At 59.8% G+C, this 41,373-nt stretch carries 37 protein-coding genes, 2 tRNA genes, 1 rRNA gene and 2 pseudogenes; 18 read left to right on the top strand and 24 right to left on the bottom strand.

What is annotated here, in order from left to right; all coding sequences use genetic code 11:
- The 4 genes from rrf to F8N80_RS29595 form a co-directional block, all read left to right on the top strand.
- Positions 1-103: ribosomal RNA gene (gene rrf, locus F8N80_RS29610) — 5S ribosomal RNA — on the top strand; the annotation flags it as partial.
- Positions 104-249: 146 nt separating this feature from the next.
- Positions 250-909 (top strand): paraquat-inducible protein A, encoded by a 660-nt coding sequence (locus F8N80_RS29605; RefSeq protein ID WP_150747851.1) that lies wholly within the window; start codon positions 250-252, stop codon positions 907-909.
- Complete coding sequence (locus tag F8N80_RS29600; RefSeq protein WP_150747850.1) at positions 896-1,519, top strand: paraquat-inducible protein A; 624 nt, start codon at positions 896-898, stop codon at positions 1,517-1,519. The genes F8N80_RS29605 and F8N80_RS29600 overlap by 14 nt, the downstream gene beginning before the upstream one ends.
- Positions 1,512-3,815, top strand: coding sequence for a PqiB family protein (locus F8N80_RS29595; RefSeq protein WP_150785262.1), 2,304 nt, complete (start codon positions 1,512-1,514; stop codon positions 3,813-3,815). The genes F8N80_RS29600 and F8N80_RS29595 overlap by 8 nt, the downstream gene beginning before the upstream one ends.
- Before the next feature lie 242 nt (positions 3,816-4,057).
- Here F8N80_RS29595 and mksF read toward each other — a convergent pair whose 3' ends face one another.
- Genes mksF through mksB form a run of 3 tightly spaced genes read right to left on the bottom strand, consistent with a single transcriptional unit; the run spans position 4,058 to position 8,875 of the window.
- The gene (mksF, locus tag F8N80_RS29590; protein ID WP_150785261.1) at positions 4,058-6,898 is read right to left on the bottom strand and encodes an Mks condensin complex protein MksF; all 2,841 of its coding nucleotides are present in this window, start codon (positions 6,896-6,898) and stop codon (positions 4,058-4,060) included.
- Positions 6,895-7,596 (bottom strand): Mks condensin complex protein MksE, encoded by a 702-nt coding sequence (gene mksE, locus F8N80_RS29585; RefSeq protein WP_150747847.1) that lies wholly within the window; start codon positions 7,594-7,596, stop codon positions 6,895-6,897. Before mksE ends, mksF begins: the two co-directional genes overlap by 4 nt.
- Positions 7,586-8,875 (bottom strand): Mks condensin complex protein MksB, encoded by a 1,290-nt coding sequence (gene mksB / locus F8N80_RS29580; protein ID WP_191633005.1) that lies wholly within the window; start codon positions 8,873-8,875, stop codon positions 7,586-7,588. Before mksB ends, mksE begins: the two co-directional genes overlap by 11 nt.
- 226 nt (positions 8,876-9,101) lie before the next feature.
- Between mksB and F8N80_RS29575 the strand changes: the two genes are divergently transcribed.
- Both F8N80_RS29575 and rimI read left to right on the top strand, forming a co-directional pair.
- The gene (locus F8N80_RS29575) at positions 9,102-9,842 is read left to right on the top strand and encodes an energy transducer TonB (RefSeq protein ID WP_150785264.1); all 741 of its coding nucleotides are present in this window, start codon (positions 9,102-9,104) and stop codon (positions 9,840-9,842) included.
- Positions 9,835-10,287, top strand: a complete 453-nt coding sequence (gene rimI, locus F8N80_RS29570) for a ribosomal protein S18-alanine N-acetyltransferase (protein ID WP_150747845.1) — start codon at positions 9,835-9,837, stop codon at positions 10,285-10,287. The genes F8N80_RS29575 and rimI overlap by 8 nt, the downstream gene beginning before the upstream one ends.
- Before the next feature lie 124 nt (positions 10,288-10,411).
- Here rimI and F8N80_RS29565 read toward each other — a convergent pair whose 3' ends face one another.
- Complete coding sequence (locus F8N80_RS29565; RefSeq protein ID WP_150747844.1) at positions 10,412-10,816, bottom strand: serine kinase/phosphatase; 405 nt, start codon at positions 10,814-10,816, stop codon at positions 10,412-10,414.
- 168 nt (positions 10,817-10,984) lie between these two features.
- On the opposite strand from F8N80_RS29565, the gene can reads away from it, so the two are divergent.
- Complete coding sequence (can, locus tag F8N80_RS29560; RefSeq protein ID WP_150747843.1) at positions 10,985-11,629, top strand: carbonate dehydratase; 645 nt, start codon at positions 10,985-10,987, stop codon at positions 11,627-11,629.
- 59 nt (positions 11,630-11,688) lie between these two features.
- On the opposite strand, the gene F8N80_RS29555 is transcribed toward can, so the two are convergent.
- On the bottom strand, positions 11,689-12,867 hold the full coding sequence (locus F8N80_RS29555) for a hypothetical protein (RefSeq protein ID WP_150785260.1): 1,179 nt from the start codon (positions 12,865-12,867) through the stop codon (positions 11,689-11,691).
- Between the two features lie 109 nt (positions 12,868-12,976).
- Positions 12,977-14,395, bottom strand: a complete 1,419-nt coding sequence (locus F8N80_RS29550; RefSeq protein ID WP_150747841.1) for a short-chain fatty acid transporter — start codon at positions 14,393-14,395, stop codon at positions 12,977-12,979.
- A gap of 201 nt (positions 14,396-14,596) precedes the next feature.
- On the opposite strand from F8N80_RS29550, the gene F8N80_RS29545 reads away from it, so the two are divergent.
- Entirely contained in the window at positions 14,597-15,910 is a 1,314-nt protein-coding gene (locus tag F8N80_RS29545) for an MFS transporter (protein WP_150747840.1), read from the top strand.
- Between the two features lie 29 nt (positions 15,911-15,939).
- Positions 15,940-17,034 (top strand): D-alanine--D-alanine ligase, encoded by a 1,095-nt coding sequence (gene ddlA / locus F8N80_RS29540; protein WP_150785259.1) that lies wholly within the window; start codon positions 15,940-15,942, stop codon positions 17,032-17,034.
- Positions 17,035-17,104: 70 nt separating this feature from the next.
- Here the strand turns inward: ddlA and F8N80_RS29535 are convergent, their stop codons facing one another.
- From F8N80_RS29535 to ggt, 3 genes and pseudogenes are all read right to left on the bottom strand, one after another.
- Positions 17,105-17,476 carry a helix-turn-helix domain-containing protein gene (locus F8N80_RS29535; RefSeq protein ID WP_150747838.1) on the bottom strand — a complete coding sequence of 124 codons (372 nt, stop codon included), beginning with the start codon at positions 17,474-17,476 and terminating at the stop codon, positions 17,105-17,107.
- Between the two features lie 3 nt (positions 17,477-17,479).
- Positions 17,480-17,781, bottom strand: a pseudogene (locus F8N80_RS29530) (type II toxin-antitoxin system HigB family toxin).
- 276 nt (positions 17,782-18,057) lie between these two features.
- Positions 18,058-19,890, bottom strand: a complete 1,833-nt coding sequence (ggt, locus tag F8N80_RS29525; RefSeq protein WP_150785258.1) for a gamma-glutamyltransferase — start codon at positions 19,888-19,890, stop codon at positions 18,058-18,060.
- Positions 19,891-20,104: 214 nt separating this feature from the next.
- Between ggt and F8N80_RS29520 the strand changes: the two genes are divergently transcribed.
- Complete coding sequence (locus F8N80_RS29520) at positions 20,105-21,043, top strand: antibiotic biosynthesis monooxygenase (protein ID WP_150785257.1); 939 nt, start codon at positions 20,105-20,107, stop codon at positions 21,041-21,043.
- 36 nt (positions 21,044-21,079) lie between these two features.
- Positions 21,080-21,562 carry a nucleoside deaminase gene (locus tag F8N80_RS29515; protein ID WP_150747834.1) on the top strand — a complete coding sequence of 161 codons (483 nt, stop codon included), beginning with the start codon at positions 21,080-21,082 and terminating at the stop codon, positions 21,560-21,562.
- Positions 21,563-21,773: 211 nt separating this feature from the next.
- Here F8N80_RS29515 and F8N80_RS29510 read toward each other — a convergent pair.
- A tRNA-Met gene (locus F8N80_RS29510) sits at positions 21,774-21,850 on the bottom strand.
- Between the two features lie 320 nt (positions 21,851-22,170).
- On the opposite strand from F8N80_RS29510, the gene F8N80_RS29505 reads away from it, so the two are divergent.
- Positions 22,171-23,388 carry an MFS transporter gene (locus F8N80_RS29505; RefSeq protein ID WP_150785256.1) on the top strand — a complete coding sequence of 406 codons (1,218 nt, stop codon included), beginning with the start codon at positions 22,171-22,173 and terminating at the stop codon, positions 23,386-23,388.
- A gap of 191 nt (positions 23,389-23,579) precedes the next feature.
- Here F8N80_RS29505 and ychF read toward each other — a convergent pair whose 3' ends face one another.
- From ychF to F8N80_RS29465, 8 genes are all read right to left on the bottom strand, one after another.
- Complete coding sequence (ychF, locus tag F8N80_RS29500) at positions 23,580-24,680, bottom strand: redox-regulated ATPase YchF (RefSeq protein WP_150747832.1); 1,101 nt, start codon at positions 24,678-24,680, stop codon at positions 23,580-23,582.
- Between the two features lie 22 nt (positions 24,681-24,702).
- Positions 24,703-25,287: an aminoacyl-tRNA hydrolase gene (pth, locus tag F8N80_RS29495; protein ID WP_150747831.1), complete on the bottom strand. Its 585-nt coding sequence runs from the start codon at positions 25,285-25,287 to the stop codon at positions 24,703-24,705.
- 170 nt (positions 25,288-25,457) lie between these two features.
- Positions 25,458-26,060 carry a 50S ribosomal protein L25/general stress protein Ctc gene (locus tag F8N80_RS29490; protein ID WP_150747853.1) on the bottom strand — a complete coding sequence of 201 codons (603 nt, stop codon included), beginning with the start codon at positions 26,058-26,060 and terminating at the stop codon, positions 25,458-25,460.
- A 142-nt stretch (positions 26,061-26,202) separates the two neighbouring features.
- Complete coding sequence (locus F8N80_RS29485) at positions 26,203-27,144, bottom strand: ribose-phosphate pyrophosphokinase (protein WP_150747830.1); 942 nt, start codon at positions 27,142-27,144, stop codon at positions 26,203-26,205.
- Positions 27,145-27,189: 45 nt separating this feature from the next.
- Positions 27,190-27,264 (bottom strand) — tRNA-Gln (locus F8N80_RS29480).
- Positions 27,265-27,301: 37 nt separating this feature from the next.
- Positions 27,302-28,153 (bottom strand): 4-(cytidine 5'-diphospho)-2-C-methyl-D-erythritol kinase, encoded by an 852-nt coding sequence (gene ispE, locus F8N80_RS29475; RefSeq protein ID WP_150785263.1) that lies wholly within the window; start codon positions 28,151-28,153, stop codon positions 27,302-27,304.
- A 2-nt stretch (positions 28,154-28,155) separates the two neighbouring features.
- On the bottom strand, positions 28,156-28,773 hold the full coding sequence (lolB, locus tag F8N80_RS29470; RefSeq protein WP_150747829.1) for a lipoprotein insertase outer membrane protein LolB: 618 nt from the start codon (positions 28,771-28,773) through the stop codon (positions 28,156-28,158).
- Positions 28,774-28,777: 4 nt separating this feature from the next.
- Positions 28,778-30,502 carry a tetratricopeptide repeat protein gene (locus F8N80_RS29465; protein ID WP_150785255.1) on the bottom strand — a complete coding sequence of 575 codons (1,725 nt, stop codon included), beginning with the start codon at positions 30,500-30,502 and terminating at the stop codon, positions 28,778-28,780.
- Between the two features lie 412 nt (positions 30,503-30,914).
- On the opposite strand from F8N80_RS29465, the gene hemA reads away from it, so the two are divergent.
- The 6 genes from hemA to F8N80_RS29435 all read left to right on the top strand — a co-directional run bounded on the left by hemA (position 30,915) and on the right by F8N80_RS29435 (position 36,292).
- The gene (hemA, locus tag F8N80_RS29460; protein ID WP_150747827.1) at positions 30,915-32,204 is read left to right on the top strand and encodes a glutamyl-tRNA reductase; all 1,290 of its coding nucleotides are present in this window, start codon (positions 30,915-30,917) and stop codon (positions 32,202-32,204) included.
- Positions 32,201-33,283: a peptide chain release factor 1 gene (gene prfA, locus F8N80_RS29455; RefSeq protein WP_150747826.1), complete on the top strand. Its 1,083-nt coding sequence runs from the start codon at positions 32,201-32,203 to the stop codon at positions 33,281-33,283. The genes hemA and prfA overlap by 4 nt, the downstream gene beginning before the upstream one ends.
- Positions 33,284-34,114: a peptide chain release factor N(5)-glutamine methyltransferase gene (gene prmC / locus F8N80_RS29450; protein WP_150785254.1), complete on the top strand. Its 831-nt coding sequence runs from the start codon at positions 33,284-33,286 to the stop codon at positions 34,112-34,114.
- Positions 34,108-34,863 carry a molybdopterin-synthase adenylyltransferase MoeB gene (locus F8N80_RS29445; RefSeq protein ID WP_150747824.1) on the top strand — a complete coding sequence of 252 codons (756 nt, stop codon included), beginning with the start codon at positions 34,108-34,110 and terminating at the stop codon, positions 34,861-34,863. Before prmC ends, F8N80_RS29445 begins: the two co-directional genes overlap by 7 nt.
- On the top strand, positions 34,856-35,647 hold the full coding sequence (murI, locus tag F8N80_RS29440; RefSeq protein ID WP_150747823.1) for a glutamate racemase: 792 nt from the start codon (positions 34,856-34,858) through the stop codon (positions 35,645-35,647). The genes F8N80_RS29445 and murI overlap by 8 nt, the downstream gene beginning before the upstream one ends.
- Positions 35,648-35,773: 126 nt before the next feature.
- Entirely contained in the window at positions 35,774-36,292 is a 519-nt protein-coding gene (locus F8N80_RS29435) for an acyloxyacyl hydrolase (protein WP_150747822.1), read from the top strand.
- A 129-nt stretch (positions 36,293-36,421) separates the two neighbouring features.
- On the opposite strand, the gene F8N80_RS29430 is transcribed toward F8N80_RS29435, so the two are convergent.
- The 6 genes and pseudogenes from F8N80_RS29430 to F8N80_RS29405 form a co-directional block, all read right to left on the bottom strand.
- Positions 36,422-36,727, bottom strand: coding sequence for a YkgJ family cysteine cluster protein (locus tag F8N80_RS29430; protein WP_150747821.1), 306 nt, complete (start codon positions 36,725-36,727; stop codon positions 36,422-36,424).
- Positions 36,728-36,828: 101 nt separating this feature from the next.
- Positions 36,829-37,611 carry an SDR family NAD(P)-dependent oxidoreductase gene (locus F8N80_RS29425; protein WP_150747820.1) on the bottom strand — a complete coding sequence of 261 codons (783 nt, stop codon included), beginning with the start codon at positions 37,609-37,611 and terminating at the stop codon, positions 36,829-36,831.
- A pseudogene (locus F8N80_RS31805) lies at positions 37,608-37,718 on the bottom strand (nuclear transport factor 2 family protein); the annotation flags it as partial. The gene F8N80_RS29425 and the pseudogene F8N80_RS31805, both read right to left, overlap by 4 nt.
- 7 nt (positions 37,719-37,725) lie before the next feature.
- Positions 37,726-39,171 (bottom strand): deoxyribodipyrimidine photo-lyase, encoded by a 1,446-nt coding sequence (gene phrB / locus F8N80_RS29415; protein WP_150785253.1) that lies wholly within the window; start codon positions 39,169-39,171, stop codon positions 37,726-37,728.
- Positions 39,172-39,192: 21 nt separating this feature from the next.
- The gene (locus tag F8N80_RS29410) at positions 39,193-40,134 is read right to left on the bottom strand and encodes a MerR family transcriptional regulator (RefSeq protein ID WP_150747818.1); all 942 of its coding nucleotides are present in this window, start codon (positions 40,132-40,134) and stop codon (positions 39,193-39,195) included.
- Positions 40,134-41,093 carry a YbgA family protein gene (locus tag F8N80_RS29405; protein WP_150747817.1) on the bottom strand — a complete coding sequence of 320 codons (960 nt, stop codon included), beginning with the start codon at positions 41,091-41,093 and terminating at the stop codon, positions 40,134-40,136. The genes F8N80_RS29410 and F8N80_RS29405 overlap by 1 nt, the downstream gene beginning before the upstream one ends.
- Between the last annotated feature and the right edge of the window lie 280 nt (positions 41,094-41,373).

The following is a 41,373-nucleotide window of genomic DNA, read 5'->3' as shown; positions in this document are numbered from 1 at the left end:
GAGCATTGGAACCACCTGATCCCATCCCGAACTCAGCAGTGAAACGATGCATCGCCGATGGTAGTGTGGGGTTTCCCCATGTGAGAGTAGGTCATCGTCAAGATTAAATTCCGAAACCCCTATCTGCGCATGCAGGTAGGGGTTTTGTTTTGCCTGGAATAAAGCGCGCTTCGGCCAATACAAATTTGCACAGTTATTTTCGATTCAGAACACTAGAATAGGTCCAACTTTTTCGGAGCCAGAGCCTTTATGCCAGATCCGGTTGACGCCCCCGGGCTGTCAGAATTACCACTGGACGACTTGGTGGCCTGTCATGAGTGCGATTTGCTGATGCGCAAGCCCGAGCTCGCCCATGGCGAGAAAGCCCTGTGTCCGCGCTGCGGTTATGAGCTCTATGCCCACCGGCACAACGTTGTGCAGCGCAGTCTGGCGTTGGTCATCGCCGCTCTGTTGTTGTTTGTCCCGGCGAACTTTTTACCCATCATGCAGCTCAATCTACTCGGGCAATCGTCGAACGATACGGTCTGGAGTGGCGTTGTCGGTCTTTTTGATTCCGGCATGCAGAGTGTTTCGGTGATTGTATTCCTGTGCAGCATGGGGATCCCCTTGCTCAAGCTGCTCTGCCAGTTGGCCGTATTGCTCAGTATTCGTTTTGATGTCGGACGCAGCTACGGCTTGTTGATCTACCGCATTTATCACCATCTGCGCGATTGGGGAATGCTTGAGGTCTACCTCATGGGCGTGCTGGTGGCGATCGTCAAGCTGGCAGATATGGCAGCCGTTACCGTCGGCCTTGGCCTGGCGTGCTTTATCGGAATGTTGTTGGTCCAGGTCTGGTTGGAGGTGGTGATGTCGCCCCATCAGATCTGGCAGGCTTTATCAGGAGAGGATGCCCATGCGGGCGATTGATGCGGGCATTCTGATTTGCGCCGAATGCCATGAATTGAACAAGCAGGAAGCTGACACCGACGAGCAGGCCTGCACCCGTTGTGGTGCGCTGGTTCACGCCCGCCGCCCGAACAGTGTGGTGCGCACCTGGGCGCTGCTGATTACCGCGGCGGTGCTCTACATCCCGGCCAACGTACTGCCGATCATGACCGTCAGCTCCCTGGGCAAGGGTGACCCCAGTACCATCATGTCCGGTGTGATCCAACTGGTTCAGCACGGGATGATTCCCATTGCGGCGGTGGTGTTTATCGCCAGTATTCTGGTACCGACGTTCAAGTTGGTGGGCATCGCGCTGCTGTTGTTTTCGGTGCAGCGCCGCCAGCCGCTCTCGGCCCGTCAACGGATCTGGATGTACCGCTTTATCGAGTTCATCGGCCGCTGGTCAATGCTGGACATCTTCGTGATCGCCATCCTGGTGGCGGTTGTGAATTTCGGACGGCTTGCCAGCATCGAAGCCAATCTTGGCGCCATCGCTTTCGCCAGTGTGGTGATTCTGACGATGCTTGCCGCCGTTACTTTCGATCCCCGACTGATTTGGGATAACACGGAGTCGGATGACGACCATGACTGATTTGCCTACAGCGAAAACCCGACCGGCCTCGAACTGGTCCGCTATCTGGGTGTTGCCCCTGATCGCCTTGATCATCGGCGGCTGGCTTGGCTGGCGTGCCTACAACGAGACCGGCATCGAGATACAGGTGCGTTTCGAAAGTGGTGAAGGCATCCAGGCCAACAAGACCGAGGTCGTCTACAAAGGCATGTCCGTCGGTAAGGTAAAAACCCTCAAACTCGACGACGAAGGCGCCTCCAAGGGCGTCATCGCCACCGTCGAGATGAACAAGGACGTCGAGCAATACCTCAGGACCAGCACGCGCTTCTGGCTGGTCAAGCCGAGCGTGACCCTGGCCGGTATCACCGGCCTGGAAACCCTGGTGTCGGGCAACTACGTCGCGATCAGCCCGGGTGAAGGCGAACCGGCCCGCAAGTTCAAGGCGCTGGCCGAAGAACCGCCGCTGTCCGACGCGCAGCCCGGTCTGCACCTGACCATCAAGGCTGATCGTCTCGGCTCGCTGAACCGCGGCAGCCCGGTGTTCTACAAGCAGATCAGGGTCGGGCAGGTCAAAAGCTACCTGCTGTCCGAAGATCAAGGCACCGTTGAACTCAAAGTCTTTATCGAACCCACCTACGCCAAGCTGGTGCGCAAACACACGCGTTTCTGGAATGCCAGCGGCATCAGCATCGACGCTAACCTGTCGGGCGTGAAAGTGCGCAGCGAGTCCCTTGCCAGCATCGTCGCCGGTGGCATCGCGTTCGCCACGCCGGAGAATCGCAAGGACAGCCCGGCCACCGATCCGAGCCTGCCGTTCCGTCTTTACGAAGACTTCGATGCCGCTGCTGCCGGTATTCGGGTCAAGGTCAAACTCAGTGACTTCGAGGGCCTGCAGGCCGGTCGCACGCCCGTGATGTACAAAGGCATTCAGGTCGGCACGCTGAAAGCACTGAAGATCGATCCTGACCTGACCGCCGCCAGTGCCGAGTTGACCCTGGATCCCCTGGCCGAGGATTACCTGGTCGATGGCACTCAGTTCTGGGTGGTCAAACCGTCGATCTCCCTCGCCGGTATTACCGGCCTGGAAGCATTGGTAAAAGGTAACTACATCGCCGTGCGCCCCGGCGACAAGGGCGCCGCACCGCAACGCGAATTCGTGGCTCGGCCCAAGGCGCCGCCGCTCGACTTGCGTTCCCCGGGGCTGCACCTGGTGCTGTTCACCGAAAACCTGGGTTCGCTGGACGTCGGCAGCCCGGTTCTCTACAAACAGGTCAAGGTCGGTTCGGTCCAGAGCTATCAGTTCTCGCGGACCAAAAAACAGTTGGTGATCGGCGTCCACATCGAGAAGGAATACGAAGGCCTGGTCAACGCTTCGACCCGGTTCTGGAATGCCAGCGGCATTACGCTCACGGGTGGACTGACCGGCGGCATCCAGGTCAAGAGTGAATCGCTGCAAAGCCTGATGGCTGGCGGCATCGCCTTCGAAACGCCGCTGGCAACCGCGCCATTGCAGAAGCGGATTCCGCGATTCCGTCTGCATGCCAACCATGAAGAAGCCAATCAGAAAGGCACGGTGGTCACGATCAAGGTGGAACGCGCCGATGGCTTGCGCAGCGGCACGCCGATTCGTTTCAAAGGTCTGGATGTCGGCAAGATTGAAGACGTCGACCTCAGCGACGACCTGCAATCGGTGCTGCTGACGGCACGCATTACTGAAGTGCCGGAACGCATTGCCCGGGCTGGCAGTCAGTTCTGGGTGGTCAAGCCTGAACTGGGCCTCATCAAGACGTCCAATCTTGAAACCCTGGTCACCGGGCAGTACATCGAAGTGCAGCCGGCGGCGAAAAACCTGGGGCCGCAAAAGAATTTCGTGGCCCTGGCCAATCCGCCGGAGACCGCCCAACAGGAAGCCGGCTTGAGCCTGGTCTTGAGCGCTGCTCGCCGTGGTTCGCTGAAAACCGGCGTGCCGGTGACGTATCGTGAAATCACCGTGGGCAAGGTGACAGGGTATGAGCTGGGCCAGACCGCCGATCGAGTGTTGGTGCGCATTCTGATCGAGCCGAAATATGCGCCGTTGGTGCGCAGCGGTACGCGTTTCTGGAACGCCAGTGGCTTCGGTTTCGACTACGGCTTGTTCAAGGGCGCGACGATGCGAACCGAATCGCTGGAGACGCTGATTCAGGGCGGTATCGCCTTTGCCACGCCGGACGGTGAGCGCATGGGCAGCCCGGCGCGACCCGAGCAGACGTTCCCGTTGTTCGACCAGTTTGAAGAGGAATGGCTGACCTGGGCGCCGAAGATCGCGATCGGCCCGTAGGAGCCAGGCTTGCCGGCGAAGGCGTACTCAAGATCGCCTTCGCCCGTAGGAGCCAGGCTTGCCGGCGAAGGCGTATTCAAGATCGCCTTCGCCCGTAGGAGCCAGGCTTGCCGGCGAAGGTGTATTCAAGATCGCTTTCGCCGGCAAGCCTGGCTCCTACAGGTGTGCTTGCTGGCCATCAACAAAAAAAGGCCGCGATCCATTTGATCGCGGCCTTTTTATTGCCAAACATCTAATGCAGATCAGACCACATCCAGCTCCGGCTCATCGGCTTCGACAACGACCGCAGGCTTCACCTCATCATGCCGGCGAATGTACTTCCAGTCCTCCTCGTCGATGTAGATCCCGTTCGGCCCGCTGCCACCTTCCAGGTCGATGGCAACACTGGCGCAGACCTGCGGCTTCACGCTGGCCAAAATCGGCACGAAGCCCAGTTGCAGGCTGGTTTCCAGCAGCGCTGCCTGGTTTTTCTCATCGATGTCCGCCGCCTCGTCAAGGTAGTACGGCAGGCGCACGCGACCGGCCTGGTCGCGGTCCATCAAGTGCAGCAACAAGTACATGTTGGTCAGTGCCTTGATGGTCATGGTGGTGCCATTGGACGCCGCGCCATCGATGTCGGTGTGAATCACCGGCGATCCGTTGACCTTGGTGATCTCGAATGCCAGTTCGAACAAGTCCTTGAGGCCGAGCTGGTTGTGGTTCGCCGCCACCAGCCGCGCCAGGTATTCCTTGGCCTCTTCGTTCTTGTTGTCCTGATCGGCGCTCTGGTTCAGGTCGAACACGGAAAGGGTTTCGCCTTCTTCGTACTGGCCGGCGCTGTGGATAATCTGGTCGATGTGCTTGAGCGCTTCCTTGTTCGGCGCGAGCACGATGCGAAAGCTCTGCAGGTTGGAAACCTGACGCTTGTTGATCTCGCGGTTGAACAGCGCCAGTTGGTGTTCGAGGCTGTCGTAATCGCTGCGGATATTGCGCAGGGTTCGGGCGATGTCGGTAACGGCCGCACGGCGGGCCTTGCCAAGGGTCAGTGCTTCGTCGGTACGGTGCGCGTAGGCGTTGATCAGCAATCGCAGGCGACGTTCCATGTCGTCTTCGCTGTCGAACTTGGCCACGCCCTTGAGTCGGACCTGGGCGTACAGCGCATCGATCTGACCGTCGCTGCGCAGCAGGCCCTGCCAGCTGTCCTGATAGTCGTTGAGCAGCGGCAGCAGGTTGTCCATGGAATCGTCGACCGGGTCCATGAATGGCGTGCCGAACGGCAGGTCGGCCGGTAACAGCTGACGCCGGCGCAAGGCGTCGTCGAGGGTGCGTTGTTTGGCTTCCATGTCGCCGATCTGCCGGCCAACCAATTGCAGCTTGGCCGACAGTTGCTGGACGCGTTCGGTGAAGGCATCGCTGGAACGCTTCAACTCGTCCTGCGCCGCTTCCATCTGCGCGAGTTGTTCCAGCTTGTCGCCTTCTTCGGCGCTCAAGGTTTGCGCGCGACGGAAATCTTCCAGGGCTTTCTGTGCATCGAGCACTTGCCGGTACAGGGCTTCGGTCTGGGTCTTGCTCGCGGCACGGTCGGTGGCCACCGCGGCCTGGGTTTTAAGCTGCTTGAGCTCTTTTTCCAGACGCTCTTTCTGATCGCGCAACGCGGCGCGGTCAGCCAGGGCTTGCAGGGCAGGAGGTTCGATAGACGACAGATCAATGGACAGGCCCGGTACTTCGAAGCGCTCGCCCTTGAAGCCGTCGAGGATCAGCGCCATGGATTTGACCCACGCACCGTCCTCATCCAGCGTGATGCCATGCTCGCCCAGCGGCAGGCTGAACAATGCACTGTTGAACAGACGCATCAGACGTTCGACATCCTGTTGCGAGAACTCTTCGCGCAGACGGGCGTAACTGTTGTTGTCGGCATGATCGAGTTGCTGCGTGACCGACTTCAGGCGTTTTTCCAGATCCCGCAGACGCTCTTCGAGGTCTTCGGCGCTGAACTGTCGCGACTGCGCCAGAGCGCCGGCGAGTTCATCGTGCGCGTCCTTGGCCGCGAGCAGTTGCTGCTCAAGGACTTTGACGTCATCGACCAGGGCGAAGCGATGCTTGAGTACCGACAATTCGCCGAGCCAGCGCTGGATGCCAGCGATTTCCCGCTCCAGGCGCATCAGCTCCTGAGTGCCGCCGCGCTGATCGTTTTGCAGGGCATCCTGTTCGTTGCGGTAGTGCTCGGCCTGGATCGTCAGCTCTTCCTTGCGCGCACCGGCGTAGTCCGACCAGGTGCCGAGCAGGGAATCGAGCAATGGCGAGATCCGGTGCAGTTTGCCGCGCAGGAAGTCCCGGTGTTTCACGCCGTTGGCCAAGGCCTCGACCAAAGGGCCGGCGGCGACCAGCGAGTTGTAGTCCTGCTCCATGCGTCGTACATCGCGGAAGGCCTCTTCGCACGCGGCAATGTAATCGACGCTGCCGGAACGCAGGCTATGTTCGAAGGCATCGAGGAACAGCTGCTTGAGCTTGGCCGCGGTGATTTCGCGCATGTGCAGCAGGTTGATGAACAGGGCGCGGAAGGTCTTCAGGCTTTGCTCGCTGGTGGAGCGCAGCGGGATCAACGTCAGGTCCAGCGGGATCGAAGTGTGACCGCCGACCAGCAAGCGACGCAGTTCATCCGGTTTCAGTTCGTAGGCTTTCAGGCCTTCGCGCTCGAGGTTGCTGAACAACTCTTTCTGGCGCAGGCAGGTATCGTTTTTCTGGTAGTGGGCCAGGTCCAGCTTGCCGGCGTAGGCAAAGAACTGGTGACCGAAACCGCCACCCGGGCCGCGACCGACCACGCCGATCACATGCGGGCCGTGGGGCAACGAGACTTCGACCAGGATGTAACTGGTGTCCGAGGCGAAGTAGAAACGCCGCGATTGTTCCAGGCTGTACTTGCCAAAACTCATGTCCGACATGCGCGCCAGGATCGGAAACTGCAAAGCGTTGATCGAGGCGGATTTACCGAGGTTGTTTGCGCCATACACCGACAGCGGCTCTTCCAGAGGGAACAGACCGAGGCTGTAACCGGCGGTATTCAAAAGGGCAAAGCGGCAAATGCCGTAGCGTTCCTTGCTCATGCGTCGGTCTCCTGTTCTTCGGCGATGGCGCGGGCCAGGGCGTCTTCTTCGCTCTCTTCCTCAAACGCTCCGAGATCCAGCGGGTCATCGGTTTCCAGCAGCTTTTCGTCACTGTCATCATCGATCAGTACCGGCACCGGCAATGGCAGGACGCTGTGCAGGCTGGCCGCGAGGTCGCGGTCCTGCTGGACGGAGAGGCAGACATCGAGAAAACGGTGCATCGGCGGTAGAAAGCGATACACGCCGTTTTCTTCGCCAGCGAAACCAAGCTGCGTCATGCGACGCATGATTTTTTCTTCGAGCTCTTCGACCGTCTGCACTTCGGCCTGGATGAACAGGTCGCAGTACTTTTCCAGCAGCGACGGCAGTTCGTCGCGACCGAGGCTGCCACCGTCGAGCACGGCAATCGGGTCGCGGCCCTGGTCCGCCAGGTGCTCGACCAGGATGAAGGTGAACAGCGCCAGGCGTTGCGCGGTCTTGTTCACCGCCGCAGCGGCGAGGTCCGGCACGAAATAATAGAAACCACGGGTGTCGCAGACCAGTTCAAAACCCAAGGCCTTGAACAGCGTGCGGTACTGATCCTGGAAGTTCGACAACTGCGCGTACAGCTCGGGATCGCGGCGGCTGACGTGGTAGCCCTTGAACAGCTCGCGAAAGATTGGTGCCAGCTGAGACAGTTCGGATAGATCAAGTTGCATGGGAAGTACTTGCATAGAGGGTGCTCGCAGAATCCTCGGTGGCGTCGCGGGCCGAGAGCAGGGCGAAGGAGCGCAGGCTGACCTGGTGCTCGTGAGTGTGGTAATCGCGGCGTTCCAGACGCTCGCGTTTGAAGCGTTTCTCCCGCGACAGGCGCGAGAACCAGTAGAGCAATTCGTCGGTGGCGCCGTCCGGTTCCTGCTCCAGCAGCCAGGTCATCAGGTCCGGCATCGGCAGGGCGTCTTCGCAGCGTTCGAGCATCTCCCGAACCGTGCGCGGCGCGCGCGTGGCTTCGTCTTTCTGGGTTTTGTGGGTCTTGGGGAAGCGCGCCGGCTTCGGCTCGAAACGGGCCAGGGCATACACGTAGGCTTCGACCTGACTGGCGCTGCCGAGGAAAGTGCTTTGCGGGCGGGTGAACATCGGCATCGCCGCCTGTGGCACCGCGTCGATGCCTTTGCGCCGGATGGCCGCCAGGGCCAGCGCCGCGCCACGGGTCACGGCATTGTGCCGGCGCGCTTCTTCACGCAGCGGCAGCAACAGTTCGCGGGCATGGCGCAGGGTCAGCTGGGCGCTGGTCTGCATTTCGAGGATGCGCGCGTGGGTGCGCAACAGCATGTCGTCGTCGACCAGGTGCCCAAGACGCTGCTGTTCGGTGAGCATCTTCAGCAGCACGTTCTCGACCTTGCGCACACCTTGTTCGAAGGCGCCGTCGGCGTTTACCAGCTGGATCATCGGCTCGACATATTCATCCCAGGTCGCCAGCACTTCAGCGTAACGCTGGCGTAGCGGAATCTGCCGATCACTGGTCTTGGCGCGTTCGGCGACGGCCACCAGGGCCTGTTCGTCGTTGGCGAGCTTCTTCAATACGTCCCGCACGCGCATGTCGAGCAGGCGCAACTGGCGCGCGAGGTCGTGGCCGTCGCGGATGTCGAAGGCGTCCTGGATGTACCCGGCCAGACGCTCGAGATGGCGCAGATAGGCTTCGATTTCCAGGCACAGGCCCAAGCGGTGTTCACGGCGCAGATAAGCGAGGAAATCGTGAATCTGCGCGTTGAGCTCGAAACGGTTCGGGCTTTTCGCCACCGGAACCAGAATGTCGAGGCGAATCCACACGTCCAGCAGGCTGGTGATGTCCTGCGGCGTACTGTCGAGTTGCTGGGCGGCCAACTGTGAGCGCAGTTCGTTGAGGCTCAGGGTGCCTTGGTCGAAGTGCTCGCACAGTGGCTCCAGAAGTGCCCAGTGTTCAGCGAGGGCGCGCAAGACGCGCTTGGGTTCGATCATCGGGATGCCCGGCTGTTTGACGATTAAAAGCCGCGATTGTACTGCATCGGGGCCGATGCAAATCATTCTCGGGATGGGCTGTCGCTTTTTTTCATAGGTGGAAAGACTATCGATCAACAGCGCGGGCGATCTTCAGCGAAGGGCGGTAGAATCCCTGCACTTTTAGTTATCCACAAGTGGCCGACCTTTGCTTATCGAGTCCCGTCGCCGCGCTTATTTGGCCGCCATGCAGGTCGTCAACTGGCTGCCGCGCACCGAATTGCCCTTTGCTGCGCCTTCGCGGCCCGAGCTCCTGGAAACGCCAGAGCCCTTGGTCGTCGCCCCGGTTGCGCCGGTTCCTGTGGCTGAACCACCCGTGGCACCGAGGGTCAAACCTGCCGAACGGGTAAAGATCGAGGTGCCCCGGCCATCGTTGGCCAGCACGCGCACCAACGCCAAGGTCGAAGAAGAGGCCGCCCCGGTCGCGATCAGGGCGCCGATCGTGCCGCCGCCACGTTTCGCCCTGCAATTGCTGCGGGCCGGTCGCTGCCTGTTGCTGGTGGAGTTACCCACAGGCGAAACATTCCAGGCACGGGATCCTGCCTATCTGCTGCTCAAGGACATGCTGCGCGCCGCCGGTCTGCCGGACAGCCCGCAAATCGTCGGCGAGCCGGTGCGCTGGCCGCTGCTGGCCCGCGGCACCATGGATCAGGGCCCGGATGCCGCCCGTGATTTCGTGCAAGGTTTTCTCTCGGCCCGGCTGGAAGACGCCCCGTGCGTCTGCCTGTGGCTGATCGGCCTGCCAGCGATACGTTTTGCCGGTGAAGCGAATGCCGAGGCATTCAACCGTGAACTCCAGGTCGAAGGCCTGGGCTCGGTCTGGGCCCTGCCGGGCCTGGAATTATTAATGGAAGAGCCACAGCGTAAGGCTGATGTCTGGCAAGCCATGCGTCGGCTGATGGCGCGCTGGAAAGAACCCAATGAGTGACGCTGTATCGTTCCGCCCGATGACCGAGGCGGACCTGGACGCTGTACTGAAAATCGAATTCGCGGCCTATAGCCATCCCTGGACTCGCGGGATTTTTCTCGATGGCCTGGGCAAGTATCAGATCTGGCTGATGTTCGAAGGGCAGCAGCAGGTCGGTCATGGTGTGGTGCAGATCATTCTCGATGAAGCGCATCTTCTGAACATCACCGTCAAGCCGGAGAATCAGGGCCGTGGCCTGGGTCTGACGCTGCTGGAGCATCTGATGTCGATTGCCTGCAAGGCCGAGGCGCGGGAGTGTTTTCTGGAAGTGCGCGACAGTAACCGGTCGGCATTTCGGTTGTATGAGCGGTATGGGTTTAACGAGATTGGTCGTCGCCGGGATTATTACCCGGCAGTGGGCGGGCGCGAAGATGCGGTGGTCATGGCCTGCACCCTGGTCGATTGAGCTTTGAAAGCTTCGCGGGCAAGCCCGCTCCCACAGGTGTTGTGTCGTCCACCGAAATTGTGATCGACGCTAAACCTGTGGGAGCGGGCTTGCCCGCGAAGGCGTCCTGTCAGGCGCCAGAGAATCAAGTTTTACCATCCATCGGATCCCGCCGCGCCATCTCCTCTTCATCCAGCCCGTTGCCCCCACCAATATCGTCTTCATCGACAATGCTCAAATCCCAATCCGCCTGGCCACCTTCACCGGCTTCACGAGCATCCCGCGCACCGTCTTCGCGGATCAATGTTTCAGGGCTCATGTCGTCGTCGGTGGATTCATGGTCATCGGTCGAGCCCCCGGTCATCCCGGCTTCCCGCACGCGTTGCCGGGGCATCAGTCGCGCGCGCTCCGCTTCCGGCAACTTGTCACCGATTTTGGCGCTCGGTTCTTCCTCATCGAAATCCAGCTCACGCATCGAACCCATGCGGTCTTCGTTGTCGTCAATGGGCTCGGGTTGCGCCGCATCGAACGGACGTCGTGTATCAGTCATGGTAATTCCTCATACTGTGGGCCTTACTACAGTGGACCCACTGGGCTCCTCAGAATTCCGCCGGGCTGGAACACCGGTAATATGCATCATCGGCAATCTGCATCTCGCGCGTGACCTCGACGGACGGTTGTCTGTCAAATCAGCGCATCATTCACGAGGCTTCATTGCATGAACGAATTACAAGATCTGATTGATAACAACGAACGCTGGGCCGAAGCGATCAAGCAGGAAGATCCGGACTTCTTCTCCAAGCTGGCTCGCCAACAAACACCGGAATACCTGTGGATCGGCTGCTCCGATGCACGGGTGCCGGCCAACGAAATCGTCGGCATGCTGCCGGGCGATCTTTTCGTACACCGCAACGTGGCCAACGTGGTGCTGCACACTGACCTCAATTGCCTGTCAGTGATCCAGTACGCGGTCGACGTGCTCAAGGTCAAACACATCCTCGTCACCGGCCACTATGGCTGTGGCGGCGTGCGCGCCTCGATGCAGGATCGGCAGTTGGGCCTGATCGACGGCTGGCTGCGTTCCATTCGCGACCTGTACTATGAAAAACGCGAAGAGCTCGCCAAATTGCCCACCGAAGAGGAGCGGGTCGATCGTCTCTGCGAACTCAACGTGATCCAGCAAGTGGCGAACGTCGGGCATACCAGCATTGTGCAAAACGCCTGGCACCGCGGGCAGAAACTGTCGATCCACGGCTGCATCTATGGCATCAAGGACGGTCGCTGGAAAAGCCTGAACGCCACCATCAGCGGTTTCGAGCAGTTGCCGCCGCAGTACCGTCTGCGTCCGGTCGAGGCGTTGTAAAGGTTAAAAGCGCGCTTTTCCGCGTCAGCCATGGCTCACGCGGGAAAGCCGGCCATCATTTACAGATTCGGCGCAGGGGACGTGCTCACAGACGCAGGGACCTTGAGCTGTGTGAGCTGGGACTTGATCGGGGTCGTCGCGCATTTGGCCACGGCTTGTTCAGGCGTCAGGTTGCGGATCGAGGTGTAGAACAGCTCGCAGGTTTTTTCTTTGCGGGTCACTTGCCAGGTCTGGGTGCAGCTTTTCAACTGAACATTCGGGTCGCTGCCCGGTTTGCTGCCCATCCCGGCCTGCCAGCAGGCGGCGCTCAAATCCTGGCCCATGACTTTCAGGCCCATGGCGTCCGCCTGGGCCTGGGCATCGTCGCCGGTGTAGCTGTCCGGATTGGCGGCGTACCAGATGTAACTCGGGTGGTTGGAACCCAGCACCGGCACCTTGACCCCTTCGCTGGGGCTGATGGTCGCCAGCCCCAGAACGTTTACGGTCGGGCCATACTGCTGCTTGATCCAGTTACGCACCGGCGCACCAAAGGCGACCATTGGCAATGTCGCGCCACTGGTGTTCTGGCTCACGTCTTTGACCATGGTGGTCTGGTAGTCCTTGAAGTAGTCGTAGACGCCTTCCAGGTCCTTGCCGGCGCTGGACGGCGCGGCAATCGGAGCGATGTCGATGATGGTCTGGTAACCCGGCGTCTGCTCGGCGGGGATGCCGTTGTCGGTGAGCAGCGTGGCCCAGCGATCGGTGGTGGCAGACCGGAGGTAATCCTGAGCCTGGGTCAGCGAATAGTCCGGCGGAAAGTGCAGCAATTCGACGCTCTTGCGGTTTTCCAGGGCCATGCCCAATGGCAGGAACAGATTCCAGCTAAAGGCCCACTTGCCGTCGGCATTCAACTTGCTGGCACCGGTGTAGGCCAGATCGCCAGCGTCGAGCAGCGCCGCCAACGGTTTCTCATAGCCGTCGGGCACCCCGCTGATTTCGGCGTAGAGCTGATCGTTATCGGTTTTGACCCGCACTGTCGCCGTGCTGTAACCATCGCGCTTGACGCTTTGGCTCAGGTAATGCTCGACGGTTTGCTCCAGCGTCCAGTTGCGAAAACAGATGACGTTGCAGTTGTTGGGGTAAGCGAACAGGCGGGTGACGCGTTCGGTGCTGCCCAGCTTCAGGTCGACATCGGCATGGGCGGCGGCGCTTAGGGTAAGGGCGAGGGTAGCGAGGGTGAGTCCTGCGAGTTTGAACATGCTCAGATCCTTTTCAGCGTGTGGGCCCATGGCTTCGGGCGCCCCACATACTGAAACAGACTGGACTGAACAAAAAGTGGGCCGATGGAAATATCGGCCCTTTTTTGCGTCAAGGCATCACGGGCGGCGTGTACGTCAGCGTCGTCCCCAGCGCCCACAGCAGTACCAGCACCAGCGGCGTGTGCACCAGCAGCTGCACGAACGAGAATCCGATCAAGTCCCGTGCCTTCAACCCCAGTACGCCCAGCAGTGGCAGCATGTAGAACGGATTGATCAGGTTGGGCAGGGCCTCGGCGGCGTTGTAGATCTGCACAGCCCAGCCCAGGTGGTAGTTCAGGTCGTTGGCCACTTGCATCACGTAGGGCGCTTCGATGATCCACTTGCCGCCGCCGGACGGGATGAAGAAACCGAGGATCGCCGAGTACACCCCCATCAACAGCGCATAGGTGTCGTGGGAAGCGATGCTGACGAAAAATGTCGAGATGTGGTGGGCCAGGGTCTGGGCGTCCGTACCTTTGACGGTGGTCATCAGCGCGGCGATCGAGCCATACAAGGGGAACTGGATCAGTACGCCGGTGGTGGTCGGCACCGCGCGGGCCACGGCATCGAGGAAGCTGCGCGGGCGCCAGTGCAGCAGGGCCCCGAGCATGATGAACAGGAAGTTGTAGGTGTTCAGCCCGGAAATCGCACTGATCGCCGGTTTGGTCGAGAACTCGTGGAACAGCCAGCCGGCCGCCAGCAGCACCAGCAAAATCGTCAGCAACGGGCTGTGCTCCAGCCATTCGCCGGGGCGGGTGCGCGGTTGCAGCGGCGGCAGGTTGAAACTAGGGTCGATGCCGCAGGCTTGGGCATCACGGGCGGAGTTCGGGCCGGGTGCGGTGGCATAGGCAATGATCAGCGAGATCACGATCAGCGCCAGCAACATCACGCCGGACTGCCAGAGAAAGATGGTTTGGGTGAACGGAATCACCCCGGTGATCGACAGAATCGACGGCGGCAGGCTGCCCGGGTTGGCCTGCAATTGCGCCGCGGACGACGACAGGCCCAGGGCCCACACTGCGCCCAGCCCCAGATAGGCGGCGGCACCGGCGGCGCGGTAATCCATTTTCAGATCGGTACGGCGGGCGAGGGCACGCACCAGCAAACCGCCAAACACCAGCGACAGGCCCCAGTTCAGCAACGACGCGACCATGGAGATCAGCGCGACCCAGGCCACGGCAGAGCGGCCGTTTTTCGGGATGCGCGCCAGGCGGTCGATCAGTTTCACCGCCGGTGGCGAGCTGGCGACCACGTAACCGCCGATCACCACGAAGGCCATCTGCATGGTGAACGGGATCAGGCTCCAGAAACCGTCACCGAAGGCCATGGCGGCATCGGTGGGTTTGGCGCCCATGGCCATGGTGGCCACGGCGACGATGATCACCGCCAGTGCGGCAAACACCCAGGAGTCGGGGAACCAGCGCTCGGCAAAGCTTGAGCAGCGCAGGGCAAAACGGGCAGAGCGGCTATCTTCGATATCTGCGGCCACGGGAGTACCTCGGATTTTTATGTTTTTTGAGGTCTTCAGGGCCGCACAGGCCCGTCTGAACAGCTGCCAACAGTAATTCAATCGACCTTTTTTTGTGACGAACTTTTACCCGTATTGGACTTTGGTCTAACGGGTTGTCCGCTGGCGCATTTGCGTAGACCATAAGCGCCTTGGTTTTTTACCTGTGCCAGAGTTCTGTTCATGACTGCCAACACCGATTCGCGCCCGGCGCCGTTCACTCGCTCCGACTACAGGACCCTGGGCCTTGCAGCCCTGGGTGGCGCGCTGGAAATCTACGACTTCATCATTTTCGTGTTTTTCGCGCTGACCCTCAGCCAACTGTTCTTTCCGCCGGAAATGCCCGAATGGCTGCGCTTGTTGCAAAGCTTCGGGATTTTCGCCACCGGTTATCTGGCGCGGCCCTTGGGCGGGATACTGATGGCGCATTTCGCCGACCGGCTGGGACGCAAGAAAGTCTTCAGCCTGAGCATCCTGATGATGGCGCTACCGTGCCTGCTGATCGGCATCATGCCGACCTACGCGCAAATCGGTTATTTCGCACCGCTGCTGCTGTTGGCCCTGCGAATCCTGCAGGGGGCCGCAGTCGGCGGGGAAGTGCCGAGCGCCTGGGTGTTCGTCGCCGAGCACGCACCCGTGGGCCATCGAGGTTATGCCCTCGGTTTCCTGCAGGCGGGCCTGACGTTTGGCTATCTGATCGGCGCCCTGACGGCGACTTTTCTCGCCCAGGCGTTCACCCCGGCGGAAATCCTTGATTACGCCTGGCGTTATCCGTTCCTGCTGGGCGGCGTGTTTGGTGTGATTGGCGTCTGGCTGCGTCGCTGGCTCAGCGAGACCCCGGTGTTCATGGCCATGCAGGCCCAGCGCGATGCCGCGGTCGAACTGCCGCTGCGCACGGTCTTGCGTGAACATCGCCTGGCCATGCTGCCGGCGATGCTCCTCACGTGCGTGCTGACCTCGGCGGTGGTGGTGTTCGTGGTCATCACCCCGACCATGATGCAGAAATCCTTTGGCATGACGGCCAGCCATACCTTCGCCCTGAGTGCGCTGGGCATCGTTTTCCTTAACATCGGCTGTGTACTCGCCGGGCTGCTCGTTGACCGCTTCGGCGCCTGGCGCACTGTGATGCTCTATAGCCTGCTGCTGCCGTTGGGCATCGGCGTGCTCTATACCTGCCTGATCGGCGGTGGCAGCTGGATCGGTCTGGCATACGCCGTGGCCGGCCTCTGTTGCGGGGTGGTGGGCGCGGTGCCGTCGGTGATGGTCAGCCTGTTTCCGGCGCGGATTCGAGTCTCGGGCATCTCCTTCACTTACAACATTGCCTACGCCGCCTGGGCGAGTATCACACCGCTGCTGTTGATCGGTCTGATGCCATGGAGTCCGTGGATCTGTGTGATTTTCAGCGTGGTGATGGGCGCGGTCGGCGTGAGCAGCGCGGCGTATTTCGGCGCGCGGATGCCGCGAGTCGCCAGTTGTCCGGCCGCGAGCGTTGTGTAATCGGATGGCCAATCGCTAAGGAGTCTGGAATGAGCAAGCTGCGGGTGGGGATTATTTTCGGAGGCCGTTCGGCCGAGCACGAAGTGTCGCTGCAGTCGGCGAAAAATATTGTCGATGCGTTGGATCGTTCGCGTTTCGAACCGGTGCTGATCGGTATCGACAAGCAAGGCCACTGGCACCTTAACGATCCGTCGAACTTCCTGCTCAACCAGGAAAATCCTGCCCTGATCGCTCTTAACCAATCCAATCGGGAACTGGCTGTCGTGCCGGGCAAGGCCAGCCAGCAATTGGTCGAAACCTCCAGTCAGGAACTGCTGGGCCATGTCGACGTGATCTTCCCGATCGTCCACGGCACCCTGGGTGAAGACGGTTGCCTGCAGGGATTGCTGCGCATGGCCGATCTGCCGTTCGTCGGCTCCGATGTGCTCGGTTCGGCGGTCTGCATGGACAAGGACATCAGCAAGCGCCTGCTGCGTGATGCCGGCCTGGCGGTCACGCCGTTCGTGACCCTGACCCGCGCCACGGCGGCGCGCACCGGGTTCGCCGACGTTCAGGGCAAGCTTGGTCTGCCATTGTTTGTAAAGCCGGCGAACCAGGGCTCTTCCGTGGGTGTGAGCAAGGTGAGCGATGAAGCCGAGTACGTGGCGGCGATCGAACTGGCGTTGGCTTTCGATGAAAAAGTCCTGGTCGAGTCTGCCGTCAGCGGCCGCGAGATCGAATGCGCGGTACTTGGCAACGAGGACGCCATCGCCAGCGGTTGTGGCGAGATCGTGGTGCGCAGCGGGTTCTATTCCTACGACAGTAAATATATCGACGATCAGGCGGCTGAAGTGGTGGTCCCCGCCAAGATCAGCACCGAGGCCAGTGAACGCATTCGCGCCCTGGCCGTCGAGGCGTTTCAGGTGTTGGGCTGTTCCGGGCTGGCGCGGGTCGATGTGTTCCTGACTGACAGTGGTGAAGTGCTGATCAACGAGATCAACTCGCTCCCCGGCTTCACCCGCATCAGCATGTACCCCAAGCTGTGGCAGGCCACCGGGATGACTTACAGCGAGCTGGTCAGCCGGTTGATCGAGCTGGCGCTGGAGAAGCACAAGGCGCGACAGGCGCTGAAGATCTCGCGTTAGGCTGTATGTGGCGCTGAATGGGTCAAGTGATCCCAACAGGCATCAGGATGATCGTCCGGCTGTCGCGTGATCAGGCCTGCTTCACAGGCTTGATCAAGCTTTGTGCTGGTATACCGAAAAGGTCATGCAGTTTCCAGATCATCGGGAGCGTCAAGGCGCGCTTGCCATTAAGCACTTCGTAGACCCGGTTTGTCCGGCCAATGGCAGGTGCCAGATCAGCTGCAGACAAGCCGGATTGTTCCATACGAAATTTGATTGCATCGATCGGGTTAGGCAATTCGACTGGAAACTGCTTCGCTTCATACGCCTCGATGAGCGTGATCATGATGTCGAAGTAGTCACCCTCGGGAGTGCCCGGCTCAGGCTCATTGTCGAAGAGCGCAGACACGTCCTTGAGAGCTGCACGGTAATCCTCAGCGGTGTGAATCGGACGAATATCCATGGGTTACTCCATCTCGACGGTATCAGCGTCGATTGCGTCGTACTGCTTGTGAGTGCCGACAAATTTTATGTATACGGCGCCGAAGCGATAGGCCACAGCGACTACTAATCGAAAGTCATTGCCCTTGATGTTGAACACGACTCTGCGACTTTTAAGAATACTGGCGGTGGCAAAGTGCGCTTTTATGTCCGCCGGCGTTTCCACTCTGCATTTCTTGCCTCGTCAATCCAGGCCAGGAGGGATGGTTCCGAGTCAGGGCATCTCTTCCAAAAACTTTTCAGGTGACTGATGGCGATGATTCTCATGGCATGATCCTAGTCCCATGCTGGGACTGATGCAAGTCTGTGGAGGCGCATCCGATGTGCGGGAGAGCGAGTTTGATTTCTGTAGTCAAACGCTTCCGACAGCTGAGTCGATAAGCCTGGGCTAAATGCAAAATCGGGAAAAATTAATCTTCAACTCTACTCAGGATGCAGCCACTTGCGGGTAGGAAAAGGCTGCGCGAGCTGACCGATCAGGATTGGTTATCCATAAAAAAGGGCCTACCTCCCGGTAAGCCCTTTCGCGTTCCAGCGTACGACTCAATCCCCCAACGCTTCCCCCTCACGTCGCGGATCAGCCCCGCCTGCCAGCGCGGCTTTTCCCTGCGCATCCTTGACCCGAACAATCGCCTGGGTCCCGCTGGTCATGTCGATCTCGGTCACGCTGTGCCCTTTGTCCTTCAATGTCTGGATCAGCCCGGCGCTGAACTGTCCGCGTTCCAGTTCCGTCGGGCCATTGCGGCTGCCGAAGTTGGGCAGGGCGATGGCGGATTGCGGGTCGAGGTTCCAATCGAGTAGGCCGATGGTGGATTTGGCGACGTATTCGATGATCTGCGAGCCGCCGGGGGAGCCGAGGGTGGCGAGGAATTCGCCGCTCTGGCGTTCGAAAATCAAGGTCGGTGCCATGGATGAGCGTGGGCGCTTGCCGGGCTCGACGCGGTTGGCGACCTTCTGCCCGTTCTCTTCAGGGATGAACGAGAAGTCGGTCATCTGGTTGTTGAGCAGGAAGCCCTGGACCATCAGGTGCGAACCGAAGGCGGATTCGACGGTAGTGGTCATCGACACCGCACCGCCCAGGTCATCGACCGCCACCACTTGCGAGGTGGAGATGCGCAGCGGCGAACGGTCCGGCGCGTAAGCGACCTGAATGCCCGGCGGCGTGCCGGGCTCGGCCATGCCCATGCTGCGATCACCGATCAGGGCGGCACGGCTGGCCAGATAGGTCGGGTCTACCAGGCCCTTGACGGGGACGGGCACGAAGTCTGTGTCGGCGAGGTACAGCGCGCGGTCGGCGTAGGCCAGGCGCTCGGCTTCGGCGATCAGGTGCACGGCTTCAGGGGCCGGCTCAAGGCCCGCAGGCTTGTCAGTCTTGAGTGGCATCAGTGACGCCAGGGCAAAGCGCGGGTCGCGGGTTTCCAGGGCCTGCAAGGTGCCAAGGATCTGCGCCACGGCGATCCCGCCCGACGAAGGTGGTGGCATGCCGCAGACTTGCCAGCGTTTGTAGTCGGTGCACAGCGGCGCGCGTTCCTTGGCGCTGTAGCCTTGAAGATCGTTCAGCGACAGGCTGCCGGGGTTGGCGTGACCCTGAACCCTGGCGACGATCTCCTGGGCGACGGGACCTTTGTATAGCGCATCGGGTCCTTCCCGGGCGATGCGTTTCAATACGGCGGCCAGTGCCGGGTTTTTCAGTTGCGAGCCTGCGGCTTTCGGGCTGCCATCGGTATTCAGGAAATACGCCGCCATGTCTGGCGAGCGTCTGATAGTCGAGTCCGAGGCGATCAATCGATGCAGGCGCGGCGAGATTGCGAAGCCTTGCTCGGCGAGTTCGATCGCCGGCTCGAACAACTGTGCCCATGGCAGGCGGCCGTGTTTCTGATGAGCCAGTTCAAGTGCTCGCAACACGCCCGGCGTGCCCACGGAACGGCCACCGATCTGCGCTTGGGTGAACGGCATCGGTTTGCCGTCGGCCTGCAGGAAGAGTGTCTCGGTGGCGCCGGCCGGTGCGGTTTCGCGGCCGTCGTAAGTGCGCACGGTCTTGCCGTCCCAGAGCACGATCAACGCACCACCGCCGATGCCCGAGGATTGCGGCTCGACCAGCGTCAGCACCGCTTGCATCGCAATGGCCGCATCGATCGCCGAGCCGCCCCGGCGCAGCATCTCGCGCCCGGCTTCGGCCGCCAGAGGATTAGCCGCTGCCGCCATGTGTTTCGAGGCGTGCCGGGTGTGCAGGTCGGTGCGATAGCCCGAAGTAGCTTCCGGCGCGGTCGGTAAAGTCGAAGCGGGCGGAGCATTGCACGCTGCAAGGATCAAGGCAGTGGCAATCAGCGACAGCGCTGACAGGCGATAGCGGCTCAAGTCAAAGGCTGGGAACACGCGGGGCACTCCATCCGTGGGAAAAGATTCGAGGACTTTATCGGCCGACAGCGAGTGACGCAAACCACTTCTCGCCCCGCAACCACCGCGCCTTCATCTGAAACCCACCCGCATAATTCCCTAAAGCTCTTAGCGCCCCCGCCACCACGAACTATCGTCTCCACATTGCCACAATGGCCCCACGTGCCGCCATCAACCCCGGAGATCGGCTGCCATGAACGATCTACCCCCTCCATCGGCCACCGTGATCACCACGAACATCACGCTACGCCCAGGCATGGAGGCGTCGTTCGCGGCCTGGCAATCGAAGTTCACAAGAGCAGCCTCCCAGGCCCTGGGCTTTTTATATCTCGATATCGCACCCGCCTTTTCCGGTTCGGCCGACTGGCAGATCATCCAGCGGTTCCGTTCCCCCGATGCGCTTGATCGCTGGCGGACCTCGGCGGTACGCCGGCAGATGTTCGCCGAAATGGCGTCTATGCGGCATCCCGACGAAGCAAATTCCGACAACGAGACGACGCACTCGCTCGACCCGCTGTCCTGCGTCACGGAGGTGATCACCACCGTCGTGGAACCGGGCAAGGAGTCGGTCTTTCAAGCGTGGGCGGAGGATATTCAGGCAAGTCAGGCGCAGTTTCCGGGTTACATGGGCACGCTGTTCCAAGCGCCTCTCTCGGCGGAGGTGCCTTACTGGACCACGCTGGTGCGATTCTCCACCCCGCTTCAGCTCGACGCCTGGCTCAGTTCTCCCCTTCGCAAACAGTTGCTCGAACGGGTGAACCCGGAAGTCGCGACCTGGAAAAGTCATCGCATGGCCAGTCCTTTCGCCGGCTGGTTTCCTGCCTCCGAGACCCCGCCGCCTGCCTGGAAGCAGACTGCGCTGGTACTGCTGATGCTGTTTCCGGTGGTGATGCTGGAGATCAAGTTCCTTAGCCCGCACCTCGCGGGGCTGCATATGGCAATTGCGACCTTTATCGGCAACGCCATCAGCGTGTCGTTAATGTCCTGGCCGCTGATGAAGATCGCGGTACGCGGCATGGGCTGGTGGCTGCGATGTACGCCGGCGCGGCGTTGGCAACGCGAAGTGCTCGGCGCTTGCACGATGCTGGCGCTGTATGGAATCGAACTGGCGATCTTCATGCTGTTGTTTTGATGCGTGATGTGCGCCCAATCCCCTGAGAGGCTTGTGATGACAGACGACGATAAGAAATTCATGACCCGGGCCATTGAGCTATCGGAGAAGACCTCGCTGATCGAAAGCGCCGGCGGCGTGTTCGGCACGGTCATCGTGCAGGACGGCAAGATTATTGGCGAAGGTGCGAACCGAGTGGTCGCCGAAAATGATCCGACCTGGCACGGCGAGATCGAAGCCATACGCAATGCCTGCAAGGCCACGGGCAGCTTCAAGCTGCAAGGCGCGACGCTGTATACCAGCGCAGAGCCCTGCCCGATGTGCATGGCCGCCGCCTACTGGGCCGGCATCTCGCGCATCTTCTACGCGTCGACCAATGGGGACGCCCTGGAATACGGTGATTTCGACGACAGCATGATTTACGGCGAAATGAAAAAGCCGATGGCCGAGCGCTCCATCCCCAGCCAGCAGATCATGCGCACGGAAGCCGTTGATGTGTGGAAACGGTACAAGAACAAGGATGATCGTGTGCCGTACTGATACGGCGAGTGTCCTTCAGATCTCTCGATATCCCGGCACTTCATTTCCTTGTATGCCTGCTTCAAATTTTCTTGAAGCAGGCATACACGAAGGCGAGGGCTGTCAGGGGACATGGAGTGACAAAACGAATGCCCCAGACACAAGAAAGCCCGCACTAGGCGGGCTTCTTGAGTTGTTTACAGACTCCAATGGAACTCTGTAAACAGGTACTTGGTGGCTACACAGGGACTTGAACCCCGGACCCCAGCATTATGAATGCTATGCTCTAACCAACTGAGCTATGTAGCCAAGTGGCGCGCATTATTCACCGCAAACGAAGATGCGTCAAGCGTAAATATAAAATATTTCTCTGCGCTTTCAACCGCTTATCCCTCTGGGCCGAAAAGTCGGGTCGGGGGAGGGCATCAATTGAGCTGAAATCTCCCGGTATTCGTGCTCGCGGCCTTGCTGTCCTGGCTCAGGATGCCCGCTGCTGGTTCACCGCCCGCGCGCCTTCGAGCAAGCTTACTGATGTCGTTAGCAGGCTAAGGGGATGGCGCTGCTGCACTGAAAAATGGCACATTGACGCACCTGCCTGTGTGCACCCATCCGCTGTACGGAAATTTCTCATGGCTCTCAGCAATGTCCAGACCGGCGCTCAGCCGGCATCCGCGACTTCACAAAGCAGCCCTTTGGTCATGCGCATCATTGGCGCCGTGGCCCTGGCGCATTTGATCAACGACCTGATCCAGTCGGTGCTGCCGTCGATTTATCCGATGCTCAAGGCCAACTACGGCCTGACGTTCACTCAGGTCGGCCTGATCACCTTGACCTTTCAGCTGACGGCCTCGCTGCTGCAGCCGTGGGTCGGTTACCACACCGATCGCCATCCCAAGCCCTGGCTGCTGCCAGCGGGGACGGTGTGCACGCTGATCGGCATTCTGATGATGTCCGTGGTCGGTACCTTCCCGTTGATCCTGCTGGCGGCCGGGCTGATCGGCATCGGCTCCTCGACCTTCCACCCGGAGGCGTCTCGCGTAGCGCGACTGGCTTCGGGCGGGCGTTTCGGCCTGGCGCAATCGACCTTTCAGGTCGGTGGCAATGCGGGATCGGCCTTCGGTCCATTGCTCGCTGCAGCGATCATCATTCCTTTCGGTCAGGGCCATGTGGCCTGGTTCGGTTTGTTCGCAGTGTTTGCGCTGTTCGTGCTCTACCGGATCAGCCGCTGGTACGCCAGCCACTTGAGTCTGTTCAAGCTCAAGCAAGGTCAGGCGGCGACGCACGGCTTGTCGAAAAACCGGGTGATCAGTGCCTTGGTGGTGCTGGGGTTACTGGTGTTCTCCAAGTATTTCTACATGTCCAGTTTGACCAGCTATTTCACGTTCTACCTGATCGAGAAGTTCGACCTCTCGGTGGCCAGTTCGCAGCTGCATTTGTTCCTGTTTCTGGGGGCGGTGGCGGCGGGGACCTTCTTCGGCGGGCCGATCGGCGACAGGATCGGGCGTAAGGCGGTGATCTGGTTCTCGATTCTTGGTGTGGCACCGTTCACCTTGATCCTGCCTCACGTCGACCTGTTCTGGACCAGCATTCTCAGCGTGGTGATCGGCTTCATCCTCGCTTCGGCGTTCTCGGCCATCGTGGTGTATGCCCAGGAGCTGGTGCCGGGTAATGTCGGGATGATTGCCGGGGTGTTCTTCGGGCTGATGTTTGGTTTTGGCGGGATTGGTGCGGCATTGCTGGGATATCTGGCGGATGTTCACGGTATCGAGTACGTGTACTTCCTGTGTTCGTTCCTGCCGTTGCTTGGCGTGATGGCTATTTTCCTGCCAAGAACCCCAAAAGCCTGACGACACGCGGTCCCGTAGGAGCGAGGCTTGCCCGCGAAAGCCATCATGCGGTTTACCTGAAGCACCGCGTCATCGTTCTTCGCGGGCAAGCCTCGCTCCTACGGGGCCGTGTGTTGCCCGGATTTCAGGCACAAAAAAGCCGCGTATTGAACGCGGCTTTTTCTTGGGCGGGTGCTTCGTCTTCAATAAACTTAGACGTTGAATCGGAAGTGCATCACATCGCCGTCTTTAACGATGTAGTCCTTGCCTTCCAGGCGCCATTTACCGGCTTCCTTGGTGCCGGCTTCGCCCTTGTACTGGATGAAGTCGTCATAGGCGATGACTTCGGCGCGGATGAAGCCTTTTTCGAAGTCGGTGTGGATAACGCCAGCGGCTTGGGGTGCGGTAGCACCGACGCGGACGGTCCAGGCGCGGACTTCTTCGACACCGGCGGTGAAGTAGGTCTGCAGGTGCAGCATCTCGTAGCCGGCGCGAATCACGCGGTTCAGGCCAGGCTCTTCCAGCCCCAGGGCTTCGAGGAACATGTCTTTCTCTTCGCCGTCATCCAGTTCGGCGATTTCGGCTTCGATCTTGTTGCAGACCGGAACCACCATGGCGCCTTCTTCTTCGGCGATGGCCTTGACGATGTCCAGCAGCGGGTTGTTCTCGAACCCGTCTTCGGCGACGTTGGCGATGTACATGACCGGCTTGGTGGTCAGCAGGTGGAAGCCACGAATCACCGCTTTGTCGTCGGCGTTCATGCTCTTCATCAGGGTGCGCGCAGGCTTGCCCAGGGTGAAGTGAGCGATCAATTGCTCCAGCATGGCTTTCTGGACCACGGCGTCCTTGTCGCCACCCTTGGCGTTGCGGGTGACTTTTTGCAGTTGCTTCTCGCAGCTGTCGAGGTCGGCGAAGATCAGTTCCAGGTCGATGATCTCGATGTCGCGCTTGGGATCGACGCTGTTGGAGACGTGGATCACGTTCTCGTCTTCGAAGCAGCGGACTACGTGGGCGATGGCATCGGTTTCACGGATGTTGGCCAGGAACTTGTTGCCCAGGCCTTCACCTTTCGAGGCGCCAGCCACCAGGCCTGCGATGTCGACGAATTCCATGGTGGTCGGCAGGATGCGCTTGGGGTTGACGATGGCCGCCAGGGCCTCCAGGCGTGGATCCGGCATCGGCACGATACCGGTGTTCGGCTCGATGGTGCAGAAGGGGAAGTTCTCGGCCGCAATCCCGGATTTGGTCAGGGCGTTGAACAGGGTGGACTTGCCGACGTTAGGCAGGCCGACGATGCCGCAATTGAATCCCATGGTGTTTCCCCTAGGGTAAAAGTCAGGCCTTCTGGCTGTGCAGGTTTTTCATCGCGCGGTTCCATTCGCCGGCGAGGATATCCGGCAGCACGCCGAGGGCAAAGTCGATGCTGGCATCGAGTTTTTCCTGTTCGGCGCGTGGCGCACGACCCAGGACGAAATTTGAAACCATACTGGCAACGCCCGGGTGGCCAATGCCAAGCCGCAAGCGGTGAAAGGTATTCTGATTGCCCAGTTGCGCGATGATGTCGCGCAACCCGTTGTGACCGCCATGGCCGCCGCCCTGTTTGAGCTTGGCAACGCCCGGAGGCAGGTCGAGTTCGTCGTGCGCCACCAGTATCTCTTCCGGCGTTATGCGAAAGAAGCCGGCAAGTGCCGCCACGGCCTGGCCGCTGCGGTTCATGTACGTGGTGGGAATCAGCAGGCGAACATCCTGACCCTGATGCGAGTAGCGCCCGGTCAGGCCGAAATATTTGCGATCCGCCGCAAGGTTTACGCCTTGCGCGTTCGCGATGCGCTCAACAAAAAGGGCCCCTGCGTTATGCCGGGTCTGTTCGTATTCAGCGCCTGGATTTCCCAAGCCGACGATCAGTTTGATGGCAGTCACGATAGGGGCCCTTCCTTGGAGTGGTGGATAACATCGCCGCGACCGGTGTGTGCGGCGAAAGTGGACGACAAGTGCTCATTTACCATTATGTAAACTCCGCGTTCTCGCCCGCTTTCTCGCTACGTTCCAGTCCGCGATGTTACTTGATCACTCCGGCATCACAGAGTGAATTACTCTGCTGCGCCTTCTTCAGTGGCTTCTGGAGCAACACGTGGAGCGTGAACGTTGGCAACAGCCAGGTCGTTACCGTGAGCCAGAGCAACAAATTCAACGCCTTTAGGGGCGGTGATGTCGGACAGGTGAATGATCGAGCCGATCTCGGCGTTGGCCAAGTCAACTTCGATGAATTCAGGCAGGTCCTTCGGCAGGCAGGAAACTTCGATTTCAGCAACAACGTGCGAAATCTCGCCGCCTTTCTTGGTCGGTGCTTCTTCGTTGATGAAGTGCACTGGAACGATAGCGGTCAGTTTCTGGCCAGCTACTACGCGTACAAAGTCAGCATGCATCACGTGGCCTTTGGCCGGGTGACGCTGCAGAGCCTTGATGATTACGTTTTGCTTGGTGCCACCAACGTTCAGCTCGATGATGTGGCTGTAAGCCGCTTCGTTTTCGAGCAGTTTGGCAACTTCTTTAGCCAGCATGCTGATGGATTCAGGGGCTTTTTCGCCACCGTAAACTACAGCTGGAACCAGGCTTGCGAGACGACGCAGGCGGCGGCTCGCACCTTTCCCCAGGTCGGAACGCACTTCAGCATTCAGAGTAAAATCGTTCATGTTGTATCTCCAAAATAACCACATTCGCCCCAGCGTTTGCGACCAGCGCTAAAGGCGATATGGGCAAAAAAGCCCCGCCCCGACAGGAATGCCGGGGCGGGGCGCTTTTCGTCAACAGGATGTAATGAAAAGGGCAGGGCCCTTAACGGAACATCGCGCTGATCGATTCTTCATTGCTGATGCGGCGGACCGCCTCGGCAACTACCGGTGCGATATCCAGTTGACGGATACGCGCACAGGCTTGTGCTGCAGCGGACAGTGGGATGGTGTTGGTCACCACCAGCTCGTCCAGCACGGAATTTTCAATGTTTTCGATTGCCCGACCCGACAGCACAGGGTGTGTGCAGTAGGCGAAAACCTTGGCTGCGCCATGCTCTTTCAGGGCCTTGGCCGCGTGGCACAGAGTGCCGGCGGTATCGACCATGTCATCGACCAGAATACAGGTACGCCCTTCGACATCACCGATGATATGCATCACTTCAGAGTGATTGGCTTTCTCACGGCGTTTGTCGATGATCCCGAGATCCACGCCCAGGGATTTGGCAACGGCACGTGCACGCACGACGCCGCCAATGTCCGGGGACACGATCATCAGGTTTTCGAAGCGCTGATCTTCAATGTCATCCACCAGAACCGGGGAGCCGTAGATGTTATCTACCGGAATATCGAAGAAACCCTGAATCTGGTCAGCATGCAGATCAACCGTGAGAACACGGTCGATGCCGACTACGGTGAGCATGTCAGCCACGACTTTCGCGCTGATTGCCACACGTGCGGAACGCGGACGGCGATCCTGACGGGCATAACCAAAGTAAGGAATTACAGCAGTGATACGAGAAGCCGAGGAGCGGCGGAAGGCATCAGCCATCACTACCAGTTCCATCAGGTTATCGTTGGTCGGAGCGCAAGTCGGCTGAATAATGAAGACATCTTTACCGCGGACGTTTTCATTGATCTCGGCTGTAATTTCGCCGTCGGAAAATTTACCGACAGAGATGTCACCGAGAGGGATATGCAGCTGACGTACGACACGCCGAGCCAGATCGGGGTTAGCATTCCCCGTAAAGACCATCATCTTGGACACGCGCAGTACCTAGAGGCTGAGGGTAACCTGGATGAGTATAGAAAATGGCAGGGGCGGCTGGATTCGAACCAACGCATGGCAGGATCAAAACCTGCTGCCTTACCGCTTGGCGACGCCCCTGTATCTGTTGCAACGAGTACCCAGTACTCGGTTCCTTTTAGAGCAGACTTTGCAGCTTGCGATGCAACATCGAAACGTTGCTTCCTTTTGCTACAAACCCTGTAAGGGTCTCTGTAAGAAGGGCCGAGACTTTATCAGCTTCAGCTTTGCTTGGGAAGCCCCCAAACACACAACTTCCAGTTCCGGTGAGTTTTGCTTCGGTAAATTTACCTAACAAATCCAATGCGTTACGTACATCTGGATAACGCCTTGCTACCACCGGTAAGCAGTCATTTCGACTGTTTCCCTTGGGAACGGGGCGCACTTTAATGGGAGAAGAGTTACGTGTCAACAACGGATCTGAAAAAATTTCTGCTGTACTTACAGATACTTGCGGCACAAGCACGAGATACCACGGTTCTTCGGGGTCTACAGGGGTCAGTTTTTCCCCTACGCCTTCGGCAAAAGCCGCGTGGCCACGCACGAAAACCGGGACGTCCGCGCCAAGCGTCAGGCCCAAAGTGGCCAGCCGATCCTCATCCCAACCCAGTTGCCAGAGATGATTCAGGCCAAGCAAAGTCGTCGCGGCATTTGAGCTGCCGCCACCGATGCCACCGCCCATGGGCAGAATTTTGTCGATCCAGATGTCGATGCCGAGCGAGCAACCGGATTGCTCCTGAAGTTTTTTTGCCGCCCTGACGATCAGATTGCTGTCATGAGGAACGCCGTCGAATTCGGTGTGCAGGTGAATCACGCCATCGTCGCGCACGGCAAAGGTGATTTCATCGCTGTAATCGAGAAACTGAAAAATGGTCTGCAGTTCGTGATAACCGTCTTCACGGCGACCGAGGATGTGCAGCATCAGATTGAGTTTGGCCGGGGAGGGCAACGTCAAGCGAGGTGCGGTCATAATCATTGCCCCAGTTTGCGCGGTTGCCATTCCTTGATCACCAGTGTGACGTCAAGGTTGGTGCCATGCAGTTTGATGCGCTCAGGCAGCCAATAGCCGTTTTGCTCGGCGTAACTGAGGTACTCCACCTGCCAACCATCCTGTTCGAGATTGGCCAGGCGGCTGTCGGTGTCAAGGGTCAGGCGACTTTTGCTGTCCGGGGCTGGAAGCCCGCGCACCCACCAGGCCAGATTGGACACCGGCAACTTCCAGCCGAGCTGTTCTTCGAGCAGCACTTCCGGAGACGTCGCGTCATAACGGCCCTGGTTGGCGACTTCCAGTGAGACTTTGCCGGGGCGACCGGTCAAGCGAGCCGCGCCGCGACCCAGGGGGCCGGAAAGGCGGATGTCGTAATAATCCTGTCGCTGCAGCCAGAACAAGGTGCCGCTGCCGGAGTCTTTGGGGGCGCGGATGCCGATCTTGCCGTTGATCTGCCAGCCATCAAGACCCGTCAGCTGCTGTTTGTACTCGCGCCATTGGGCCGGGTTGCCTTGACCCTGGACCGATTCGCGGGCACCGAAGCCCGCGCAACCGGCGAGCAGGGCGATGAAGCTGAAAACGATGAAGTGGCGCATGAACATAAATTTAAAGAGTCTCTGAACCGGTCAGGCGCTTGATGGTGCCGCGCAGGATAGGGCTGTCGGGCTGCTCCTTGAGGAACTTGCCCCAGATTTGTCTGGCTTCGCGTTGCTTGCCGTTGGCCCACAGGACCTCGCCCAGGTGAGCGGCGACTTCCTGGTCGGGGAAGCGCTCCAGGGCCAGGCGCAAGTAACGTTCGGCGTCATCGAGATTGCCCAGGCGGTAATTCACCCAGCCGAGGCTGTCGAGTACCGCCGGGTCTTCCGGATTGATCTGGTGCGCCTGTTCGATCAGGGCCTTGGCTTCGGCGTAACGGGTCGTACGGTCGGACAGGGTATAACCGAGGGCGTTCAGTGCCATCGCATTGTCCGGGTCGCGCTTGATGATCAGCCGCAGGTCTTTTTCCATCTGCGCCAGGTCATTGCGTTTTTCCGCCTGCATGGCGCGGGTGTACAGCAGATTCAAGTCGTCCGGGAATTGCTGCAAGGCTTGCTGCAAGACTTTCCAGGCCTTGTCCCCCTGTTTGTTGGCGGCCAGGGTCTCGGCTTCGATCAAATACAACTGAATGACGTAATCAGGCTGTTCGTCGCGCTCTGCCGCCAAACGGCGTTGAGCTTCGGCGGTCTTGCCGTTATTTATCAGGATATCGGCCTGGCGCAATTGTGCCGGCAGGTAATCGTTACCCGGCCTGACCTGGGCGTACTCGATCAGTGCGCCTTGGGGGTCGTTGCGCTCTTCAGCGATGCGGCCGAGGTTCAAGTGAGCGGAATCGACATGGCTGTCCCGGGCGATCAGGTCTTCCAGATACCCCTTGGCCTCGTCCCAGGCCTTGGCTTCCAGGCACACCAGGGCCAACGAATAACGCAGTTCGTCGTCTTCCGGGTACTGCTGAACCAGGCTCGAGAACTCGACTTTGGCATCGTCCATGCGGTCCTGTTCAACCAGCATGCGCGCGTAAGTCAGGCGCAGGCGTTTGTCGTCCGGGTACTTCTTGATGCTTTTTTTCAGCAGCGGCAAGGCTTCATCGCCACGCTCGAGCGATTGCAGCAGGCGTGCGCGCAGCAGGATCGGGGCAATTTCGCCCTCGTCCGGTGGATTGTCTTCCAGCAGGCCCAGCGCGCCCTTGGCGTCACCGTCCTGTTGCAACAGCAAAGACTTGCCGAAAATCAGCTGGCTGTTGTTCGGGTGGCGCTGCAACAGCCGGTCGAAGCTTTTCATCAAGCCATTGCGCGTGTCCTGGTCGGTATCGGCCGCGGACAGGGCGAGGAAGTCGAAATGCGTGTCGCCCTTGCCTTGCAGGACTTTCTCCATGTAAGCCATTGAATCGTCATAGCGCCCGGCGCGAGCCAGCTGCACCGCAGCGGCCCGTTGCGCCTCGAGGTCGTCCGGGGCGTTTTTCGCCCAGATCAGTGCGGTGTCCAGGGCGGCCTGATCGGCGCCCAGGTACTCGGCGATACGAAATGCCCGCTCGGAAATGCCTGGATCCTGGGTGTTGATCGCCTGGGTCACGTAGTTGTCCAGGGCAATGTCGAAGCGATTGCGCTGGCCAGCCAGTTCGGCGCTCAACAGGCTGAAGACGGTATCTTCGCTGAATGAGCTATAGACCTTGGGCTTTTCAGGGGCCGGAGTGCTGTCTTCGATCGGCGGCGTACCGTCCGACGAAACGGGTGCCAAAGCCTGGCAGCCGCTGAGGAAGACAAAAGCGAGGAGCAACGCGGAGGATCTATTCATATAGGAAGAGGACGACTAACCTGCGGTCGGATCATCATGACACAAGCCTTAGGCCAAACATAACCGGCCGCCCGTTTTCCCTTGTCGCCCCATCCCTGGCCTGTATTTCTGGGGCTGGCTTGCCTGTGATCTGGCGGCGTATCCAATTTTTGCGGATATACCCGATCCTCTGTAGGAGCCAGGCTTGCCGGCGAAGGCAGTGGATCAGTCTACGAATGCATCGCCTGAATGGACGCCTTCGCCGGCAAGCCTGGCTCCTGCGGGAGATCGGTTGTCGGGACCAGAACTCATGTAAACGAGAAGCGCTCGCAGGCTTGGCTGGCGCTTGCCAGACCAATAGAGATCGAATAGTTGTTCTCGTTGTGTCGAAGTAGGACAATTGCCGGCTTCACGTCACCATCAGCGACCTTGAATGGCCTTCCTTGCACTCGGTATCAACCACAAGACTGCTTCAGTAGACGTCCGCGAGCGCGTGGCCTTTACCCCTGAGCAGCTGGTGGAGGCCTTGCAGCAGCTCTGCCGACTCACCGACAGCCGCGAAGCTGCGATCCTCTCCACCTGCAATCGCAGTGAGCTCTATATAGAACAGGATCACCTTTCGGCTGACATCGTGTTGCGCTGGCTGGCCGATTATCACCATTTGAGCCTCGAAGAGCTGCGCGCGAGCGCTTATGTGCACGAAGATGATGCGGCAGTTCGTCACATGATGCGGGTGGCCTCCGGGCTCGATTCGCTGGTGTTGGGCGAACCGCAGATTCTCGGTCAGATGAAGTCGGCCTACGCCGTGGCCCGCGAGGCGGGCACCATCGGTCCGTTACTCGGGCGGCTGTTCCAGGCAACGTTCAATGCGGCCAAGCAAGTGCGCACCGACACCGCCATCGGTGAGAACCCGGTGTCCGTGGCGTTTGCCGCGGTCAGCCTGGCAAAACAGATTTTCAGCGACTTGCAACGCAGCCAGGCCTTGCTGATTGGCGCCGGCGAGACCATTACCTTGGTCGCCCGCCATCTGCATGAGTTGGGTGTGAAGCGCATCGTGGTCGCCAACCGGACGCTCGAACGCGCGAGCATCCTGGCCGAACAGTTCGGCGCCCATGCAGTGTTGCTCTCCGAAATCCCGGCCGAACTGGTGCGCAGCGATATCGTCATCAGCTCCACCGCCAGCCAGTTGCCGATCCTGGGCAAGGGGGCGGTAGAAAGTGCCTTGAAGTTGCGCAAGCACAAGCCGATCTTCATGGTGGATATCGCCGTGCCGCGGGATATCGAGCCGGAAGTCGGCGAATTGGACGACGTTTACCTGTATAGCGTCGACGATCTCCACGAAGTGGTCGCCGAAAACCTCAAGAGCCGTCAGGGCGCTGCGCAAGCGGCGGAGGAGATGGTTTCGGTCGGTGCCGAAGACTTCATGGTCCGCCTGCGCGAACTGGCGGCGGTGGATGTGCTCAAGGCCTATCGTCAACAAAGCGAGCGCCTGCGCGACGAAGAATTGCTCAAGGCCCAGCGCATGCTGGCCAACGGCAGCAGCGCCGAAGACGTGCTGGTGCAACTGGCACGCGGCCTGACCAATAAACTCTTGCACGCCCCGAGCGTGCAATTGAAAAAGCTCTCTGCCGAAGGCCGCCTCGATGCGCTGGCCATGGCCCAGGAACTCTTTGCCCTCGGTGAGGGCTCATCGGATAGCTTTTCGGATAAGAAACCGCAATGAAAGCGTCACTGCTCAATAAGCTGGACATCCTCCAGGACCGTTTCGAGGAATTGACCGCCTTGCTTGGCGATGGCGAGGTCATTTCCGATCAGAACAAATTCCGCGCCTATTCCAAGGAATACGCGGAAATCGAGCCGATCGTCGGAGCCTATAAACAGTTGCTCAAAGTGCAAGGCGACCTCGAAGGCGCCCAGGCATTGCTCAAGGACAGCGACCCGGACATGCGCGAAATGGCCGTGGAAGAAATCCGCGAAACCAAAGAGCAGCTGATCGACATCGAAGCCAGCCTGCAACGCATGCTGCTGCCCAGGGATCCGAACGACGGCCGTAACGTGTTTCTCGAAATCCGCGCCGGCACCGGCGGTGACGAAGCGGCGATTTTCTCCGGCGATCTGTTCCGTATGTATTCGCGATACGCCGAGCGGCGTGGCTGGCGCGTGGAAATCCTCTCGGAGAACATCGGTGAGCACGGTGGTTATAAAGAAGTCATCGCCCGGGTCGAAGGCGACAACGTCTACGGCAAACTGAAGTTCGAATCCGGCGCGCACCGCGTGCAGCGGGTTCCGGCCACCGAATCACAGGGCCGCATCCACACCTCGGCCTGCACCGTGGCCGTGCTGCCCGAGCCGGATGAACAGGAGGCGATCGAGATCAACCCCGCCGATTTGCGGGTCGATACCTATCGCTCCTCCGGTGCCGGTGGTCAGCATGTCAACAAGACAGATTCGGCGATCCGCATCACCCACTTGCCGTCCGGAATCGTCGTCGAGTGCCAGGAAGAACGTTCCCAGCACAAGAACCGTGCCCGGGCGATGTCCTGGTTGTCGGCCAAGCTCAACGACCAGCAGACCAGCGCCGCCGCTAATGCCATCGCCAGCGAGCGTAAATTGCTGGTCGGTTCGGGTGATCGCTCGGAGCGGATCCGCACCTACAACTTTGCCCAGGGCCGGGTCACCGATCATCGGGTCAACCTGACGCTGTACTCGCTCGATGAAATTCTCGCGGGCGGCGTCGATGCGGTGATCGAGCCATTGCTGGCCGAATACCAGGCCGATCAACTGGCGGCCATAGGTGAGTAAATGACGATCATTGCCAGTTTGTTGCGCGCCGCCGATCTGCCGGACTCGCCGACTGCGCGTCTGGACGCCGAATTGTTGCTGGCGGCGGCATTGGGCAAATCCCGCAGTTTTCTGCATACCTGGCCGGAGCGCGTCGTCCCGAGCGAAGCCGCATTGAAGTTTGCCGGGTTTTTGCAGCGTCGTCGTGGCGGAGAGCCGGTGGCCTACATCCTGGGTCAGCAAGGGTTCTGGAAACTCGATCTGGAAGTGGCGCCGCACACCCTGATCCCGCGCCCGGACACCGAGCTGCTGGTGGAAGCCGCACTGGAATTGTTGCCGGCGACCCCGGCCAGTGTTCTCGATCTGGGCACCGGCAGCGGCGCCATTGCCCTGGCCCTGGCCAGCGAACGTCCGGCGTGGAAGGTCACCGCCGTGGATCGCGTGCTCGAAGCCGTGGCCCTGGCCGAGCGTAATCGTCAGCGCCTGCACCTGAACAACGCCACGGTACTGAGCAGTCATTGGTTTAGCGCGCTGCAAGGCCAGCGCTTTCAACTGATCATCAGCAACCCGCCCTACATCGCGTCCGCCGATCCGCATCTGGTCGAGGGCGACGTCCGCTTCGAACCGGCCAGTGCCCTGGTGGCCGGTGTCGACGGGCTCGACGATCTGCGTCTGATCGTCGTCCAGGCGCCGGATTATCTTGAGGCGGGTGCCTGGTTGATGCTCGAACATGGTTATGATCAAGCCGGTGCGGTGCGCGATTTGCTGCTGGCCCGCGGCTTTGAACAGGTCCACAGCCGCACCGACCTGGGCGGTCACGAACGCATCAGTCTGGGGCGCCTGCCGTGCTGAATGATCAGGAATTGTTGCGCTATAGCCGGCAGATTCTGTTGCAACACGTCGACATCGACGGTCAGTTGCGACTCAAGGAAAGCCGCGTGTTGATCGTCGGTCTTGGCGGTCTTGGCTCACCGGTGGCGCTGTACCTGGCCGCCGCCGGGGTCGGTGAACTGCATCTGGCAGACTTTGACAGCGTCGACCTGACCAACCTGCAACGCCAGATCATCCACGACACGGATAGCGTCGGGGTCACCAAGGTCGATTCGGCCATCCGCCGTCTAGGCGCGATCAATCCCGAGATTCAGTTGATCGCCCATCGCGCGGCGCTGGACGAAGATTCCCTGGCCGCCGCCGTGGGCGCAGTGGATCTGGTGTTGGACTGCTCGGATAATTTTTCCACCCGTGAAGCGGTCAACGCTGCCTGTGTTGCTGCGCGCAAGCCATTGGTCAGCGGCGCGGCGATTCGCCTCGAAGGGCAATTGTCGGTGTTCGACCCACGCCGTCCGGATAGTCCGTGTTACCACTGTTTATACGGGCACGGCAGCGAAGCCGAACTGACGTGCAGCGAAGCCGGCGTGGTCGGGCCTTTGGTTGGACTGGTGGGTAGCCTCCAGGCGCTGGAAGCCATGAAACTGTTGGTCGGTTTCGGCGAGCCGCTGGTGGGGCGTCTGTTGTTGATCGATGCCTTGGGCACGCGCTTCCGTGAACTGCGGGTCAAGCGTGATCCGGGTTGCAGCGTCTGTGGTACTGCCCATGCGTGAAGCGCCAATCGGCGTGTTCGACTCCGGCGTCGGTGGGCTGTCGGTGCTGGCCGAGATCCAGCGTTTACTGCCCAATGAGTCACTGCTGTACGTTGCCGATTGCGGGAATATTCCCTACGGCGAAAAAACGCCGGAGTTCATCCGTCACCGTTGCAGTGTCATGGCCGATTTTTTTCAGCAGCAGGGTGCCAAGGCCCTGGTGCTGGCGTGCAACACGGCCACGGTTGCCGGCGTTGCGGATTTGCGGCGCGATTATCCAAAGTGGCCGATTGTCGGCATGGAGCCGGCGGTCAAACCCGCTGCCGCTGCTACCCGCAGTGGCGTGGTCGGTGTCCTTGCCACCACCGGCACGTTGCAGAGCGCCAGGTTTGCCGCGCTGCTCGATCGCTTTGCCACGGATGTGCGGGTTATCACTCAGCCTTGTCCCGGGCTCGTGGAGCTGATTGAAAACGGTGATCTGCACAGTCCTGCCCTGCGTGAGTTGCTTGCCAGGTATGTCGGGCCGCTGCTTGCCGCAGGTTGCGACACGATAATTCTCGGCTGCACGCATTACCCCTTTCTAAAGCCGTTGCTAAAGCAGATGATCCCTGAGGACATCAGCTTGATCGACACCGGCGCCGCGGTGGCACGGCAACTACAGCGTCTGTTGACCGAGCGGGAATTGTTGGCCGATGGAGCTGCTCGTGCTGCGCAGTTCTGGACGAGTGCCGATCCAGAGCATTTCAGAAATATCTTGCCGATCCTGTGGCATACCTCGGGTGTTGTGCAAAGCTTCAACCAGTAGATAAATCTTGGGGGAAACGAGTAATCGGGCTGAACTTCTGATTAAACGTCGACTTCTATAGATTTAGTGCTATTGAGAGCCACAAAAAAAACCACACGAAAACGCGTTCGGAAAAGGATGTTTCTAATGAAGCGACTATTCTGCTTGGCCGCGATTGCGGCCGTACTGATGGGGCACAGTTTTACCGCCCAGGCGGCAGGCGTGGAGTTCGCGGTCGGCCAGACCAGCGAGTCGACCATGACCTATCGGCTGGGCATGCAATTCGATTGGGACAAGAGCTGGCTGCAAAGTGACGTCGGTCGTTTGACCGGTTACTGGAGTGGCGGCTACACCTATTGGGAAGGTGACAAGAGTTCCAGCAACCACAGCCTGTCGTTCTCGCCGGTGTTGGTTTACGAGTTTGCCGGACAGAACGTCAAGCCGTATGTGGAGCTGGGCGTTGGCGTAGCGGCATTCGCCAATACCGAAGTCGAAAACAACCAGCTCGGCAGTGCGTTTCAGTTCGAAGACCGGTTCGGCTTTGGCCTGCGCTTTGCCGGCGGACATGAAGTCGGGATTCGCGCGACGCACTACTCCAATGCCGGGATCAGCAGCCCGAACAACGGTGTGGAAAGCTACTCGCTTCATTACACGATGCCGTTGTAACCCTCGGCGCAATTAATGTGGGAGCGGGCTTGCTCGCGAAAGCGGACTGACAGCCAACATCTATGTTGAATGTTAAACCGCTTTCGCGAGCAAGCCCGCTCCCACATTGGATCTTTGGTGATTTTGAATTCAGCGATACGCCGTGGTTATCCCCTGGCGCTCATCGATGCACTCTGGCGCCCCCATCTCGAACTCCCGGCAGATCAGCGGGCGTTTTTCGTAGATGGTGCACATCATGGTGTTGCGATCCAGCGCGGCGCACCAGCCATCATCCAGGCGCAGCATGACTTCCCCGCCCCAATCATCGGTATCGATAAACCGCTCGGGCACTCCAGTGTCGGTGATCAGCATGACTTCGAGCTGGCAACAGCAGGCTGCGCAGGTCGAGCAAGTGACCGCCGGTTCGGCGATTTGCGTGTGGGCAATGGTATTCATGGGTGCAGTGTAAGGCAGCGGGGCGGTGCTGTGTGAAAGGCCTGACGGACGCTTGACGGCATTGGCGTACTGCAGGCTGATCCACTAACCGCCTTCGATGTTCACGGCTGATCCTTGATCGGCGGCTGGCTACGTATCATGCGTTTACCGATCGCCAGTTTCCCGCTGTCGGGCATTTTCGGCAGCGGCCAGAGGGCGGCCATGAACAGCGCAGGCAGGGCAATCTCCGGGGGACGGCGCTTGAGTTCGTCGAAGATATGCCGAGCGGCTTGATCCACAGGCCAGGAGAGGCGGATCGGCACGTCGTTGTTCGCTGCCGAGGGCGTATCGACGAGGCTTGGGCTGATCATGGTGACTTCGATGCCGTCCGCGGCCAGATCGATGCGCAAGGACTCGAACAAGTAACGCAGGCCGGCTTTCGAAGTTCCATTGGCTTCGGCCCGGGGCAGCGGCAGGTAGGTTGCCGAACTCGCCATACCCACCAGAAGCGGCGCGGTGCCCGCTCGCAGCAAGGGCACGGCAGCTTCGATGCAATAACTGCTGGCGAGCAGGTTGGTGCGTACGACGTGCTCGATGATTGAAGCATCCAACTGCCTGGCGTCGACATATTCGCAAGTGCCGGCATTGAGGATCACCGAATCCAGCGAGCCCCAGTCCTTGGCAATCTGCTCGCCGATTTCACGCACGGTCTGGCTGTTGGTCAGGTCACCGGCCACCACCATCACCTGCCCTGGATAGCGCTTGGACAAGACTTTCAATGGTGCTGCCGAACGGGAACTGACCGCCAGGTGGGCACCGCTCTTCAGTATTTCCTCGGCCAACGCCGCGCCAATACCGTTGCTGGCGCCGGTCAGCCAATATCGTCGTGGAAGTGCAAAACTCATCCCAGGCTCCTTTTCAGCCAGGCACACGGCCGGCCCAATACGGGTAGATGTTCATAAAGCAGTGCCGCGGCATCGAAGGAGTCTCGATGGCAATAAATCTTGTCGCGCAGGAGCTCACTCATCCCCACCCCCTGCGTGCTGTCGCGACGGTAGATCCTTGAACGCGGCCAGGGCGCGCGCACGGGACGTGCTCAGATTGATGATGGGGGACGGATAGTCCACGACACCAAACAGCCCGCCGAAGTCTGCCGGGTTGTGCACATCTTTTGGGTTCAAATCGGCCAGTTCCGGCAGCCAGTGCTTGATGAATACGCCCTCGGCGTCAAATTTTGCCGACTGGCTCAGCGGGTTGAAAATCCGGAAGTAGGGGGCCGAATCGGTGCCGGTGGACGAACTCCACTGCCAGCCGCCGTTGTTTGCCGCAAGGTCACCATCGATGAGGTGGCGCATGAAAAAGCGTTCGCCTTCGCGCCAGTCGATCAGCAGATTCTTGGTCAGAAACATCGCCACTACCATACGGAGCCGGTTGTGCATCCAGCCGGTTTCAAGCAATTGGCGCATGGCCGCATCGATGATGGGCAGGCCGGTGCGGGCTTGCTGCCAGGCCAGGAGTTCTTCCGGAGCATCGCGCCAGGCCAGGGCCTCGGTTTCCGGGCGGAAGGCGCGGTGACGGGAAACCCGTGGGTAGCCCACCAGAATGTGTTTGTAGAACTCGCGCCACAGCAATTCGTTGATCCAGGTGACGGCACCCGGCTTGCCGCTTTCGAACTCGCCCTGATTGCTTTGCAGGGCTGCATGCAGGCATTGGCGAGGGGATATCACTCCGGCAGCGAGATAGGCCGAAAGCTGACTGGTGCCGGGTTTGGCCGGGAAGTCCCGCTCGCTTTGGTAGTAGTCGATCTGTGCGTCGGTAAAGGTGTCGAGGCGGCGCCGGGCTTCGCGTTCACCGGCAGGCCAGAGGGCGCGCAAGCTGTCGCTGGGCGTTTCGAAGCCCTTGATGTTTGCGGGGATCTTGTCCGGTTTGATGCTGATGGGAGCTTGCACCCTTGGGGCGTTCACCAGACTCGGTAGCGCATGATGCAGGCGTTCATGGCAAACCTTGCGGAATTGGCTGAAAACCTGGAAATAAGTGCCGGTCCTGGTCAGGACGCTGCCGGGCTGGAACAACAGCTGGTCGAGATAGCTGTGAAACGCGATACCCTTGGTTTTCAGCGCGGCGGCCACCGCCAGGTCCCGGCGGGTTTCATGAACGCCGTATTCTTCGTTGACGTGTACCGCATCAATCGCCAACTGCCGACAAAGATCGAGCAAGACACTCGAAGCGTCATCCCAGCGTGGTGCATGGCGGATCAGCAAGGGAATGTTCAGTTCGTTCAGCGCGCGGCTCAATGTGCTCAAGTTGCGTAGCCAGAAATCCACTTTGCACGGCGCATCGTCGTGTTCCAGCCATTGTTCCGGGCTCAGCAGATACACCGCCACGCTCGGACCCCGCGCTGCGGCGGCCGAGAGGGCGGTGTTGTCATGTAGGCGCAAGTCGCTGCGCAGCCAGATCAATTGCATGGTGCTGTCCATGGATAACAATTAAATAAGCCCGCGCTGGACCAGATTCTGGTGAGCCGATAACGGATCTTCGGCCAGGAGCACGTCAGCAATCTCGGTGGCTCTTGCGGACAACTCGGTGTGGTGGATGTACACCGTGGGTCCGGCAATCATTTTTGGGCAATTGACGCTATTCAAAAGTTTCGTCAGCTGTGAAAGGTTCATGACTTTGCTGGAATACAACAGTACGCCGCGTGCTTTCAGGTGATCGACCGCCAGCGCGAGTTCGCCGGGGGGGAGTGGCCAGTCGAACACCTCCACCGGGCAATCGGCGCTGCTGATCAACCAGGCGGTGAGCCACAGGTGGGGTTCGAGCAGCAGGTCCGAGTGATTGATCAACAGCAGCGGCGCGCTACGCAACTGACGGTTGTTATGGTAGATGCGGGCACCGAATTTACTGCGTAGCCAGGAAAAGAAAAACACCCGCTCCATCTGTGCGCCGAACTGGCCTTGCCAGCGTTGTTCCAGTTCCGCCAGCAACGGCATCAGCAGTTGTTCGCAGACAATGCGCGGTGGGTACAGCGCCATGGCCTGGTTGACGGTGTCATCGAGGGTACGTTCGTTCAGTTGAGTCACTGCGTGCAGCAGTGTGCGGCGCAGCACATGCCACTCGTTTTCGACCGATTCGAGCAAGGCCTGCGGGGTGTCGAGCAGTTGCTTGACCTGGCTGACGGCAACGCCGCGCTCGAGCCAGGTCAGAATCGTCAGAATGCGTTGAACATGTTCGGCGCCAAACAGCCGATGACCCTTGGGGGTGCGTTGCGGCACGATCAGGCCATAACGCCGTTCCCAGGCGCGCAAGGTCACGGCGTTGACGCCGGTCTGGCGGGCCACCTCACGAATGGGCAGCCAGCCTTCATCGCGGGCCTTTGCCAAGTCGGCGCCCATGTCTGCGCTGGCGCTGCTGTCGAGTGGGGTTTTCATCAAATCGCGTTTCGCAGGCTGAGATTTTCCGGATGCGGTTGCAGGTAAACCTGCTGCGCGATGTACGGATCCGGGTGCTGGCGAAAATAATGTTTGAGCAGGGTCAGCGGCACCACCAGCGGCACGATGCCTTGACGGTACTGGCCGATGACGTGCTGCACTTCCTGCTTGTCCTCAGCGCTGATCGCCTGTTTCAGGTAACCACTGATGTGCTGCAGGACATTGGTGTGGGTGCGGCGCGTGGCGCATTTTTTCAAGGCGGCCATCAGTTCGCTGAAATAGCGTGGACCCAGTTCGCCGGGATCGCTGCGGCCCATGTTGCCCAACAGATTGCCGAGGATTTTGTAGTGCACCGGGTTGTGTGCCATCAGCAGGTATTTGTAGCGCGAGTGAAAGTCTGTGAGGCCGCGGCGCGTCAGGCCCTCTTGCCGCAACTGCTGCCAGGCGCTGTAGGCGAATACGCGAGTCAGGAAGTTTTCCTGCAACACCGGATCCTTGAGGCGACCGTCTTCTTCCACCGGCAAATCCGGATGCAGGGTGCAAAAAGCCTGGGCGTAGACGCCGCGGCCACCGCCGTCCACGGGCACTCCGTTGGCTTGGTAGACCTTGACCCGTTCCAGCCCGCACGAGGGGGATTTTTGCATGAAGATGTAACCGCAAACATCGCGCAGCTCTGCCGCCATTTGCCGGCCGTAGTCAGCCAGTGGCCGAGTGACGTTGATAGAGGGATGGGTCGTGCCGATGGCATCGGGTCGTTCGGGGTTGCCCACCAGGCGGATGGGTTCGCGAGGGACGCCAAGGCCGATGGCAACTTCCGGACACACCGGGATGAAATCGAAGTAGTCAGTGAGGGTACGGCTGCACAGCCGCGATTGCTTGTGCCCGCCGTTGAAGCGCACCTCGGCACCCATCAGGCAGGCGCTGATGGCGATTTTCGGTTTCACGGTGGGGTGGGGCATCGGGGCACCTCGAATCCAGATCTGTACAAAATTTATGTTCTGTACAACATTACTTCATCATAGATTCAAGGGTGTACAAGTCAAATTATTTGTATAGGTTCTTGCGTTGACCCAATACCTGTGGACACATTCCCCTGCGGCAGGTGGCTTTTCGTAATTGGATGGACTCGCCCACGCCGAGGCGTCAATGCGCCACGGTGGCAGTCTAAACAGCCAACGACAGCGAGGGCGAGTCCATGAAAAAGCATACTTCGATTGATCAATCATTGTCTTCTGCCGA

It is taken from the genome of Pseudomonas fluorescens, assembly GCF_902497995.1.
GTDB lineage: Bacteria > Pseudomonadota > Gammaproteobacteria > Pseudomonadales > Pseudomonadaceae > Aquipseudomonas > Aquipseudomonas fluorescens_BK.
Note: the sequence above shows the minus strand (reverse complement) of the source record. Positions and strands in the feature narration are given on the sequence as shown.

Excerpts from the sequence above, each read along its gene's own strand:
- F8N80_RS29605 (WP_150747851.1), top strand. The coding sequence starts at position 250 with ATGCCAGATCCGGTTGACGCCCCCGGGCTGTCAGAATTACCACTGGAC.
- F8N80_RS29600 (WP_150747850.1), top strand. The coding sequence starts at position 896 with ATGCGGGCGATTGATGCGGGCATTCTGATTTGCGCCGAATGCCATGAA.
- F8N80_RS29595 (WP_150785262.1), top strand. The coding sequence starts at position 1,512 with ATGACTGATTTGCCTACAGCGAAAACCCGACCGGCCTCGAACTGGTCC.
- mksF (WP_150785261.1), bottom strand. The coding sequence starts at position 6,898 with ATGAGCAAGGAACGCTACGGCATTTGCCGCTTTGCCCTTTTGAATACC.
- mksE (WP_150747847.1), bottom strand. The coding sequence starts at position 7,596 with ATGCAACTTGATCTATCCGAACTGTCTCAGCTGGCACCAATCTTTCGC.
- mksB (WP_191633005.1), bottom strand. The coding sequence starts at position 8,875 with ATGATCGAACCCAAGCGCGTCTTGCGCGCCCTCGCTGAACACTGGGCA.
- F8N80_RS29575 (WP_150785264.1), top strand. The coding sequence starts at position 9,102 with ATGCAGGTCGTCAACTGGCTGCCGCGCACCGAATTGCCCTTTGCTGCG.
- rimI (WP_150747845.1), top strand. The coding sequence starts at position 9,835 with ATGAGTGACGCTGTATCGTTCCGCCCGATGACCGAGGCGGACCTGGAC.
- F8N80_RS29565 (WP_150747844.1), bottom strand. The coding sequence starts at position 10,816 with ATGACTGATACACGACGTCCGTTCGATGCGGCGCAACCCGAGCCCATT.
- can (WP_150747843.1), top strand. The coding sequence starts at position 10,985 with ATGAACGAATTACAAGATCTGATTGATAACAACGAACGCTGGGCCGAA.
- F8N80_RS29555 (WP_150785260.1), bottom strand. The coding sequence starts at position 12,867 with ATGTTCAAACTCGCAGGACTCACCCTCGCTACCCTCGCCCTTACCCTA.
- F8N80_RS29545 (WP_150747840.1), top strand. The coding sequence starts at position 14,597 with ATGACTGCCAACACCGATTCGCGCCCGGCGCCGTTCACTCGCTCCGAC.
- ddlA (WP_150785259.1), top strand. The coding sequence starts at position 15,940 with ATGAGCAAGCTGCGGGTGGGGATTATTTTCGGAGGCCGTTCGGCCGAG.
- F8N80_RS29535 (WP_150747838.1), bottom strand. The coding sequence starts at position 17,476 with ATGGATATTCGTCCGATTCACACCGCTGAGGATTACCGTGCAGCTCTC.
- F8N80_RS29520 (WP_150785257.1), top strand. The coding sequence starts at position 20,105 with ATGAACGATCTACCCCCTCCATCGGCCACCGTGATCACCACGAACATC.
- F8N80_RS29515 (WP_150747834.1), top strand. The coding sequence starts at position 21,080 with ATGACAGACGACGATAAGAAATTCATGACCCGGGCCATTGAGCTATCG.
- F8N80_RS29505 (WP_150785256.1), top strand. The coding sequence starts at position 22,171 with ATGGCTCTCAGCAATGTCCAGACCGGCGCTCAGCCGGCATCCGCGACT.
- ychF (WP_150747832.1), bottom strand. The coding sequence starts at position 24,680 with ATGGGATTCAATTGCGGCATCGTCGGCCTGCCTAACGTCGGCAAGTCC.
- F8N80_RS29490 (WP_150747853.1), bottom strand. The coding sequence starts at position 26,060 with ATGAACGATTTTACTCTGAATGCTGAAGTGCGTTCCGACCTGGGGAAA.
- ispE (WP_150785263.1), bottom strand. The coding sequence starts at position 28,153 with ATGACCGCACCTCGCTTGACGTTGCCCTCCCCGGCCAAACTCAATCTG.
- lolB (WP_150747829.1), bottom strand. The coding sequence starts at position 28,773 with ATGTTCATGCGCCACTTCATCGTTTTCAGCTTCATCGCCCTGCTCGCC.
- F8N80_RS29465 (WP_150785255.1), bottom strand. The coding sequence starts at position 30,502 with ATGAATAGATCCTCCGCGTTGCTCCTCGCTTTTGTCTTCCTCAGCGGC.
- hemA (WP_150747827.1), top strand. The coding sequence starts at position 30,915 with ATGGCCTTCCTTGCACTCGGTATCAACCACAAGACTGCTTCAGTAGAC.
- prfA (WP_150747826.1), top strand. The coding sequence starts at position 32,201 with ATGAAAGCGTCACTGCTCAATAAGCTGGACATCCTCCAGGACCGTTTC.
- prmC (WP_150785254.1), top strand. The coding sequence starts at position 33,284 with ATGACGATCATTGCCAGTTTGTTGCGCGCCGCCGATCTGCCGGACTCG.
- murI (WP_150747823.1), top strand. The coding sequence starts at position 34,856 with ATGCGTGAAGCGCCAATCGGCGTGTTCGACTCCGGCGTCGGTGGGCTG.
- F8N80_RS29435 (WP_150747822.1), top strand. The coding sequence starts at position 35,774 with ATGAAGCGACTATTCTGCTTGGCCGCGATTGCGGCCGTACTGATGGGG.
- F8N80_RS29430 (WP_150747821.1), bottom strand. The coding sequence starts at position 36,727 with ATGAATACCATTGCCCACACGCAAATCGCCGAACCGGCGGTCACTTGC.
- F8N80_RS29425 (WP_150747820.1), bottom strand. The coding sequence starts at position 37,611 with ATGAGTTTTGCACTTCCACGACGATATTGGCTGACCGGCGCCAGCAAC.
- phrB (WP_150785253.1), bottom strand. The coding sequence starts at position 39,171 with ATGCAATTGATCTGGCTGCGCAGCGACTTGCGCCTACATGACAACACC.
- F8N80_RS29410 (WP_150747818.1), bottom strand. The coding sequence starts at position 40,134 with ATGAAAACCCCACTCGACAGCAGCGCCAGCGCAGACATGGGCGCCGAC.
- F8N80_RS29405 (WP_150747817.1), bottom strand. The coding sequence starts at position 41,093 with ATGCCCCACCCCACCGTGAAACCGAAAATCGCCATCAGCGCCTGCCTG.